Annotated in this window: 48 protein-coding genes, 1 tRNA gene, 1 pseudogene and 1 riboswitch (1 of these 51 only partly in view); of the genes and pseudogenes, 16 read left to right on the top strand and 34 right to left on the bottom strand. The window is 71.1% G+C overall.

Features of this window, described 5'->3' with window-relative positions:
- The 3 genes from ACNTMW_RS30475 to ACNTMW_RS30465 all read left to right on the top strand — a co-directional run.
- Positions 1-608 carry the 3' portion of a metallophosphoesterase gene (locus ACNTMW_RS30475; RefSeq protein WP_426637408.1) on the top strand. 289 nt of this gene lie to the left of the window's left edge, so the window shows 608 of its 897 coding nt (coding positions 290-897); its start codon lies beyond the left edge, outside the window; the stop codon is at positions 606-608.
- Positions 605-1,765, top strand: a complete 1,161-nt coding sequence (locus ACNTMW_RS30470; protein WP_426637407.1) for an alpha/beta hydrolase family protein — start codon at positions 605-607, stop codon at positions 1,763-1,765. The genes ACNTMW_RS30475 and ACNTMW_RS30470 overlap by 4 nt, the downstream gene beginning before the upstream one ends.
- 51 nt (positions 1,766-1,816) lie before the next feature.
- Positions 1,817-1,893: transfer RNA gene (locus ACNTMW_RS30465), tRNA-Pro, on the top strand.
- Between the two features lie 65 nt (positions 1,894-1,958).
- Here ACNTMW_RS30465 and ACNTMW_RS30460 read toward each other — a convergent pair.
- The 13 genes from ACNTMW_RS30460 to ACNTMW_RS30400 form a co-directional block, all read right to left on the bottom strand.
- Positions 1,959-3,128 (bottom strand): site-specific integrase, encoded by a 1,170-nt coding sequence (locus ACNTMW_RS30460; protein WP_426637406.1) that lies wholly within the window; start codon positions 3,126-3,128, stop codon positions 1,959-1,961.
- The gene (locus ACNTMW_RS30455) at positions 3,128-3,319 is read right to left on the bottom strand and encodes a helix-turn-helix domain-containing protein (protein WP_426637405.1); all 192 of its coding nucleotides are present in this window, start codon (positions 3,317-3,319) and stop codon (positions 3,128-3,130) included. The genes ACNTMW_RS30460 and ACNTMW_RS30455 overlap by 1 nt, the downstream gene beginning before the upstream one ends.
- 248 nt (positions 3,320-3,567) lie before the next feature.
- Positions 3,568-4,842: a DUF3631 domain-containing protein gene (locus ACNTMW_RS30450; RefSeq protein WP_426637404.1), complete on the bottom strand. Its 1,275-nt coding sequence runs from the start codon at positions 4,840-4,842 to the stop codon at positions 3,568-3,570.
- Entirely contained in the window at positions 4,839-5,708 is an 870-nt protein-coding gene (locus ACNTMW_RS30445; protein WP_426637403.1) for a bifunctional DNA primase/polymerase, read from the bottom strand. Before ACNTMW_RS30445 ends, ACNTMW_RS30450 begins: the two co-directional genes overlap by 4 nt.
- 24 nt (positions 5,709-5,732) lie before the next feature.
- Entirely contained in the window at positions 5,733-6,257 is a 525-nt protein-coding gene (locus ACNTMW_RS30440) for a DUF6197 family protein (RefSeq protein ID WP_426637402.1), read from the bottom strand.
- On the bottom strand, positions 6,257-6,529 hold the full coding sequence (locus tag ACNTMW_RS30435) for a hypothetical protein (RefSeq protein WP_426637401.1): 273 nt from the start codon (positions 6,527-6,529) through the stop codon (positions 6,257-6,259). The genes ACNTMW_RS30440 and ACNTMW_RS30435 overlap by 1 nt, the downstream gene beginning before the upstream one ends.
- On the bottom strand, positions 6,526-6,777 hold the full coding sequence (locus tag ACNTMW_RS30430) for a hypothetical protein (RefSeq protein ID WP_426637400.1): 252 nt from the start codon (positions 6,775-6,777) through the stop codon (positions 6,526-6,528). The genes ACNTMW_RS30435 and ACNTMW_RS30430 overlap by 4 nt, the downstream gene beginning before the upstream one ends.
- Before the next feature lie 141 nt (positions 6,778-6,918).
- Positions 6,919-9,135 carry a cell division protein FtsK gene (locus ACNTMW_RS30425; RefSeq protein WP_426637399.1) on the bottom strand — a complete coding sequence of 739 codons (2,217 nt, stop codon included), beginning with the start codon at positions 9,133-9,135 and terminating at the stop codon, positions 6,919-6,921.
- A 92-nt stretch (positions 9,136-9,227) separates the two neighbouring features.
- Positions 9,228-9,389: a hypothetical protein gene (locus tag ACNTMW_RS30420; RefSeq protein ID WP_426637398.1), complete on the bottom strand. Its 162-nt coding sequence runs from the start codon at positions 9,387-9,389 to the stop codon at positions 9,228-9,230.
- A gap of 9 nt (positions 9,390-9,398) precedes the next feature.
- Complete coding sequence (locus tag ACNTMW_RS30415; RefSeq protein ID WP_426637397.1) at positions 9,399-10,592, bottom strand: hypothetical protein; 1,194 nt, start codon at positions 10,590-10,592, stop codon at positions 9,399-9,401.
- Between the two features lie 18 nt (positions 10,593-10,610).
- A complete protein-coding gene (locus ACNTMW_RS30410) occupies positions 10,611-11,276 on the bottom strand; it encodes an NUDIX domain-containing protein (RefSeq protein WP_426637396.1) in 666 nt (221 codons plus the stop codon).
- On the bottom strand, positions 11,273-11,647 hold the full coding sequence (locus ACNTMW_RS30405) for an RRQRL motif-containing zinc-binding protein (RefSeq protein WP_426637395.1): 375 nt from the start codon (positions 11,645-11,647) through the stop codon (positions 11,273-11,275). Before ACNTMW_RS30405 ends, ACNTMW_RS30410 begins: the two co-directional genes overlap by 4 nt.
- Entirely contained in the window at positions 11,647-11,874 is a 228-nt protein-coding gene (locus ACNTMW_RS30400; protein ID WP_426637394.1) for a DUF6284 family protein, read from the bottom strand. The genes ACNTMW_RS30405 and ACNTMW_RS30400 overlap by 1 nt, the downstream gene beginning before the upstream one ends.
- Positions 11,875-12,021: 147 nt before the next feature.
- Between ACNTMW_RS30400 and ACNTMW_RS30395 the strand changes: the two genes are divergently transcribed.
- The gene (locus ACNTMW_RS30395; RefSeq protein ID WP_426637393.1) at positions 12,022-12,807 is read left to right on the top strand and encodes a GntR family transcriptional regulator; all 786 of its coding nucleotides are present in this window, start codon (positions 12,022-12,024) and stop codon (positions 12,805-12,807) included.
- Positions 12,804-13,325, top strand: a complete 522-nt coding sequence (locus tag ACNTMW_RS30390) for a GNAT family N-acetyltransferase (protein ID WP_426637391.1) — start codon at positions 12,804-12,806, stop codon at positions 13,323-13,325. Before ACNTMW_RS30395 ends, ACNTMW_RS30390 begins: the two co-directional genes overlap by 4 nt.
- A 10-nt stretch (positions 13,326-13,335) precedes the next feature.
- Here ACNTMW_RS30390 and ACNTMW_RS30385 read toward each other — a convergent pair whose 3' ends face one another.
- Positions 13,336-14,589, bottom strand: a complete 1,254-nt coding sequence (locus ACNTMW_RS30385) for a DUF6575 domain-containing protein (protein ID WP_426637390.1) — start codon at positions 14,587-14,589, stop codon at positions 13,336-13,338.
- Positions 14,590-16,107: 1,518 nt separating this feature from the next.
- Between ACNTMW_RS30385 and ACNTMW_RS30380 the strand changes: the two genes are divergently transcribed.
- Entirely contained in the window at positions 16,108-16,989 is an 882-nt protein-coding gene (locus ACNTMW_RS30380) for a hypothetical protein (protein WP_426637389.1), read from the top strand.
- Positions 16,990-17,083: 94 nt separating this feature from the next.
- Here ACNTMW_RS30380 and ACNTMW_RS30375 read toward each other — a convergent pair.
- The 4 genes and pseudogenes from ACNTMW_RS30375 to ACNTMW_RS30360 form a co-directional block, all read right to left on the bottom strand.
- Positions 17,084-17,404, bottom strand: a pseudogene (locus ACNTMW_RS30375) (tyrosine-type recombinase/integrase); the annotation flags it as partial.
- A 92-nt stretch (positions 17,405-17,496) separates the two neighbouring features.
- Positions 17,497-18,276, bottom strand: coding sequence for an AfsR/SARP family transcriptional regulator (locus ACNTMW_RS30370; RefSeq protein WP_426637388.1), 780 nt, complete (start codon positions 18,274-18,276; stop codon positions 17,497-17,499).
- Between the two features lie 180 nt (positions 18,277-18,456).
- On the bottom strand, positions 18,457-18,960 hold the full coding sequence (locus ACNTMW_RS30365; protein WP_426637386.1) for a GNAT family N-acetyltransferase: 504 nt from the start codon (positions 18,958-18,960) through the stop codon (positions 18,457-18,459).
- Positions 18,961-18,975: 15 nt separating this feature from the next.
- Entirely contained in the window at positions 18,976-20,490 is a 1,515-nt protein-coding gene (locus ACNTMW_RS30360) for a hemerythrin domain-containing protein (protein ID WP_426637385.1), read from the bottom strand.
- Positions 20,491-20,666: 176 nt separating this feature from the next.
- Between ACNTMW_RS30360 and ACNTMW_RS30355 the strand changes: the two genes are divergently transcribed.
- Positions 20,667-22,028 (top strand): hypothetical protein, encoded by a 1,362-nt coding sequence (locus tag ACNTMW_RS30355; RefSeq protein ID WP_426637384.1) that lies wholly within the window; start codon positions 20,667-20,669, stop codon positions 22,026-22,028.
- Between the two features lie 58 nt (positions 22,029-22,086).
- Positions 22,087-22,713, top strand: coding sequence for an HD domain-containing protein (locus ACNTMW_RS30350; RefSeq protein ID WP_426637383.1), 627 nt, complete (start codon positions 22,087-22,089; stop codon positions 22,711-22,713).
- Positions 22,714-22,752: 39 nt separating this feature from the next.
- Here the strand turns inward: ACNTMW_RS30350 and ACNTMW_RS30345 are convergent, their stop codons facing one another.
- Entirely contained in the window at positions 22,753-24,768 is a 2,016-nt protein-coding gene (locus ACNTMW_RS30345) for an amylo-alpha-1,6-glucosidase (RefSeq protein ID WP_426637382.1), read from the bottom strand.
- Positions 24,769-24,997: 229 nt separating this feature from the next.
- On the opposite strand from ACNTMW_RS30345, the gene ACNTMW_RS30340 reads away from it, so the two are divergent.
- Positions 24,998-26,161: a glycosyltransferase family 4 protein gene (locus tag ACNTMW_RS30340; protein ID WP_426637381.1), complete on the top strand. Its 1,164-nt coding sequence runs from the start codon at positions 24,998-25,000 to the stop codon at positions 26,159-26,161.
- Positions 26,162-26,174: 13 nt separating this feature from the next.
- Here the strand turns inward: ACNTMW_RS30340 and ACNTMW_RS30335 are convergent, their stop codons facing one another.
- Entirely contained in the window at positions 26,175-26,459 is a 285-nt protein-coding gene (locus ACNTMW_RS30335) for a DUF4031 domain-containing protein (RefSeq protein ID WP_426637380.1), read from the bottom strand.
- Between the two features lie 46 nt (positions 26,460-26,505).
- Complete coding sequence (locus tag ACNTMW_RS30330) at positions 26,506-28,377, bottom strand: glycerol-3-phosphate dehydrogenase/oxidase (protein ID WP_426637379.1); 1,872 nt, start codon at positions 28,375-28,377, stop codon at positions 26,506-26,508.
- Between the two features lie 453 nt (positions 28,378-28,830).
- Between ACNTMW_RS30330 and ACNTMW_RS30325 the strand changes: the two genes are divergently transcribed.
- On the top strand, positions 28,831-31,269 hold the full coding sequence (locus tag ACNTMW_RS30325; protein WP_426637378.1) for a S8 family serine peptidase: 2,439 nt from the start codon (positions 28,831-28,833) through the stop codon (positions 31,267-31,269).
- A gap of 28 nt (positions 31,270-31,297) precedes the next feature.
- Here ACNTMW_RS30325 and ACNTMW_RS30320 read toward each other — a convergent pair whose 3' ends face one another.
- Complete coding sequence (locus tag ACNTMW_RS30320) at positions 31,298-32,464, bottom strand: dipeptidase (RefSeq protein ID WP_426637377.1); 1,167 nt, start codon at positions 32,462-32,464, stop codon at positions 31,298-31,300.
- 40 nt (positions 32,465-32,504) lie between these two features.
- On the opposite strand from ACNTMW_RS30320, the gene ACNTMW_RS30315 reads away from it, so the two are divergent.
- Positions 32,505-32,795 (top strand): hypothetical protein, encoded by a 291-nt coding sequence (locus ACNTMW_RS30315; protein WP_426637375.1) that lies wholly within the window; start codon positions 32,505-32,507, stop codon positions 32,793-32,795.
- A 114-nt stretch (positions 32,796-32,909) separates the two neighbouring features.
- Here ACNTMW_RS30315 and groL read toward each other — a convergent pair whose 3' ends face one another.
- From groL to ACNTMW_RS30295, 4 genes are all read right to left on the bottom strand, one after another.
- Positions 32,910-34,532, bottom strand: coding sequence for a chaperonin GroEL (groL, locus tag ACNTMW_RS30310; protein WP_426637374.1), 1,623 nt, complete (start codon positions 34,530-34,532; stop codon positions 32,910-32,912).
- Positions 34,533-35,446: 914 nt separating this feature from the next.
- Positions 35,447-35,647, bottom strand: coding sequence for a cold-shock protein (locus ACNTMW_RS30305; protein WP_426637373.1), 201 nt, complete (start codon positions 35,645-35,647; stop codon positions 35,447-35,449).
- 294 nt (positions 35,648-35,941) lie between these two features.
- Positions 35,942-37,612, bottom strand: coding sequence for a phenylacetic acid degradation protein PaaN (gene paaN / locus ACNTMW_RS30300; RefSeq protein ID WP_426637372.1), 1,671 nt, complete (start codon positions 37,610-37,612; stop codon positions 35,942-35,944).
- Positions 37,613-37,768: 156 nt separating this feature from the next.
- On the bottom strand, positions 37,769-39,037 hold the full coding sequence (locus ACNTMW_RS30295; protein ID WP_426637371.1) for an MFS transporter: 1,269 nt from the start codon (positions 39,035-39,037) through the stop codon (positions 37,769-37,771).
- Between the two features lie 61 nt (positions 39,038-39,098).
- On the opposite strand from ACNTMW_RS30295, the gene ACNTMW_RS30290 reads away from it, so the two are divergent.
- Positions 39,099-39,629: an ArsR/SmtB family transcription factor gene (locus ACNTMW_RS30290; RefSeq protein WP_426637370.1), complete on the top strand. Its 531-nt coding sequence runs from the start codon at positions 39,099-39,101 to the stop codon at positions 39,627-39,629.
- A 363-nt stretch (positions 39,630-39,992) separates the two neighbouring features.
- Here the strand turns inward: ACNTMW_RS30290 and thrC are convergent, their stop codons facing one another.
- Positions 39,993-41,273, bottom strand: a complete 1,281-nt coding sequence (gene thrC, locus ACNTMW_RS30285) for a threonine synthase (RefSeq protein WP_426637369.1) — start codon at positions 41,271-41,273, stop codon at positions 39,993-39,995.
- Between the two features lie 12 nt (positions 41,274-41,285).
- Positions 41,286-41,415, bottom strand: a riboswitch (SAM riboswitch).
- Between the two features lie 240 nt (positions 41,416-41,655).
- On the opposite strand from thrC, the gene ACNTMW_RS30280 reads away from it, so the two are divergent.
- Positions 41,656-42,588, top strand: a complete 933-nt coding sequence (locus ACNTMW_RS30280) for a glucosyl-3-phosphoglycerate synthase (protein WP_426637368.1) — start codon at positions 41,656-41,658, stop codon at positions 42,586-42,588.
- A 146-nt stretch (positions 42,589-42,734) separates the two neighbouring features.
- Here the strand turns inward: ACNTMW_RS30280 and ACNTMW_RS30275 are convergent, their stop codons facing one another.
- From ACNTMW_RS30275 to ACNTMW_RS30265, 3 genes are all read right to left on the bottom strand, one after another.
- Complete coding sequence (locus ACNTMW_RS30275) at positions 42,735-43,613, bottom strand: ABC transporter permease (protein WP_426637366.1); 879 nt, start codon at positions 43,611-43,613, stop codon at positions 42,735-42,737.
- Positions 43,610-46,525 carry an alpha/beta fold hydrolase gene (locus ACNTMW_RS30270; protein ID WP_426637365.1) on the bottom strand — a complete coding sequence of 972 codons (2,916 nt, stop codon included), beginning with the start codon at positions 46,523-46,525 and terminating at the stop codon, positions 43,610-43,612. Before ACNTMW_RS30270 ends, ACNTMW_RS30275 begins: the two co-directional genes overlap by 4 nt.
- Before the next feature lie 348 nt (positions 46,526-46,873).
- Positions 46,874-47,236 carry a hypothetical protein gene (locus ACNTMW_RS30265; RefSeq protein ID WP_426637364.1) on the bottom strand — a complete coding sequence of 121 codons (363 nt, stop codon included), beginning with the start codon at positions 47,234-47,236 and terminating at the stop codon, positions 46,874-46,876.
- Between the two features lie 722 nt (positions 47,237-47,958).
- On the opposite strand from ACNTMW_RS30265, the gene ACNTMW_RS30260 reads away from it, so the two are divergent.
- The gene (locus ACNTMW_RS30260; protein ID WP_426637363.1) at positions 47,959-50,151 is read left to right on the top strand and encodes an AAA family ATPase; all 2,193 of its coding nucleotides are present in this window, start codon (positions 47,959-47,961) and stop codon (positions 50,149-50,151) included.
- 51 nt (positions 50,152-50,202) lie between these two features.
- Here the strand turns inward: ACNTMW_RS30260 and ACNTMW_RS30255 are convergent, their stop codons facing one another.
- Entirely contained in the window at positions 50,203-50,589 is a 387-nt protein-coding gene (locus tag ACNTMW_RS30255; protein WP_426637362.1) for a DUF3263 domain-containing protein, read from the bottom strand.
- Between the two features lie 94 nt (positions 50,590-50,683).
- Positions 50,684-51,469 (bottom strand): DeoR/GlpR family DNA-binding transcription regulator, encoded by a 786-nt coding sequence (locus ACNTMW_RS30250; RefSeq protein WP_426637361.1) that lies wholly within the window; start codon positions 51,467-51,469, stop codon positions 50,684-50,686.
- Positions 51,470-51,730: 261 nt separating this feature from the next.
- Between ACNTMW_RS30250 and ACNTMW_RS30245 the strand changes: the two genes are divergently transcribed.
- Together ACNTMW_RS30245 and nagA are read left to right on the top strand one after the other, a co-directional pair.
- The gene (locus tag ACNTMW_RS30245) at positions 51,731-52,690 is read left to right on the top strand and encodes an ROK family protein (protein WP_426637360.1); all 960 of its coding nucleotides are present in this window, start codon (positions 51,731-51,733) and stop codon (positions 52,688-52,690) included.
- Positions 52,687-53,808 (top strand): N-acetylglucosamine-6-phosphate deacetylase, encoded by a 1,122-nt coding sequence (gene nagA, locus ACNTMW_RS30240; protein ID WP_426637359.1) that lies wholly within the window; start codon positions 52,687-52,689, stop codon positions 53,806-53,808. Before ACNTMW_RS30245 ends, nagA begins: the two co-directional genes overlap by 4 nt.
- Positions 53,809-53,918: 110 nt before the next feature.
- Here the strand turns inward: nagA and ACNTMW_RS30235 are convergent, their stop codons facing one another.
- Positions 53,919-55,022 (bottom strand): phosphatase PAP2 family protein, encoded by a 1,104-nt coding sequence (locus ACNTMW_RS30235; protein WP_426637357.1) that lies wholly within the window; start codon positions 55,020-55,022, stop codon positions 53,919-53,921.
- A 109-nt stretch (positions 55,023-55,131) separates the two neighbouring features.
- The gene (locus ACNTMW_RS30230) at positions 55,132-57,018 is read right to left on the bottom strand and encodes an NAD-binding protein (protein WP_426637356.1); all 1,887 of its coding nucleotides are present in this window, start codon (positions 57,016-57,018) and stop codon (positions 55,132-55,134) included.
- Positions 57,019-57,138: the final 120 nt, after the last annotated feature.

Raw genomic sequence — 57,138 nt, 5'->3', positions numbered from 1 at the left:
CGGTCCTGGCGGCGTTCGGGCCGCTGCTGGACCGCCCCGGCGCATTCGTGTTCGGCTCCAACGACTACCGCGGGCCGGTGTTCAAGAACCCCTTCTCGTACTTCCAGACCGACCGCGAGTACGTACAGGGCGTGGCGCTGCCGGCCGAGGAGCTGCGGGACGCGCTGACCGGGGCGGGCTGGGTCGACCTCAACAACGCGCGCACCACGGTCAAGGCCGGTGGGCGCGTCGTGGAGCTGGTCGGGGTGGACGACCCGCACGTCGGCCGCGACGACTACCCGGCGGTCGCCGGGCCGGCCGACCCGACGGCCGACCTGCGCGTCGCGCTCACGCACTCGCCGGAGCCGCCGGTCGTGAACGCGATGGCGGCCGACGGGTTCGACCTGATCCTCGCCGGGCACACCCACGGCGGCCAGGTCTGCGTACCCTTCGTCGGCGCCCTGGTGACCAACTGCGGGCTGGACCGCCGGATGGCCAAGGGGCTGCACCGCTGGCCGGGCTCGGACGCGCTGCTGCACGTGTCGGCCGGGCTGGGCACCCACCCGACGGCCCCGGTCCGGTTCGCCTGCCCACCGGAGGCATCGGTGCTCACCCTGCTCCCGCGATGAGCGCCGATCCGCTACCGGCGGTGCCGGCGGCGGTACCCGCCGTCCGCCGGTGGCCCCGCCGCACCGCGTACGGGCTGGCGGGGATCGCCCTGCTGGTGCCGACCAGTACGGCCAGCGCCGGCTGGTACTTCGCCAACCAGGTGCTCGACGCCCGGCCCCGGGAGTACCCGCTGGGGATCCGGGACTTCGACGGCGAGCTGGTGACCCTCGGCCGCACCGAGGACACCGCACGCGACGTGCCCTACGGGCTGCTCTGGCCGACCGGACACGCCCGGCTCGGGGCGGTCGTGCGCACCGACCGGGCCACCGTCGTCCGGCGGGTGGACGAGGTCACCCGCGGTGTCCTGCGGGCCGGTATGCGGGCGGGGATGAGCAGCGCCGTCTTCGACGGTGATCCGCTGGCCGCGCGGGGGCTGCCTTTCGAGGAGGTGACCGTCCCCGGCGAGCTGGGGCCGCTGCCGGCGTGGCTGGTCGGGGGCTCCTCGTCGACCTGGGTGATCGCGGTGCACGGGCGGGGTGGCAGCCGGGCCGAGGCGCTGCGGGCCCTGCCGACCCTCGCCGCGCTCGGGCTGCCGACGCTGGTCACGACGTACCGCAACGACGCCGACGCCCCGCCCAGCCCGGACCGCCGCTACCACCTGGGCGCGACCGAGTGGCGGGACGTGGCGGCGGCCATCCGGTACGCCCGCTCCCGGGGCGCCTCGGACGTGATCCTGTACGGCTGGTCGATGGGCGGTGCGGCGACGATGATGACGCTGCGCCGGGCCCGAGAGGCCGAGCACGTGCGCGCCCTGGTCATGGACTGTCCCGCCCTCGACTGGACGGCGACGCTGCGTCTCAACGCCCGCCGGCGCGCCCTGCCGCCGCCGCTGACCTGGGCCGCGATGCGGCTGGTGGAACAGCGCCTGGGAGTCCGGCTGGCCGAACTCAACCAGGTACGCCATGTGGGTTCGCTGCGGGTGCCGACGCTGGTCTTCGTCGACGGCGACGACGTGATGGTCGACCCGGCGCCGACGCGCCTGTTCGCCCGACTGCGCCCCGACCTGGTCCGACTGGTGGAGACCTCCGGCGGTGGGCACACCCGGTCGTGGAACGTCGATCCGGCCCGGTACGAGGCGGAGCTCGCCGACTTCCTGGGGCAGGTCACCGCGAGGTGACACCCCCCGTTGCTCCTGGGGTTCTGTACGCTACTATTGCTCGGCACGCCTCGGGGTGTAGCGCAGCTTGGTAGCGCGCTTCGTTCGGGACGAAGAGGTCGTCGGTTCGAATCCGGCCACCCCGACCAGGCCAGAGGGCATATCTCATCGCGAGATATGCCCTCTGATCTTTCCTGAGTGACTATCTGAGTGACTACGCTGCCGAACCGTGCGGCTCGGCGTCGAAGATCCGGTCCATGGCTACCGCCCCGTTGAGAAGTACCGGCCGTAGCTGGTGGCGGTAGACCTTCTCTGTGACGGTGGTCCCAGAGTGGCCGCAGAGATCAGCGATGTCCTCGATCCGGACTCCGCTACTCGACAGCACGGATACGAAGCTGTGTCGTAGCTCACGGGGTGTCCAGTCGGCCGGGTCGAGTCCGGCCCTCTTGGTCACGAGCCGGAACGCGCGCCGGACGTTCGCGGCGTCCAACGCCAGTCCAGTGGAACTGGCGAACACGATCCCCTCGTCATGCCAAGTCTTCGCCCGATCTCGATCCCGCTTCTGCCGTTCGCGGTGCCGACGCAGCGCTTCCACACAGCGCAGCGGCAACGCGAGGGTCCGCCGTGACTTCTTGGTCTTGGTGTCTCCACCGGCCCGCACCGAGTGCCACACCTGGATGGAGGGTGGCACCAGCGGATCGGCGTCGGGTTGGCCGTCGAGGTCGACGTGATCCCAAGTGAGTGCACGGAGTTCTTCGGTGCGCGCCCCGGTGAGCAGAGAGAGCACCACGTACGCATGTAGCTTGCTGTCCTCGGCCGCGTTGAGTACCGCCTTCGCCTGCTCCAAGGTCAGCGACTTCGACGGGCGGCCCTCCTGCCCTCTCGGGATGGTGCACAGGGCGACGACATTGCGCTTGACCTTGTCGCGCGCCATGGCTCGGTTAACCGACCGATTCAGGCAGGCGTACAGCTCCCGCAGAGTCCGAGTGCTCAGTATCTCGGCCTTGTCGGCAAGCCACCGGTCAACATCCGTAGCGCTGAGTTCACGGAGCTTCCGGGCGCCAATCGCAGGGATGATGTGTGACCGACACAGGTGTGTGCACTTGTCGACGGTGCCCTTCGCCCGCCCGTTGAGGCCATAGGTGAGCCAGTCGGTGACCGCATCAGCGACAGTGAAGCTCTGCGGCGCGATGACCAACCCGTCCTCGTGATCGCGCAGAACCTCCTTGAGCTTGTCCCTCGCCTCCGTCTTGGTCTTGCCGCTCCCCCGGCGCACGATGCGCTTTCCAGCCGGCGTGTACCCGACGGTGACTGAAGCGATCCAGCGCTGACGGGCTTCGTCCCAATGCAGCCCACCGTCGCCACGGCTTCGACGCTTGGTCATCAGGCCGCTCCTGCCATGCTCTCGCGCTCCAACAGAGCGACGTAATCGGCAATGGCGGCAGCGGAAACACGGACGGCGCGCCCCTCCCTGACGACGCGCAGCCGACCCGCCTTGATCTGCTCATAGATCACGGTTCGGCTCATGCTGAGCAGAACCATGGCTTCGGGGATGCGGTAGAGGGCCTTGCGCATCTGTGGGGCCTCCCGTAGGTGGTCATTCGGCGGCGTGAGGCGGTCGGTAGGGCGCTGCGCGGGTTGGGTGGTCGCCGGGCCGGTTTGACCTACGACCGTCGGCACCCTCGATCCTGTAGCCCGCTGTACGGGCCGTAGAGGCAAGATCTCCGCCTCCCCGATGTGCTGGGTAGGAGTTGGCGCGCGTAGGCCATCTGAGGTAGCCGATTTTTGGGGTGCGCTGGGCGCCGACCGACGGGTGCGGGTGCTCATGCGGCGCCCTCGGCGAGGTGTAGCCGCCGGGTAGCCGTACCAGCCGTACCAGCCGTATCAGTGCTGGTCAGGGCTGGTACGGCTTTTTCGGTGGTACGGCTTGAGCCGTACCAGACTTCAGGCCGTACCGGGGTTGAGCTGGGAAGATACGGCTGGTACGGCTGGTACGGCGCGGGTGCGGTCGAGTCGTCCGTGACGGGTGCGTAGCGGTTCCAGGCGTCCACGAAGTCGGCCCGGTAGTAGCCCTTGGCCTGCCCAATCGGGGCGGCGAATCGGATCGTGGTCGAGCGGATGTCGTACTCGCGCAGCAGCGCGGCGAGGCGCATCGCGTTCAGGCCGGTGTTGGCGTATTCGGCCCACGGCGCTTCCGGGTCGGCCTTGAGCCGATCGAGGAGCACGGTGGTAGGGATCGCGTCGGCCTCGCCGAACGCGGCGCGGCAGTCGGTGAGCAGCCGGATGCGGTCGGAGGTAGCGGTGGCGCCGTCACGCTCGGCGGTCAGGGTCTCGGCGGCGTGCCGGCCCCGGTCGGGCCAGTGATTGCCCGCGAGGTCGGCGACCGCGATCAGCGGCTCCCAGGTGTCGGCGGCCCGGTCCTCCAGCGGCATGGCCGGTTCGGCGCGTTCTAGCTCGGCGAGGTGGGCGGACAGCCATGCGGTGAGGTCGGCGGCCAGGGCGCGCAGGGCGGGTGCGTCGCGGCGGTGTCGGTACGGGGCGACGGTCTCCCCGGCCGCGCGGCGGCGCATGCGGATGACGGCGGCGCGGTCTTCGATGGTGTCGGGCATGGCGCCGATGCCGGCGAGCGCGGCCATCGCGAACGTGGGGATCTGCTCCAGGGTGCGGGTGTTGGGATCCCACCGGATTGCGGGGCGGTTGCGCTGGTGACCGGCGTTGAGTAGCCCACGCAGGTCTTCGTTGGTCTTGGCGTTGTCGCCACCGAAGATCGTGTCGGCCTCATCGATGAGCAGCGTGGGTGGGTTGTCCGAGCCGATCGCCCGGTACACGGCGGCCGGGGACGCGTTGACCGTGATCAGCGGGTTGTGGCAGGTGGCCTCCACGATGTCAAGCAGCCGGGACTTGCCGCAGCGCTTCTCGGGTGCACGGATGACCAGGCGCGGGGCGTGTGCCCACGCGGGTTGGGCGTGGGTGGCGGCGATCCACAACACGGTGGCGTCGATCGCTTCAGCGGAGGGCAGGATCACGTACCGGGTCAGCGCGGCGTGCAGCCGATCGAGAATGGCGGCGCCGTCGGTCGGCGTCTTCGGGGTGGTCATGCGGGGACTCCTTCGGCGGTGAAGCCGCCGGCGATGGCGGCGGCGATGTCGCGGTCGGTCTGGTCGGCCTCACGGCCAGCGGCGGTCAGCGCGGCGACAGCATCAGTGCGGGTGATGGCCCCGGCGGCGACCATGCGGGCCACGCCGCGGGCGGCGCCGTACAGGGTGGTTCGGCGCTTGCCGACCTCGGCGCGGGCGACCGCATCGAGGTGCGCTTGCAGGAGCGCGGCCGGGGATGAGATGCCCCCCGCGCGGCGCAGCGGGGTCGGTGTGGGGGCGGGCGGTGCCGGCGGCGCCTCCGGTGTGGCGAGGCAGGCGGACAGCAGCGGCGGGGGCATCTCACCCATCGGCCGACCACCGGCCCACCGGTACGGCCGGCGGGTGGCCGGGTGCACCGATGGCGGGGCGACCACGTACCCGCCGTCGGCCTTGATGTCCACGCCGGGGTGGCCGGGCAGCGGCCGGGACAGCACCGGCACGCCGGGGTGGCGGTAGTACAGGTGCCACCCGTAGCCACCGGTCGCCACGGTCGCGGTCGGCGGCATCAGCGCCCGGTCCAGTTGTCCGCCGTGGCCGGGGTCGATGTCGACCACCAGCAGCCCGGACACGGTGCCGGTGCGGATGGCCAGTAGCCCTCCGGGAACGGCGGCGACTATCGCGGTGATGCGGTCCGGGTCGCAGGTGGCGGCGTAGAAGCCGTGGCAGGTCAGGCACTCGCACGCCTCCCGGTCATGGTCGCCGGGCGGGGCGGTGCGGCAGGTGTCGCAGTTGGCCACGGGGCGTTTGGTGCGGCCAAGCAGGAACACGGCCAACCCGGCGACGGCGTAGCCGAGCGCGGCGGCCAGCTTCGGTGCGGTGTCAGGCATGATGCGTGCCTCCACTTCGGTCAGTCAGGCGGTACGGCGGCGGGTGGTCAGGTCAAACAGCGCGGCGCTTGCGCCGCTCCTGTTGGTGGTGTCGCCGGTCGGGCGGGCGCGGCCGGCGAGGTCGACCACCACGGCCAGGTGCGGGGTGTGCAGGCGGGTGCGCGGCGCGGTCGACGCGGCGGCCCGCAGCGCGGCGATCACCTCGGCCGGGGTGCGGCACGATGCGGCGCTCCATGGCCGGATCGGGGCGCGCATGCCGGCCGCGCCGTGCCGGCACAGGTGGTCGGTCAGCGCGTCGATGACCTCGGCGTAGTTGCGCTGGACGTGGTCGGGCGTGCTCTGCATGAACCACTTCGGCGCACCCACCAGCGCGGCGCGGATCGCGCCGACCATCGATGCCGGGTACAGGCCGGTGCGGTGCGCCGGGCAGTTGCGGGTGCAGTGGTCGTGGGCGTCGTAGAGGTGGCCGGGGTACCAGCCGTGCCGGGCGATGTAGTGCGCGGCCGACCGCAGCACCTCGGCCACCGTGCGCAGGTCCGGGGCGGGCATTAGGCGGCCCTCCCGGTGCGGGCCGGGCCGACCAGCGTGCGCAGGTGGGTCAGCAGCGCGGCCAGCCGGAGTCGGGCGGCCGGCTCGTCGGTGGGCAGCGCCACCGATAGCCGGATGTCGGCGTGTTCGCCGCCGTCGACCGCGCGGACGCGGGTGAGGACGGCGGTGCCGGCACCGGGGATCGTGACGGTGATCGGGTCGGAGCGGTGCTCGCCGAGGCCGCAGCGGTGCCCACCGGCACACCAGTCGGGGCAGCGCGGGCGGCGGTTCATCGGGTGCCGTCCTTGCGTAGGCGGGTGAGCTGGTTGTAGATCCAGCGGCCGGCGCGTAGCCGTAGGCCGCTGCCTCGGCAGGGCCGGCAGAGCCGGATGCCCCGGCCGGACGGGGAGCGGCGTTTGCCGGTGCCGGCGCAGCGGCGGCAGGCGCGGAACGGCCAGATCCAGCAGCCGATCGCGTAACCGAGCGTGACGGCGAGCAGGGCGAGGATGGGCAGGCTAGCGGCGGTGACGAGGGGGTCCACGAACGCCTCCTGAGGCGGTTTTTGGGTGCGCGGGGCCGTGGGCTGCTAGTTGCTAGAGCCCAGGCAGGTTGTGGGTTCGTGTGCTAGCGGGGGTGCTAGCGCTAGCAGGTGTGGCCGCTAGCGCTAGCAGCCTCGGACCGGTTAGTCGGTGCCGGTCTTGCGGTTACGCTCCGCGATTGCGGCGAGGAGGTCGGTGTGCTTGATGCCGCGCCGGGTGGTGGCCTTGCCGTCGATGCGCCGGCCCACGTCGCCGACCTTGATCAGCGGGTGCGGCTTGAGCGCGGTGGTGAGCTGCGCGGCCTCCCACCCGCCGTACACGTCGGGGCGCAGCTCGGCCAGCAGCCCGCACAGCGTCTCGTTCCAGACGGCCTTGTCGTCGCCCGGCCACACGCGGGCCAGGTCGCCGAGCACGTCCGCGACCGGGGCCACCTCGCGGGTCTGCTCGTCGGGTTTGGGTAGGGTGCCGGCGGCCTGGCGCAGCGCGACGGCGCGGGCGACGACCTTGGCGGCCTCGGTGGTGTTGACGTAGTACGACTTGACCGCCGAGGGCTTGGGTCCGAAGCCGCGCAGGATGCCCCATCCGGCCTCATCGACCGGCACGAACACCGTCGCTCGGTAGCCCTGCTTGTAGGCCGAGGTGCCCAGGATCATGTCGTTGGCGGTCTGGTCAGCGACGGACAGGCAGAACCGGGAGTTGACGTTGCGGGTGATGCCGGTGGGCAGGCTGTCCTTGTCGGGGATCTGCGTGCCGATCAGGATGATCACACCCAAGGCGCGGCCGAGCTTGATGACCTTCTCCAGGATCTCGCCGGCTTCCTTGGCGTACTTGCTGGTCATCAGCTCTTGCAGCTCATCGAACCACGCCACCAGGGGGTGCAGCCCTGAGCCCTTGAGCGACGCCAGCTCGGCCGTGACCTTGTTCTCCGGGGCCTTGCCGAGGCGGGCGTAGTGCTCGATGCGCTTGGAGCGGCGGCGGCACTCCTCGTACAGCCACTCGATGAACGCGAAGCACCGGGCCAGGGTCTCGTCATCGAAGCCGTTGCCGTACTCGGCCATGACCTGTTCCAGCACGGCGAAGTCCCCGACGCCCTTGAGTTCGTAGCCGCGGATCTCGGCGCGCGGGTCCAGCGAGGCGGCCAGCAGCAGGGTGCGCAGCGCGAACGTCTTACCCGAGCCGGGCTGACCGCCGAACAGCCAGTTGCGGAACATCAGCTCGGCGTCGATGGCGTCCAGGCGCGGGGTGGTGGCGAACGGGAACGCCTTGAACAAGTCGACCTTCGCCCCGGTCGACAGCAGCGGCCAGGGCGGTTGCGTCATCTGCGACGCCGGTTCGTAACCGACCCACAGCGCCAGCCGGCCGGTGTGACCCGGTGCGGGCTCGGGCCACACCTGATCCAGCGGCAACCGCATCGCCGAGGCGAGCTTGCCCCGACGGGCCACCACCTCGGACGCCTCCACCCCGTAGGGCAGGTCAACCACGGCCAGGTGGCCGGGGCCGTCGCGGTGGATGTCCACGGGGAAGCTGATCGCCTTCGCGTCCTTGGCAACGGCCGAGTTGATGGCCGGCAGTTGCAGCGAGGTCAACGCCCGGCGGACCAGCTCGGCGGTGAGCTTGCGGTAGCGGGTGCCCTCGGTCACCCGATCGGTGAGCGGCTTGTCCGCCGGCCGTCCGAGCGTGGCCAGCAGCGGCAGCACTGCCGCCAGTGCGGCCCATCGCCACCACGACGGGCCGAGCGCCAGCACGATCGCACCGGCCACCATCGCGCCGGCCGAGGCGGCCAGCACCCACCACCGCCAGACCGTCTGGCGCTGCCGGCGGGCGTCGAGCTTCATCCACGTGTCGGCGTCACCCTTGTTCGCGGCGGCCTGCCGCAGGTGCCAGTTACCTTCCTCGGCGCTGGCCCAGTGCAGCGCCCGGCCGACGCCCCGGAACAGGCCAAGCGGCGCGTAGACGGCCGTCTTCGCCGCGTACTTCGGCAGTCGCACCGCGTGGTAGGCGGTGACGTAGCCGGCGTCGCGGCTCTGGTGCCGTACGGCGGCCCGGAAGCCGCGCCACGACCTGGCCCAGTCGGCCAGGATCGGCCGGCGGTTGCGCTGCCGGGCCAGCACATCGCGGGGGATGTCCTCGGCGGCGTCGACCGGGCCGCCCTCGCGGTCCGGGGTGTCGGCGATGCTCTCGGCGTCCTCGCCGTCGTCGGCCAGGTCGCTTCCGTCACCGGCCGACGTGACGGATGCCCCGCGGCGGGCGCGGGCGTCGTCCAGGTCCACCACCTCGGCATCCGGGCTGGCGGTCGGGTCGGTCAGCTCGGCCTCGGCGGCCTGCCAGTCGAAACGGTCGTCGTCTCGGGGGGAAGTCATGATGGGGGTTCCTCCAGCGGGTCTGTCAGATCGGCAGGGGAGCCGGCGGCACGGCGCAGGTTGGGAGCCGGTGGCCGTGCCGCCGGGCGGGGTCAGGACTGGTCGGCCTTGCGCTGCTGGGCCTGCGAGGCGAGGCGCTGCTTGATGGCCTTGTCGCTGAACATCTGCGGGTTGGCCTTCTGCGCGCGGCGGCTCAGGTCGCTCATCTGCTGGTCGCTGATCGTGTTCGGGACGGTGGTCTTCTTGCCGAACATGGGTTCTCCTCAGGCGGCGATCGACGCGGGGTCGGTGACCGGCGTTGCCGCAGCGTGCGGCGCGGATGCTGAGCCGGTCGTGGGGCGGGGGCGGTGGCGCTTGACGGTGCTGACGCTGACCTCGGCGAGCCGGGCGATGCGCTCGTGCGGGGCGTTCGGTTCGGCGGTGTGCGCGGCGATGACCCGCTCACCGGCGGTCAGCGACCGGGCGGTGACCCGCGCCGGGCGGACCGGCTCACGAACCGGCGTGACCGGCTCGACCGGGACGGGCCGGGACGGCTCGACCGGCTCACGCCAAACCGGCGGCGCGGCCGGGGTCGGCGTGTCGGTGGCGTTGTCGGGTGCGGGCCGGGTGGCCTTGTCCGTGCGGGCCTGCGCGGCGGCGGCGCGGCGGGCGGCGCGCTCGGCGTTGTAGCCGTCCCACGCCTTGCGGGGGTCGCGCTCGTTGTGCTCGATCGACCACCGGGCGGCCATCAGGGAGCGGATCGGGAACATGCGGCGGCGCTTCGGGGAGAACTCCACCCCGGCGTCGTCAATGAGGTTGGCGTCCTCGGCCAACAGTTGGACGTGCTGCGCGCGGCGGGTGTGCAGCCCCCACAGCCAGGGCGAGAGCAGGGACAGCAGCGCGAACGCGACCGCCGCCGAGGTGGGGGTGATGCCTTCGGCGAAGTGGGCGTAGTTGATGGCGGCGACCACGGCGGCGATCAGCCAGGCGGCGCGGCGCAGGCTGGCGGCGGTGGCGTGGGCCTTGAGCATGAGCGCGTCGTGGGCGTGCCACTGGACGTAGACGGCGATGGACTCCAGGGCGGCGGAGAACGCTACCGCGAACGCCACCCGAGACGGCCCGTTCCACGCGGCCGGGGCGATCTCGGAGTAGGCGTAGGCGGCCTGCGCGTAGGCCGCGCCGCCGTTGATCAGCAGCAGCGGCAGCACCGGGCGCAGCTTCGCGGCGAACTCCGCCCGCGCCTTGCGCTGCCGCTCCCGGCGCTCGGCGCGCTCGATGCGGCGGGCGGCGTCGCGGCGGCGGCGCTCCTGCTCATCGGCGATGGCCTGCCGGCGGGCGTGCTCGGCGGCGGCCTCCTGCTGCTCCCGGTCGAGCTGCGCCATCAGCCGGGCGCGCTCCACCTCGGCGGCGGCGGACTCGCGTTGGGCCGCCGCGCGGGCGGCCAGGATCGTCGGGTCCTCCGGCGTACGACGAAACATCGGTCGGTGTCCTTCCGGTCAGTCGGTGAGGATGTCGGCGAGCAGGTCACGGTGGGCGGCGAACACCTCGCCGCCGTGCACGTCCGCCAGGTAGCGGACGACGCACGGGAAGTCGACGGCCGGCGCCCACTCGGCCCGGCGGGCGTCGTCGAGGCCGACCACGTCCGGCAGCACCTCGTACGAACCGAGGTTGAACCGCACCGGGGTGGTGACCATCCACGCCTCGTCCGAGGCGCGCGGGTCCGGCACGTACCGGGCCGGCAGCACCTCGTACGGCTCCCGGCTCGGGTCGACGGTTAGGCCGGTCTCCTCGGCCAGCTCCCGCGCGGCGGCGGCCAGCGCGGTCTCGCCGGGGTCGACGTAGCCGCCCGGCAGTGCCCAACCGTGGCCGTCGGCGCGCTCGACCAGGACCAGCCACCGCCAGCCGCCCGGCGTCGTCGCGGTGACGATCGCGTCGGCGCACTGCTGCTCGCCCCAGTGGCCCAGCTCGTTGCGGCCGTAGCGGATGCCGGTCGGGGCGTACGGGTTGACCGGCCGCCCGTCCACAAGCGGGAAGGGGATCGCGGCGGCGGCGCGGCGGGCGGTCCAGTCGATGGCGGCGGGGTCCATGGTCGGGTCGGCCCACGACGCCCCGGCGGCGATGCCCTCCAGGACGCTCGGGTGGGTGTAGGTGCGGGGGTTCATGCGGCGGCCTCCATGGGATTCGCGCAGTCAAGGCACTCGCCGAGCGAACGCGGGATGTAGTAGCCGCACACCTGCCGGCAGGTCGGGCAGGTACGGCGAGCGCGCAGCGCGGCGGCGATGGCCTCGCGCTGGCGCGCGGTGGCGGTGCGCTTGGGCTTGGCGGCGTCAACGCGGTACAGGTACGCCGCGCGGGTACCGCCGATGCCACGCCACAGGATCTGCGCGGCGACCGGCTGACCACCGGGGCGAAGACCCTCGGCGCGCAACTGCCGCGCCGTGGCGTAGCCGGCCGGGGCGCCCCGCCACGGGAACGTGGGGATCCCGTACCGGTCGCCCGTCGGGTCGACGTACGCCGCGCGGTAGCGAGCCATCAGGCCGCGCTCCGGCGGGGCGTGATGGAACGGGACGCCAGCGCGGCGGCCTCCCGCAGCACGCGGGCCTCAGCGCGGCGGAGCCGGCGCCAGTCCAGCTCGGACAGCCGGCCCCCGTTGTTGAGGATCGAGATCTCAGCGTCGAGCAACTCCACCTCGGCCTCGATCAGCGGCATTTCGCGCTCGATCGCGGCGAGGTCTTCCGTGGTCGGACCCTCGTCCGACACTGCGGATCGATGCGGCCTCACGTCGTCCTCCACTCGGCTTGTTGGATTGGTACCAACAATTGGTATGGAGCCATCGTGGTGGCCTCGCTGGCGCGTTGTCAAGAGAGGTGAGACCATTTGTTGGTACGAACCAGGAGGTCTCACTGAATGGCACAGTCGAACCCGCTATACCGCCGGATCGCCGCTGACCTGCGCGAAGCCATGCGCACCGGGGAGCTTCGCCCCGGTGACCGCCTCCCCACTGAGCAGGAGTTGGGCGAGCGCTACGGCGTCTCGCGGAACACCGTCCGGCTCGCGCTGGGCATGCTCACCAATGAGGGCGCCATCACGAGCACGCCGGGACGCGGCACGTTCGTGCGGGATCGAGCCATGACGACCTACCACGCAAGCTGGGCCGAGCAGCGTGATCGCATGTCCAGCGACCAGGCCGACGCGTACCGAGCCGAGCTAGCCAGTCAGGGCAGGCAACCGGAGTACCGCGACTTCGACATGCGGATCGTGCCGGCCACCGTCGAACTTGCCGAACGGCTGTGCGTGGACGAGGGCGACTCGCTGGTCTCGCGCTCTTTCCTGCGGTTGGTTGACGGGGAGCCGTCCAGCTTGCAGGACAGCTACTACCCGATGGACATCGCACAGGAGTGCGGCCTGATCACGCCACACGACATCCCGCAGGGAACCGTGCGGGCGATGGCCAACCACGGCCACGTCGAAGTGGGCTACGTAGACGAGATCCTCACCCGCATGCCCTCACCCGACGAAGTCCGGAAACTGTCACTTGGGGCAGGCGTGCCTGTCCTGGTCTACGTCCGGACCGCCTACACCAAGCAACGGCCGGTGCGGCTCACCCTGACGACCTTCGCCGGAGACCGTAACCGCGTGGTCTACGAACTGGGCGAGCTTGACGCCTATCACAGAGAACAGCCCGCCCCGTGATCATCGAACCGGCCACCCTCGATGACCTTCCGACGATCACTGCCATGCGTGAAGAGGCGAGCGCATGGTTGCGCGAGCGCGGCATCGACCAGTGGCGCGAACCGTGGCCCACCTACGATGCGATGGTGGAGCGAACCGCAGCGAGCATCCGGGCCGGTGAGACCTGGATGGCACGCGACGACAGCGGGGCCACCACCGCTACGGTCGCGCTCGACACGTTTGCTGACTCGCGACTGTGGACGCCGCAGGAGCAGCAAGACCCGGCGCTGTACCTCCACCGGCTGATCGTCCGGCGTGGTTGGGCCGGACTCGGCAGCAAGATTCTTGACTGGGCTTGTGACCGCGCGGCGCAGCTCGGCAAGGAGTGGGTTCGTATCGACGTGTGGACTCACAACGAGCCGCTGCACAGGTACTACCTCAGCAACGGCTTTGAGCACGTGCGCACGCTCAACCTTGAGGATTACCCGTCCGGCGCGCTCTTCCAGCGACAGGCAAACGGCGACCACAGCCAACGCTAGTGACGCACTGCTAAATGTCGCTACGAGGTTCCGCTAGTGGCAGCCCGGACGCCATTATGACCCCGAACGGGTTACCTATCGCAGTGAGCCGATAAGTCTTTGTCACTTCACTACTAATATTCGAAAACTGCTGCTGAACTAGAATCTCAGCCGAGTAGAAGTACTCAAACCCGGTCGGCAATCCCTCAATTTGACCGCGAGCTTCGTTGTCCATATAGCCCGAGTACTTCGAGTTTGTGTGGGGGTCGTAAAGCTCGAAACTTCCAGTCCGAAGATTAACACCAACCAGATTCACATTCTCAAGATACTCCCTGAGCACTTCCTGCCCAACTTCACGAAGAAGCGAAAGACTATACCGAATCTCCGGCGACTTAAGCCCTGCGTGAGCCAATGTCCCATCCGGCGTCGCCGCGTATGCCGTGATGCCAGTCTCTTCATCCATCAGCGCTTCGAGTAACGCTCGATACTTTGCTCGCACACGGGGTCCATAGCTTGCGACCAGAGAGCGCAGAGCTTCCGGCGCCCCACCTTTCTCCAAGAGTTCAATAAGGCGCTGACACGAGCCGGCCAATACCGGGGATTCCATCAATCGACTATCATGACCCGTCGATCCAGCAACAAGAACAAAGGATGCCGCGCGACTCTCCCTGAATACCAACTCGGTTTCACGCAGGATGTCACTGGGGATTGCACCGCGTGGAGTTGGCCTTCCTACCTGCTCCTGCGCCAATGCATCGATCGTGTCCTGCAAGCTCCCTGTCAATCGAGACAAGGACCGCAAGGGCAGCTCGGTTCGCAACTGCCCACGTGGTTCAATCTCCACCGCAAGAAGTGTCCGAGACTCGCTGACGGACTCTTCCGCCAATTCTTCCGGTCTGAAATGCGGCCGAGTCTCGGTGGAAAGTTGAATAAATGCATTATCCGCCGGAAGGTGACTTTCTGGAATGTCATCTACGGCAATGAGGCGTAGAGCATTTCGGTTCTCGACATAGTTTGCGGTCACCTCAAAAACAGAGCCATCTTCCGCTCTCCGAAAAGCTTCCCGCAACCCTAGCCCGCCACTTCTTAGAGACTGGAACCGAGGCTCCGATAAAGGCAGGTATAGGTAAATCTCGCTTTCATCGTCCTCGCTCACCATAACCGCGAGGTACCGACGGCCACTTCGTGACAGGACGGTGAAGAGCTTTGGCCCTTCATGTTCGAAGAACACCTGGTCAATACGAAGGACACCCAGGAATGTTCCCTGTGGGGGCACGAGGCTCATAGCGCAGCCTCCACTACAGTCGCTTGCGGAACAATCACTGACTTCGCCGGCCACCAAGAATGGTGAGACTCCCCCATCCCAATCGAGGGCGAGTGGCGGACCCACCCGTCCTCCGGAGTAAGCCTGATGACCGCGATAGCCTTCCCTCGCGCCCACGGTATCGCCTCACGCGCAGTGAGCAAGTCTTCGATGCGGGCGAAGATCGAGTGCGAATGACAAATGCACCTTTCCGGTTTTCCGGCACATTCCCCCCGGGCCTTCCTGTACGGAAGGACCCAATCACCGGACCCAGGAGCGCTACCCACCTCACTATTCTTGCTCACGAGGCGGTAAAAGTCTCCATTTGGTGCTACTGCGTCGTCAGGGGGACAGTCAGGCGGGAGGAGGGGAAGATCCACCATGGACGGCATGGTATCGGTCACCGTCCATGATCGGAGCATCCTTATACGTAGATGACTCGATCTTCCAACTCCCCGTAGCCACTTGGCGTTTGCCCGTACCCCCTTCGGGCAGCATCTACACCAACACAGCCAGTTGCTAGCCGCCTGGGTGCTGTCCGACTGTCGAGCAAGCCGAGTGACGAACTGAGTGACGATCGGTACGTACAGCGGCGGACGTTCGCGGACATGGGCGGACTGTCCAGCCAGCTCAACCAACACATCGAGGCAGACCAACGGAGCATGATCGTTCGTTCGGGACGAAGAGGTCGTCGGTTCGAATCCGGCCACCCCGACCAGAGAAAGTGCAGATCAGGGCGGGTCCCCCGGCAGGGGGGACCCGCCCTGAGTCGTCTCCCACGACCCCGCTGGGAGAAATCTGGGAGAAAATCTTGCGGGCGTGACACCCGGGCACGTCTGCACAGTCGGTCCTTCCCGGCACAGAACTTGGGCGAACTGCGACCAGGACAGGGCGTAGCCTCCTCACCGTGAGCGATGAGATCGACACGCGACGCCCGCCAAGCAGGAAGCACTGCCCGCTCGACCAACCTCGGCAGGCGCTGCCCTCACCGCGCGTGCGACTCACGGAGAACGGCGGCGGGCACACTGACAAGCCGCCTAAGCCCTCGGCAGTGGCGAGGGTTACCCGAGAGCACAGAGCACAATCAGCGATCGCGACTCTGGCTCAACTCCAAGCAAAGGTGAGCGGATGATCGTACGACAACAAACAACCTGCCCAGGTTGCAGAAATGATGTCATCGTTCGTATATCAGTGTTCCCCACCAACCGGCTCCACTTCTATGTCCCCTGCCCTGTCTGCGGAACTCCCATGAGAGGCTTTTTGGAGGGCCACGAGTTAGACAGCTGTCGCGTGAAAATCGAAGGTGGCTTAAAGGAACCAAGTGGAGGTCACCCCGTAGTTACGGTGGATCCTTCGCTCCCCCTAGACCTCAGCGCGACAGGCTTACAGGATCCTTGGGGCGCCCCGAACATGACGTTCGCTCACCTAACCGGCGAAAACGCGGTTGCACTCAGCCACCTGTCCATGCAGACATACTCAGCCATTCGACAATCCCCGAAGATGCTCAGGGTTCTCGAATACTACCTAGACGGCACCAGCGAAAACTACTGGAGCTACTTAGAACGCGAGTTTCCGAACATTGCGGATATCCAGCCAAGATCTGCTTTGACCATGCATGCCACTGCCCACCATCTCTGGACTCTGTGGCTACTCGCATTCGCGGCAGGGCCGTGGCCAAGCGCCGAGCAGGAGTCGAAGTCCCTCACGACCATGACGTTGGTCCACGCTCGCGCTATGGCAGCCCCAAGTTACGGGGACCTCGTTAAGCGACTCGAAACAACGGGGAAGCTTGCCCACATCGACCGAGGCCTGCTCAACGCAACCAAGGCGATGGTCGCGACAGCCCCCGCGTGGCGTTCCGGAGCCGTCCGCCTAGGCATCGCACAATCCGAAATCGGGAGCCTTTCTCGCCTGCTGCTTCCGCAAGATGAGTTTCCCCCGCTGCGCGATGCCTATCAGCAAACCTTCGAAGCCGTATGCAAGTCCCTCTCACTTCTCGTCGCGAGCTTAAATGCGGAACAGAATGGCGACGTATCAGATTTCACGGGACGGTCGTACACGGACACAAACGGCACCACTAAGTCCGTCAACACTTTGGCATCCTATGAAAGGTTGAGCAATGCCAACAAGTTGGCCGTCATCAGAGCGGATAGCAGACTTGCCGCGATGCTCGACGCTTTAGATAATCGCACGAGGAATGCTATTGGTCACGCCAGCGCCCACCATGACCTACGATCAGGACTCGTCATCAACGACAAAGGCGACCAGGAAAGCTACTTTGATTTCGTTGCAAAGGTCTACCGCCTAACGGTGCCACTAATGGCGGCCGTGGGTGTCGTAAGGGGTTGCCGCGTGTATGCGGCGGAATTGCTCGCGGAGTAGGGCTACTGGACCCGTGGGGGAACTGAAAGAGACCGTCAGGCAGTGCCGGGTTACCTACGGCAGGCAACCCGGCACCGACGTGACCGCACTGCCCTCATGTCCTCATGAGGGAGTCGAGCACACTCACTGGCGAGCTTGTACTCATCGCTCGCCGGGCCACGAGGGCGGCGTTCCACCGCTCGGTGAGGGCGTCCAGGAGGCGGCGCCGCATCTCGGCTGTAACGTGCGAGTAGCGCGCCTGCACCGATCCATCCTCGTGGCCCATCCGGTCGTCCATGAGCGTCGGCGGGGTGCCCAGCTCCTCCATGAGCGTCTTGTGGCTGTGCCGGAGCCCGTGTGGTGTCAGGCGGGGTGCGATGGGCAGCCAGCACGGAGGGGCCTTGCCCGTATCCGCCCCTCTCACGATCAAGGGCGGCGAGTACCCGGTGATCCCGCTCCCGCGTGGATGCGGGTACCGGTCAGGCGTGGTCGAGGTCTGCTCACGGCCCATGGCCGTCGGCCCGTCCGTCAGGCCGGCAGGAAACCCGCCAGCGACGAGCATTGCCGCTCCGAGAGCACCAACTGCCGCAACCGCCGCAGCCCGGCGCTCGGTTCGAGGCCGAACTCCTCGGCGAGGCGGCGCTGTGCCCGGTCGTACACCTCGAGCGCCTCGGCCGACCGGCCGCACCGGTGCAGGGCAAGCATCAAGGCCCCCTGCAGTCCCTCACGCAGGGGGTAGCCGCGCGCCAGCCCGGCCAGTTCCGCCAGGCACTCGTGGTGCCGGCCGAGGTTCACCTCCAGTACCAGACGCTCCTCCAGCGCCTGTAGCCGGATCTCTTCCAGGCGTACCGCCTCCGACTGGAACGCGAGCGCGTCACCGGGCAGACCGGCCAGCGCGGGACCGCACCACAGGTCCTCCGCCCGCCGGAGCGTCCGGATCGCCCGCGCGGTGTTGCCGGACCGGGCGAGCAGCCGTCCTTGTCTGATCAGCGCCAGGTAGTGGGCGGCATCGAACTGGTCGTCCGGAATCGTCAGGAGGTACCCGGCGCCCTTGCGGACCAGCCCCGACTCGGGCATCCCGAGGCCGCACAGCTTGCGACGCAGTGCGGTCACCGAGTTCTGCACCTGATTCGTCGCTGTCACCGGCGGATTCGACGGCCAGACGACGTCCACCAGCGCCTCGATCGTCACCAGACGGCCCCTGTTGATCAGGAGCATCGCGAGGACCCGCTCCTGACGGGGACCGTCGAGCCGGACCGGTTCCCCGCCGTGGACAACCTCCACCGGCCCAAGGATGCGGAACTCCACGCCTTCTCCCCAGGAAACAGACAGGAACCCAGCCTGTCAGGCCCTGGAGCATACAACGAACGAATTCGATGCAGCCAGTGTGACGACGGCGTAGCACACCGCAACGACGGGGCGGGGAACACACCCGGCGTACGGGAGATGACCTCCCGGACGCCGCACGGCTAAAGGGCAGCGGTGATCTCACGGACGGGCGCGGCTGAGGTACAGCAGCTCGCCCCGATCGTCGACCTCGCAGCGCACGTAGACCATGCCGATCTTCGCGGCGACCCGCAGCGAGGCGGCGTTCCCGGGCCGGACAGTGACCCACACCCGGGGGATGCCGGACGCGTCGGCCTCGACGAGGACCGCCCGGGCGGCCTCCGTGGCGTACCCCTGCTCCCGGTGGGCGTGCACAACCTCGTACCCCAGCTCGGGCTCCGCAACGCCGGTACGGCGGGCGAACAGGCCGCAGTTGCCGATCAGCTCGCCGGTACGCCGGTCGCGCAGCACGTACCAGACCAGGCCGTGCTCCCGCTCCACCGCCATCCGCCGGTGCACCCAGGTCCGTGTCTCGGCCGGGGCCGGCAACGCCCCCGCGCTCGCCATGTGCGCGGCGGCGGTGGCGAACATCGCGTGGAGATCCTCGACGTCACCCGGGCGTACCGCGGTCAGCCGCAGCCGAGCGGTCTCCAGCGACGGCCGCACGGCTGCGACATCGGTTCACGCGGGTACGGTCGGGCGCACCGCGGCGGCCAGCTCCCGTAGCTCTCCGGCCGGCAACCGGTCGCGGAGCTGCGGGTACTCGAAACGCTCCTCGTTGCGGGCGTGCGCCCGCACCGCCTCGCGCAGTTCGGTGACCCCCGACTCGAAGCCCTCGTCCTCGATCCCGCCGTCGGCCAGCCGCAGCAGCAGCTGCCTGATGGTGCGCTCCTCCTCGACGAGGTCGCGGGCCACGTCGAACCCGCCGACGATCCGGTCGCGGGCCAGCGGGTGCACCACCTCACCCTCGGCCGCCTCGTGTACCGACAGCAGCTCGACCAGCTGCTCCCAGGCCGCCCGCCGCCGCTCGCCGGTGGCGACCTCCACCTCCTCGAACAGCGCCTCGATGCGGCGGTGCTGCTCGGTGAGCACGTCGATCAGGTCCGGCGCCCCTTCGGCCGGCGGGACGTTCTCCAACCGGTCCCGTACCTCGCGCACCTCCGGGACGTCCCGGACCGGTTCCGCACCGAGGGAGCCGCGGCCGAGCCGGGCCGCGAGCAGTTGCCGCAGGAACTCCCGGTTCCGCTCGAAACCGAGCGGCTCGGGCAGCCCACTGCCGACGACCTCGTCGGCGTCCCGGTCCTCGAACCGGCGCAGCAGGTCCCGCGCCAGTTGCAGGCGGGCCAGTTGCATGTCCAGGTACAGCTCCCACACCGCCCGTACCCGCGGATCGGTCTCCTGCTGCAGGAACGAGTAGTAGAGGTAGCACTCGTTGTACTCGTGGATCACCAGCTGCTCCCACCAGCTCGCGCTGGGGTCGACGAGGACCTGGTGCCGCGCCACCTGCTCCTCCTCGACCCGGCCGATCTCCTGGTACGTCGGCCGGGTGACCGGGTCGACGTGGCCGGGCCGGGCGCTGCGGTAGAACTGCGACAGCTCCTGCTCGACCGACAGCATCGTCAGCGCGTTCAGCTCCGACAGGGGCGCCGTCGTCGGCTCCTGCCCGCCCTCGCCCCGCAGCGGCGCCTGCCCTGCGGCGGCCCGCTCGGGCAGCACGTCGGTCAGCTCGTCGACGACCCGGTCGGCACGCCGGTGGCGGAGCATCTCCAGCACGTCGGTGTACCGGTACAGGTGGTCGAAGTCCTCCAGGGCGTCGCACTCGTAGACCTCGCGGCGCTGCGGGTCGGGCTCCATCCGGGCCAGCCACGAATCCAGATCCACGGCGGCGTGCTCGTACTCCAGGGCCGTCTCCAGCACACTGCCGACGTCCGGCAGCAGCCGGTGGACCACCCGGTGCTGCTGCTCGGACAGGGAGGCCAGGTAGTCCATCTCCCGGCGCACGTCCGAGTCGGCATGGTTGCGGGCGATCTGGAAGTCGAACTGGATGGCCTCGTTCTCCACCCCGTTGACCGCGATGATCCGGCAGGTGGCGTACGGGTCGGTGGCTTCGGGATCGATCGGTGAGACGTCGAGTTCGCGCCAGTCGCGGGTCTGACGCTCCAACGGGATGCCGTTGTATTCGAGGGGATTGAACACGGCCTCTCCTGGTACTGGTCACGGCGGGCGGCGTACTGGTCGCGGCGGACAGCCGCGGTAGCGGACCGCCACAGCGGATCGGCCCGCTTCTACCCTTCGTCACCGGCCGAAACCTCCGCAGGGGGACTTAATCGGCTCAGGGTTGAACGGATACTTCAGGGGTAGGCCCGCCCGGTATGAGCGCGCTGGCGGGTCCCGCCTGGTCGCCTGAGCAGCTGGTCTACCAGGTTGACCTGTCGACAGAGATGCTGCGGGCCGGAGTGCACGCCGTGGATGGGCGGGAGTGGTCGGACCCCACGACGAAGCGGCGGACCTGGTGGCCCCGGCGGCGCACCGTCGACTCCGGGATCCCCCGCCCCCGGGTGGCGGACGTACACCCGGACGGGATCGCCGGCTGGATGACCGGCGGGTACAGCCGGGAGCGGTACCCGGCGGTCGTCGTCGGCTCCCCACACGTCGGCGCGCTGCACCTGGCCGCCGCGCTGGGCGCGCCGTGGCTGCCGGCCGGATTCCGGCTGTCGGTCACCTGCTCGCCGGCCGAGTCCCGCCGCCCGCAGCCGGCGCTGCGCCAGGGCCGCGCAATCGCCGCCCACCTGCTCGACACCGAACCCGACATCGCCGTCTACCAGCGCTGCGACCCGATCGGGCAGCACCCGGCGGGCAGTGCGACCCTCGACTTCTACGTGAAGTGGACCGCCCTGCCCGGGCAGCTGCGCCGGTTCCTCACCGAGCGGCTCGCACCCGGCGGCACCGTCGTCCTGATCCGCGACTGCCGGGGGTGGCCCGCCACCCAGCCCGACGACGGTTACCGCTTCCAGGTCGGCACGGTCGGCTCCGGGCTCTCCTGGCCCGACTACTGCCGGCAGCTTCGCCGGCTCGGCGACGACGGGGGCGCGGAGTGGGCCGCCGGCGACGACAGCTGGACGGTTCCGGCGCCCGACGGCGGGGACGTGGACGCCGAGCAGGGCATCCACCCCGGCCTGCTCAGCGACCTGCGCCGGTGGAGCGGCGACCACGGGCGGCGGCTGCGCATCGTCGCGATCACCGACTCGGCGGCGCTGAGCGCGGCGGTCGCCGACGTGTACCGGTCGTGGCTGCGCTCGGCCGGCAAGACCGGTAACCGGCTGGTGATCGGCTGCGGCATGCTGCTGGACCCGTGGCAGGTGATCCGGGCCGGGATGGTGCCGTACTGGTGTCCCCACCCGCTGCACATCGACGTCGACGCGCTGGAGTACTGGCTGGCCGGCAGCGAGCCGTACCGCAGCATCGACCTGCTGGTGGGGCCGCCCGGGCGGCTGTCGCCGAAGCTCGTCCCCCGTGACCGGCTGTCGGCGCTGCCCCGGTTCGCCACCGAGCGCGGCGTCCTCGACCCGACCTGCCGGCGCAACTACCCGCTGGGCGTGGTGGACGCCCGGCACGTCCACCGGGTGCTGGCCGAGCAGCCGTACGACTCCCCACCGCCCCCGCCGCTGTCGACCACGGCCGCGATCGAGGGGCTGGACCGGCTCGCCCGGTACGGCAGGCTGCTCGTGACGTGACAGCGTCGCCGGTGACGTGGGGCCGTGCCGAAGCCCGGTGACGTGAGATCGTCCCAGGGTGTCGACGGATACGACCGACCTTCTCACCCGGTGGCGTGCGCTCGTACCGGCGGGCGACGCGCTCGGCGCGGACCTGCTCGCCCGGTGGGCCGAGCCGCACCGCCACTACCACGACACCGGTCACCTGGCGGTCGTCCTCGCGGTGGTCGACCGGTACGCGGACCTGGTCCCGGACGCCGACGCGGTGCGGTTGGCCGGCTGGTTCCACGACGCGGTGTACGACCCGCGCGCCGGCGACAACGAGGAGCGCAGCGCCGCGCTGGCCGAGGACCGACTGCCCGCGGCGGGGATACCGGCCGCGCGGGTCGCCGAGACGGCCCGGCTGGTCCGCCTGACCGCCGGCCACGTGGTGGCCGACGGTGACCGCGACGGCGCCCTGCTCGCCGACGCCGACCTCGCCGTCCTCGCCGCCGACAGGTACGACTACGACCGGTACGCGGCCGCGGTCCGCCGGGAGTACGCGCACGTATCCGACGGGGCGTTCCGGGCCGGTCGCTCGGGCGTCCTCGACGGGCTGCTCGCGTTGCCGGCGCTGTACCGGATCGTGCCGGAGCGCGCGGAGTGGGAGGTCCGGGCGCGGGCGAACCTGGAACGCGAACTGCGCGAGCTACGCCAGCGGCCCTAGGCACGTGGGCCGGCAGCCCCAGGCGCGCAGGCCGGCAGCCTAGGTGGCGGTGGTGGCCAGCGAGAAGACGTCGGTACGTCCCCACCACCCCGGTATGCCCGACAGCGCCAGGTGGCCGCAGCGCAGCGGCACATGGGCGTCGACGCCCAGCCCGTCCCGGCGCGGCTCCAACCCCATCATGCTGCGCAGCAGGAGCAGCGGCGTGCCCGACGCCCAGGCCTGCGGCGAGCAGGCGCTGGCGTACGCCACCGGTACGCCGGTGGCGGCGCGGTCGGTGCCGAGGAACGCCTCCGGCAGCCGGTGCTGGAAGTACGTCGCCGCCTCCAGGATCGCCTGGGCGAGGCGGGCCGCCTCGGTGTGCCGGCCGTACCGGGTCAACCCCATGGCGATCAGCGCGTTGTCGTGCGGCCAGACGGTGCCGTTGTGATACTCCATCGGGTTGTACGCCCGCTGCCCGGCCGCCATCGTGCGCACCCCCCAGCCGGAGAACAACTGCTCGCCGAGCAGGTGCCCGACGACCTCGTCGACGTGCTCGTCCGGCACGATCCCGCTCCACAGCAGGTGGCCGATGTTGGAGGTGAGGGTCGGCACGGTCCGCCCCTCACCGTCCCGGGCGAGGGCGTAGAAGCCGAGGTCGGGCAGCCAGAACGTCTCGTGGAAGCGTTTGCGCAGGTCGTCGGCGTCGCGGTCGAGCCGGTCGGCCAGCGTGAGGTCGCCCCAGCACTCGCGGGCCAGGCGCGCCATCCGCCGGCGGGCGTCGTAGGCGTACCCCTGGATCTCGCAGGTCGCGTGGGGCAGCGGCGCGGGCCTGCCGTCGGGGTAGACGATCGAGTTCCAGGAGTCCTTCCAGCACTGGATGCGTAGGCCGGTCTCCGGGTTGCGGGTGAGGTACTCGATGAAGCCGTCGCCGTCGATGTCGCCGTACGTCTCCATCCAGGCCAGCGCGGCGCGGGCCGGGCCTTCCAGGGCCCGTACGGTCTCCCGGTCGCCGGTCCACCGTTCGTACTCGTCGAGCACGACCAGGAACAGCGGCGTGGCGTCCGCGGTGCCGTAGTAGGGCGACTGCGGGTACTCGCGGAAGTAGACCAGCTCACCGTGGCGCAGCTCGTGCAGGATCTTGCCGGGCTCCGCGTCGCGGAAGTCGTCCACCTCGGTGGCCTGCTGGGCGGCGAGCGCCCGCAGGGTGGTGCGGCACAGCTCGGGTACGAACGGCAGCGCCTGGTAGCTGGTGATCAGGCTGTCCCGGCCGAAGAGCGCCATGAACCACGGCAGGCCGGCGGCGGGCAGCGACGACTCGGGTACCGAGTCCGGATAGAAGCGCAGCGCGGCCAGATCGACCAGGCTACGCTGGTACACCCGGCGCAGGTCGTCCCAGCCGGTGTCCAGGCGCGGCGCGGCGTCGAGCCACTCCTGCAGCCCGAAGGGCATGTTCGGCTCGTGGACCCGCTTCACCATCGGCCGGAGGGTCGCGGTCGCGACGGCGACCTCCACCTCGGTACGCCAGGTCTGGCGGGGGCGCAGCGTGACGCGGAAGGTCACCGACTCCTCCGTGAAGAAGGCGTCGGCGGCCCGGATGATCGTCTCGCGCCGGAAGTCACCGCGTTCGTAACCGAGCGTGACCTCGCCGTTCCCCACCCGCCGGTAGCAGCGGCCGACCTTCTGCCTGCGGTCCTTGACCTCGAAGATGTCGGCGAAGTCGGCCGCGAACAGGATCGACAGCTCCAGTGTCAGCGGCTCGACGCTGTGGCTGGTCAGCTCCAGCAGCTCCCGCATGCCGTCGCCGACGTGACGGCGGCGCAGCAGCGAGACCGTGGGGTTGCGATAGATCGTCCCGGTCGGTTCCACCGTGAAGAAGACCGCCTCGTCGTACTCGACGGCGTCCCCGGAGAGCGCGTCGAGGCGGTTGCCGTTGAGCCGCACCTGCCAGCGGGAGAGGTGGCGCATATCGCGGTAGAACAGGCCGGCGGGCTCCTCGGAGTCGGGCTCGATGTCCCCTCGCATATCGCTGACGACGAATGTGGTGCCTTCAAGGATGTTCACCTGGGGCAGCTTCACCAAATCTCCAAATTTCGTCCACTTTGTTCAAAGGTGACGACTATTCATCCGTCAGGAATGGCGCGGCATGTTCGATTCGGCGTAGACGGGGTAGTCCGGCGCTCGGCTCAGGGTCTCGACCTCGCCTTGGGTGCCGTACCCGGCGAGTGATGACACAACCGGAAGGGGCCGGATAGTGATCCCGAAAGAGGCCGACCATAGCGACCCTACTTCCCCACTGAGAATCGCGATGGTCGTTCCGCCGTGGTACGAGCTACCACCGAGCGGGTACGGAGGAATCGAACTGATCTGCGCCGCGCTCGTCGACGCCCTGTGCGCACGAGGTCACGATGTCACGATGTTCGGTGCGGGCCAGCGCACCGGCACCGCGGCACGCTTCGTGAGCACCGCCGAAGAGCCCCAGTTCGAGCGGCTGGGCGAAGCGATGCCCGAAGTGCTCCACGCCGCCCGGGTAGGTCGACTCCTGGCCGACAGCCACTTCGACGTCGTCCACGACCACTCGCTGTCCGGCCCCCTCACCGCCGGGCACCGCGGTACGCCGACCGTGGTGACCGTGCACGGTCCGGCCGACGGCGAGCTGGGCGACTACTACGCGGCCCTGGGCGAGCACATCCACCCGGTCGCCATCTCCGACTCCCAACGACGCCAGCGCCCCGAACTGCGCTGGGCCGCCACCATCCACAACGCCATCGACCCGAACCAGTTCGTCGCCGCGCACACCGGCGACGGGCCCGTGATCTGGCTCGCCCGGTTCTCCCCCGACAAGGGTCCGGACCTCGCCATTCAGGCCTGCCGGGAGGCCGGGCTGCCGCTGATCCTGGCGGGCAAGTGCAACGAGCCCGGCGAGCGGCGCTATCTCGACGAGGTCATCCGCCCGATGCTGGCCGACGACGTCGAACTGATCGTCAACGGGGACCGGACGACCACCAACCACCTGCTCACCCAGGCCCGCTGCCTGATCATGCCGATCCGCTGGCACGAGCCGTTCGGCATGGTCATGATCGAGGCGATGGCCTCGGGCACGCCGGTGGTGGCGATGCGGCGCGGCTCGGTACCGGAGATCGTCCGGCCCGGGACCACCGGCTTCATCTGCGACGACCCGGACGAGCTGCCCGAAGCCCTGCACCGGGTGAAGGAGCTCGACCCCGACGACTGCGTGGCGCACGCCCGCTCGGCGTTCGGCGCGCAGCGCATGGCCCGCCGCTACGAACGGGTGTACCGGCAGGCCATCGCGCACGCCCGCCGTCCCCGCCGCGGGGTGCGCCGGCAGACGGCGCTGGCACCCACGCGGGTGCTGTCGACCATCGGCGAGCGCCGCGACACCATCAGCACCATCGGCGAACGCCGGGACACCATCAGCTCCCTCGGCGAGCGCCATGACGCCATCGGGTGAGGACACCCGATCCTCAGGTACGTCCACCCGCCTGCGTCCGTGCGCGCGCCTTGCGCCGGCGCAGGCCGGCGGCGTGGAGCAGGTCGACGAGCTCACGACTGGACACCAGGGTCGCGCCGAGCCAGACGGCCAGCCGGGCCCGGTCCGCGGGCAGGTCGTAGTGGTCGCGTTCGAACGCCCGCCGGGGCGCGCCCAGCAGCTCGGCGAACGCGTGCAGCTCGGCGAACGACCGGTCGCTGACCAGGTGCGACCACAGCCGCCCGTGGGCCGGCCAGCGCGGAGGATCGATGTAGATCATCCTCGCGTCCCGCCCGCCGGGGACGTCGCGGCCACCTGCGACCCGGTCAGGACTGCGCCAGGTGATCGGGCGCCCGCAGGTCCGGCGCCCCCAGCCGGGCGGCCTCCGCGGTGGCGTCGTCCGGCATCCGCTGCGACTCCCGTTCCGCGGCGACCCGGGCCAGATAGTGGGTGACCTCGCGGCGACGCGTCTCGTCGTCCCAGCCGAGTACCCGCCCCATGATCAGGGCGGCGTCCTCGGCGCTGTCCACACCCCGGTGCGCGGTCTCGATGGAGATCCGGGTACGCCGGGCCAGGACGTCGTCGAGGTGCAGCGCCCCCTCGGCGAGGGCGGCGTAGGCGATCTCGGCGGCGAGGTACTCCGGCGCGCCGACCAGCGACCGGCCCAGCGTCGGGTCCTCGGCCACCAGGGACAGCAGCTGACCCGAGAGCGTGCCGTACCGCTCCAGCAGGTGCTCGACCACGCCGACCGGCACCCCGTGCCGGCGCGCGATGTCGGCCCGGTTGGTCCACGCGTGCTGGTACCCGTCCGCTCCCAGCAGCGGCAGGTCGAAGGTGCGGGAGCCGGCGACCCGGCCGCCGTCGCGACGCAGGCAACCCAGCCGGCGCGCGGCGTGGTCGATCACATCCGCGGCCATGACCCGGTACGTCGTGTACTTCCCGCCGGCCACGAGCATCAGGCCGAGCATCGGCTCCACCACCGCGTGCTCGCGCGACAGCGACGAGGTCTGCTCGTCACGGGTGTGCGGGCCGAGCCGGTGACGCACCTCCGCCGACAGCAACGGGCGCAGGCCGGCGTACACCCCTTCGATGTCGTCGCGGGTCAGCGGCCGGTCGAGCACCTGGTTGACCTGGTCGAGCAGGTACGAGATGTCACCCGCGGTCGCCGCCGGGTGGGCCCGGTCGAGGTTCCAGTCGGTGTCGGTCGTACCGATGATCCAGTGGCCACCCCACGGGATGACGAACAGCACCGACGAGGCCGTCCGCAGGATCAGACCGGCGTCGCCGGTGATCGCCGAGCGCGGCACCACGAGGTGGACGCCCTTGCTGGCCCGGACCCGCAGGCCGGTGTGCTCGGCCGGCTGGTTGGCCGGCGACAGCAGCTCGGAGACGTCGTCGCTCCACACACCGGTGGCCGAGACCACGGTACGGGCCCGTACCGCGAACTCCTCGCCGGTCTCCAGGTCGGCCACCCGGACGCCGGTCACCTCCCGCGCCGAGCGCAGGATGCCGACGACCCGGGTGCTGGTCACGACCGCCGCGCCGAGGCTGGCCGCGGTACGCGCGAGGGTGACCACGAACCGCGCGTCGTCGACCTGCCCGTCGTAGTACTCGATCGCGCCGGTGACGGCGTCCTCCCGCAGACTGGGGAAGAGCCGGCGGGCGGCGGTACGGGACAGGTGCCGGTGCATGGGCATGCCGCGCGACGGCTGCCCCTGCAGGACCCGCCCGGCCAGCGCCGAGGCGCTGGCGAACGCGTCGTAGAGCGCCACGCCGGCGCCGTAGTAGAACCGGCGCCAGGCCCGCTGCGGCAGGCCGGCCGGACCGTCCGGCGCGCTCAGCGGCACCAGGAACGGCACCGGTCGTACCAGGTGCGGCGCGAGCCGGGTGGCGAGCAGTCCGCGCTCCCGCAACGCCTCGTGGACCAGGCCGAACTCGAACTGCTCCAGGTAACGCAGCCCGCCGTGGATCAGCTTGGACGACCGACTGGAGGTGCCGGAGGCGAGGTCGCGGGCCTCGACAAGGGCGACCGACAGGCCCCGGGACGCCGCGTCGAGGGCGGCACCGGCACCGGTGACCCCGCCGCCGATGACGAGCACGTCGAACTGTTCCGTCCGGAGTCTGGCCAGGTCAGCGGCGCGTCGTTGGGACGAGAGCTGTCCGGCGCCGAAGCGGGACGCCTGGGGGTCTCTGGTCACGTACTCCACCGTAACTCCCGGGGTGACGAGGTTACCCCGCAGTAGTGTCAAAGCTCATGTTCTCCCTCTCCCGTCGGAACCGCGAGAGGGATTGTTAACGGTCTTTAGCACAAAATATTGGCCAATAGCATTTCCGAATACCTGATCGACAGTGGCCGACCGGACGGCGTTTCCTCCCCGGAGAGTGGTGGGTCGATATCCCGCCCACCCGGGGCGGTTGTCGATCATTGACTCAGGCGGCGACCTCGGTCGAAGTCCTGGGTACGGGTGGCGAGGTCGACGCCGCTTTCCGGAAAAACCGCGGGTTTAAACCGCGAATTGCCGGCAATTGGCCGCAGCTCCGCTACAGTGCGCAATCGCCGCGCGGCTCGACGGTTACCGCTCCCCGGAGGCCGGTGCGGCGGCCCCCCACGGACCACCGGGAGCGTGCCTGTGCGTCGTACCGTCTCAGACATGTCCACGCCGCAGCCGCCGACGGGCGGCCCGCCGCCACCGCTCCCGCCGCCGACGGGCGGCCCGCCGCCACCGCTCCCGCCGCCACCGCTCGCGCGGCCGGCCGACGGCTGGCGGTACCCGGTCACCATCCTGCTCACGGTGCTGGCCGGGCTGTGGGTGGCCGGGGTCATGGCCGCCGCTCCGCTCGTCGTCTGGGGCGCCGAACAGCTCTACGAGTCGATCACCTCCCGCGTGTTGCCCGGCTGGGCCTGGCTGCTCGGCAGCGTGCTGTCCGGAGCGCTCGCGTTCCTCCCCCCGCTACTGCTGGCCTGCATACCCCGCCTGCCAGCGGCCCGGGCGGCCGGCCGGGTGTGGACCTGCGCGACCGTCGCGGCCGTCGTCCTCGGCCTGGTCCGGGCCGGCGTCACCGGACCACGACACGAGATCTACCTGGCGCTACTGGCGGTCGTCGCGGCCCTGACCGCGGTGGTACTGCGACTGACCGGCGCCGCGGTGTCCCGGCGCCGGGACACCGCGGCGGCCACCGTCGGCGGGGTCGCCCCGGCCAACCGGCCGGAGGCCGACCTGCTCGGGCTCGCCGGCGGTCTCGCCGTCGGACTGCCGTGGCTGGCGCTGGGCGCGCTCGGCGGTGCGACCGAGTCCGTCCTCGCCGCCCTGGCGGCGGCCGCGGTCGGCTTCCTCGCCGCCACGGTGCTGGCCGACCTCCAACCCGCGCACGGCTCGGCGTGGCTGCGGGTCGGCCTGGCCGGCCTCGTCGCGGCCGTTGCGCTCACCGCCCTCGCGGCGGGCACCGGCGCCTCCGGCATCACGCTCGCCGAACTGCTCGTCCTGCCGCCACTGGGCTTCGCGGCGGCGAGCCTGCGCACCGCCGCCGGCCGGAGCGGACCCGTCGGATGGCTGGTGGGCGCCGCGGCGGCCGGGCCGCTCGCCTTCGCCGACCCGGAGGAGACGACGATCCTGCTCGGCTTCTCCGACGCCCCCCGGTGGATCCTGACCGCCGCGGCCGGGTCGGCCGCCATCGGGCTGCTCCTCGCGGTCGGCTACGGGCTGAGCCTCGGCCGTGCCGTCGCACCGCGCCGCTGGGTAGCGGCGGCCCTCACCGGCGTCGTCGTGGTCGCCGGGGCGGCCGTCTACGCCGGTGCCGGCCACCCGGGCACCTACGGTGACCGCCTGTTCGTGGTCCTCAAGCCGCAGGCCGACCTGTCCGGCCTGGACACCATCGGCAACCGCGACGAGCGGCTGCGCGCGACCTACCGCCGCCTGGTGGACACCGCGAACTCCAGCCAGGCGTCACTACGCCGCGACCTCCGCGGGCTGCGCGTCGGCTACACCCCGTACTACCTGGTGAACGCCCTGGAGGTGGACGGTGGCGAGGCGGTACGCGCCTGGCTGCACGACCGTCCCGAGGTCCGGGAGGTCCTCGACAGTCCGCGGCTGCGCCCCATCCCCGAACCGGCCCCGGTCATGCACGGCAACCAGCCGGCACCGGCGGGTCCATCGTGGAACCTGTCGATGATCGGCGCCGACCGGGTGTGGCGGGACCTGGGGGTGACCGGTACGGGCATCGTCGTCGGCACGTCCGACTCCGGTGTCGACGGCACCCACCCGGCACTGCGGAACGGCTTCCGCGGCGGCGACGACTCCTGGTACGACCCGTGGTCACACACCCGCACCCCGGTCGACCACGGCGGCCACGGCACGCACACGCTCGCCACCGCCGTCGGTGACCAGAACGTCGGCGTCGCACCCGGGGCACGCTGGATCGGCTGCGTCAACCTCGCCCGTAACCTGGGCAACCCGGCGCGCTACCTCGACTGCCTGCAGTTCATGCTCGCCCCGTTCCCGTACGGCGGAGACCCGCTGCGCGACGGTCGCCCCGAACGGGCCCCCCACATCCTGACCAACTCCTGGGGCTGCCCGCCGCTGGAAGGCTGCGACCTGCGGTCGCTGCGACCTGCGGTCCAGGCCCTCACCGCCGCCGGCATCTTCGTGGTGGCCGCCGCCGGCAACTCCGGCCCCGCGTGCCGGACGGTGGCGGACCCGCCGGCGCCGTACCCGGAGACGCTGACCGTCGGCGCGGTCGACCGCGACGACCAGCTCGCCAGCTTCTCCAGCCGCGGGCCGACGCCGGACGGCCGCACCAAACCGGACGTCGTCGCCCCGGGCGTGGACATCCTGTCCGCCCTGCCCGGCGGGGGCTACGGCACCGAGAGCGGTACGTCCATGGCGACCCCGCACGTGGCCGGTACGGTCGCGCTGCTGTGGTCGGCCAACCCGGCGCTGATCGGCGACATCCCGCGTACCCGGGAGATCCTGCGGACCACCACCGCCCCGGCCGTGCCACCGCCGGAGAACTGCGGTGACCCGGCGAACCTGGTCGGCGCCGGGCTGGTGGACGCGTTCCGCGCCGCCCGGCTTGCCGAGGCGCAGCGCTGAACGGTTGGCGCGCGGCGCTGCGCGGTCGTCAGGCCGCGGGCGGCCCGTCGAGCTGCTCGATGGTGGCGTTCGACGGGCCGCGCTCCCGGCGTACCGCGACCGCGACCGACTCGGTGTCGCGCAGCACCCGCAGGGCGTTGTGCCAGGCGAGCCTGCCAAGGTCGGCGTCGGACCAGCCACGGCCGGCCAGTTCGGCCAGCAGCGCCGGGTAACCCGCCACGTCGCCGAGCCCGTCGGGCACACTCGGGCAGCCGTCGAAGTCACCGCCCAGCCCGACGTGGTCGACCCCGGCGACGGCCCGTACGTGCTCGACGTGGTCGGCCACGTTCGCCACGGTGCACCGCGGCCGGGGGTTGGCCCGTATCCAGTCGGCGCGGCCGGCGTACCACCGCGGCCCCTGGTCGGGATGCTCCGCGTCGAGCCGGTCCATGGCCTCGAACAACCGGGCCGACCAGTCCCGGCACTCCTCGGTCAGAAACCACGGCACGAAGGTCACCATCACCAGGCCGCCGCTGTCCCGTACCCGGGTGAGCACGTCGTCTGGCACGTTGCGGGGATGGTCGCAGAGCGCCCGGGCCGACGAGTGCGAGAAGAAGGCGGGCGCGACCGAGGTGTCGAGCGCGGCGTGCATCGTGCTCGGCGCCACGTGCGACAGGTCGACGAGCATGCCGAGGCGGTTCATCTCCCGTACCACCTCGTGGCCGAACGGCGACAGCCCGCCGACGGCCGGCTCGTCGGTGGCGCTGTCCGCCCACGGGGTGTTCCGTGAGTGCGTGAGGGTCAGGTACCGCACGCCCAGCTCGTACAGCATCCGCAGGGTGCCGAGCGAGCAGTTGATGGCGTGGCCGCCCTCGGCTCCCAGCAGCGAGGCGATCCGCCCGGCGGCCCGGGCCCGCTCGACCTCGTCCGCGCTCGTCGCGAACGCCAGGTGCTCGGGGTACCGGGCGACGAGCCGCCGCGCGGCGTCGATCTGTTCGAGGGCCTCGGAGACGGCCGCCTGCCCGTCGGGCCGGCAGGCGGCGTAGACCGACCAGTACTGGGCGCCGACCCCGCCGGCACGCAACCGGGGCAGGTCGGTGTGCAGGCCGGATGCCGACTGGTCGGCCGCGACGTCCAGGGCGTCGAAGTCGTAACGTACCCGCAGGCGCAACTCCCAGGTGAGGTCGTTGTGCCCGTCGAAGATCGGTTCGCTCATCGTCGGGTACGTTACCGGCCCCTGTGGGTATCACCACCATATGACCGAACCGCGTGATCCGAGTCCGCAGCGGGCGACCGGCGTATCGGGGGTGGCCGGCAGCCGCCGGGACGCCGGCGAGCCGACCGGCTCCAGCGTGCCGGAGATCGACCTGCCCGAGCCGTCGACCGAGCGGGGCGGCCGGAAGGAACCGACGTCGTCCTCGCTGAGCGAGATGGTGACCGAGACCGGTCAGCCGGAGCCCCCGGTTGAGGTCGAACCGGTGACCAACAGCGGGCTCACCGACCCCTACAGCCCCACCGGAACGGCCGGCTCCACCGGCTCCCGGTGAGCCCCGTTCCACGGGCGGTGGAAGGCGCGGTGGACGGGCCCGGCGAGCGGGCACGTGAGCGCATACGAAAAGGGCGGGCCCGGCCGGCCCGCCCTTTCCTGAGTTTCAGACTTCTCAGAAGTCCATGTCGCCGCCGCCGGGCGCGCCCGCCGGGGCCTTCTCCTTCTCCGGCTTGTCCGCGACCACGGCCTCGGTGGTCAGGAACAGGGCCGCGATCGACGCCGCGTTCTGCAGCGCCGAGCGCGTCACCTTGGCCGGGTCGATGATGCCGGTGGCCAGCATGTCGACGTACTCGCCGGTCGCCGCGTCAAGGCCGTGCCCGACCGACAGGTTGCGCACCTTGTCGACCACGACGCCGCCCTCGAGGCCGGCGTTCGCGGCGATCTGGCGCAGCGGAGCGTCCAGCGCGACGCGCACGATGTTGGCACCGGTCGCCTCGTCGGCGTTCAGGTCCAGCTTGTCGAACGCGGTCTTGCCGGCCTGCACCAGCGCGACGCCACCACCGGGGACGATGCCCTCCTCGACGGCCGCCTTCGCGTTGCGCACGGCGTCCTCGATGCGGTGCTTGCGCTCCTTGAGCTCGACCTCGGTGGCCGCACCGACCTTGATCACCGCAACGCCACCGGCCAGCTTGGCCAGGCGCTCCTGCAGCTTCTCGCGGTCGTAGTCGGAGTCGCTCTTCTCGATCTCGGCGCGGATCTGGTTGACCCGACCCTGGATCTGGTCGGGGTCGCCGGCGCCGTCGACGATCGTGGTCTCGTCCTTGGTGACGACGACCTTGCGGGCGCGGCCCAGCATGTCGAGCGTGGTGCCCTCCAGCTTCAGGCCGAGCTCCTCGCTGACGACCTGACCGCCGGTCAGGACGGCGATGTCGGTCAGCATGGCCTTGCGGCGGTCGCCGAAGCCCGGAGCCTTGACGGCGACGGACTTGAACGTGCCGCGCACCTTGTTGACGACCAGGGTGGCCAGCGCCTCGCCCTCGACGTCCTCGGCGATGATCGCCAGCGGCTTGCCCGACTGCATGACCTTCTCGAGGATCGGCAGCAGGTCCTTCACCGCGGAGATCTTGCTGTTGACGATGAGGATGTACGGGTCGTCGAGGACGGCCTCCATCCGCTCCGCGTCGGTCCAGAAGTACGGCGAGATGTAGCCCTTGTCGAAGCGCATGCCCTCGGTGAGCTCAAGCTCCAGGCCGAAGGTGTTGCTCTCCTCGACGGTGATGACGCCTTCCTTGCCGACCTTGTCCATCGCCTCGGCGATGATCTCGCCGACGGTCGGGTCGCCGGCGGAGATGGAGGCCGTGGAAGCGATCTGCTCCTTGGTCTCGACATCCTTGGCGATCTTGGCGAGCTCTTCGGCAACGGCGGCGACGGCGGTCTCGATGCCCCGCTTGAGGGCCATCGGGTTCGCGCCGGCCGCGACGTTGCGCAGGCCCTCCCGGACCAGCGCCTGGGCCAGGACGGTCGCCGTCGTCGTGCCGTCACCGGCAACGTCGTCGGTCTTCTTGGCGACCTCCTTGACCAGCTCAGCGCCGATCTTCTCGTACGGGTCCTCGAGCTCGATCTCCTTGGCGATGGACACGCCATCGTTGGTGATCGTGGGGGCGCCCCACTTCTTCTCGAGGACGACGTTGCGGCCCTTCGGGCCCAGCGTCACCTTCACGGCGTCGGCGAGGATGTTCATGCCCCGCTCGAGGCCCCGGCGCGCCTCTTCCTCGAACGCAATTGTCTTGGCCATTCGGCGTTGTCCTCCTGGACACAGTCACGGTCCGCGCCGGCGTCAACCAGCCACGCACCGCTGCGTACGCACCTTCGGCGGTCCCCCAGCGGGCGCTGAGAAACCCTCGTAGGCCGGACCGGATAGCCCGCGACGACCGGCCCCCTGCCATGCCCGGCCCGCTCGGCGTACTCCGCCGGACGGCCCGGCCATGGCCGGTGACCCCACCGACCCCGACCTTTTGGCACTCGACACTTCCGAGTGCCAGTGACTTGTTTAGCACTCTCCACCCGAGAGTGCAAGCAAACGGTCGGTGGCCGACCCCCTCCCGGCACGCCGGCGATCGCCCCCGCCGTCGCCGCCGGATACCCGACGCCTCCCCATGCCGCCGTACCGCCGGAAGCCGGCCCGTGCCGGAGCCACCGGACGTCGGAGCGGGGCCGCGCCGGAGCCACCGGACGCCGGGCCGGGCCGCGCCGGAACCACCGGACGCCAGGCCGGGCCGCGCCGGTGACGAGCCGGGAGTACCGGCCCGCCGTCGCCCCCTTCCCCACCACGGCCACTTCCCACCTGTCCACACCCAAAAGTTCGGCGACGTTTCGACACCACCCCGGCGCGAGGACCACAACCCGGAACACGGCCGCGACCCGGTAAACGACCACGACCGTACAAACGACCACGACCGTACAAACGGCCACGACCGCACAAACGACCACAACACCATGAAAGACGGACCAATACCGCGAGGACCGCTGTACCGACAACGGGCCCCGTACCGGCACGGGATCACCACCGACGCCGGCGTCAGCCGAGGACTGCGGCGACGGCGACGGCGATCAGGAAACAACACGGAGTGGCGCGGCGGGAGAGAAAAAGAAGGACACCGCTCCCCGACCGGAGAACGGTGTCCTGAAAGTGGTGCGAGCTTGGAGTAGTCAGGCGATACGGACGTTCTCCGCCTGCGGGCCCTTGCTGCCCTGCGCGATCTCGAACTCGACGCGCTGACCGTCCTCCAGCGACTTGTAGCCGTCCATCTGAATCGCTGAGAAGTGGACGAAGACGTCCTGCCCTCCGTCGACGGCAATGAAGCCGTAGCCCTTCTCGCTGTTGAACCACTTGACGGTGCCCTGTGCCACGGTGCACTTCCTCACTTCGGTGGTGCTGGGTCTTGCCAACCCACGACGCCGCGGTCGCGACGCCGGAGTCGCCGGTGTCTCGACGTGCCCCCTGTGGACACCGACGACGAACGACGACCGACCACGCACGCTACACGAGGTCGGCCAACCCCGTACAGCCCCAAATCGGACATCCGGATTAAGCTCGAGATTCGCGATCGTCATGCCGGATTGGCGTTAGAGAACGGGGTTCTCGGGTAGTCCTAACGCGGCCATTCCATAGATGTATGCCTATGACTGATTCCGTAGATGCCGTCACACGTGCCGCCGTGACTGCACAATCCGGAAACGGCTGGCCACGTACGCGCCATCGGTCAGCGCGGCGTTGGCGGACGCGTTGGCACCGCTGCCGTGGAAGTCGGAGAAGGCCGCCGACTGGTTGACGAACACTCCGTGGGTCAAATTTGCCGAAAGGTGCACACCGACGTCCAGTGCCGCCCGCTCGGCCGCGTCCAGCACCTTGTCGTCGGTCGAGTACACCGACGCGGTGAGCGCGCCCCGCCGGCCGACGGTCCGCCGGAAGACCTCCAGGCTGTGCTCGGTGGAGTCGGTGGCGACGACGAACGAGATCGGCCCGAACCACTCGCTGCCGTAGGTCTGCTCACGGTCGGCATCCAACGTGAGAATCAGCGGCGTACGGACGACCGCGTCACCGAAGGTCGGGTGGGTGACCACCCGCGAATCGAGTACGACCTCACCGAGGCCGCGAACCCGTTCCAGGCGCTCCAGCACCCCGTCATTGACGATCGCGCCGGTCAACTCCACACCCCGGGCGGGATCATCGGTCAACTTTCCGACAGCCGCGGCGATCCCACCGGCCACGTCGTCGAAGCTCTTGTGTCCGTCCGCGGTGGCGATACCTTCCCGCGGAACGAGGATGTTCTGCGGTGTCGTACACATCTGTCCGCTGTAGAGGACCAGCGAGAAAGCGATGTTGTTGCACATTCCGGCGAAGTCGTCGCAGGAATCCACGATGACGGTGTTGACGCCGGCCTTCTCGGTGTAGACCACGGCCTGCCGGGCGTTCGCCTCCAGCCAGTCGCCGTACTCGGTCGAACCGGTGAAGTCGACGATCTTCACCTCGGGCCGCAGCGCCAGGACGCTCGCCAGTCCCTCACCGGGCGCCTCGGCCGCGAGCGTGACGAGGTTCGGGTCGAACCCGGCCTCGGCGAGGACCTCCCGGGCGTACTTCACGGTGACCGCCAGCGGCAGGACCGCGCCCGGGTGCGGCTTGACCACCACCGCGTTGCCGGTGACCAGCGAGGCGAACAGGCCGGGGTACGAGTTCCAGGTCGGGAACGTGTTGCAGCCGATGACCAGGCCGACCCCGCGCGGCACCACGTGCCACGTCTTGGCCATCCGCAACGGCTCACCCTTGCCCGCCGGCTTCTCCCACCGTGCCTCGGCGGGGGTACGGGTCATCTCCGCGTACGCGTAGGCCAGCGCTTCGAGGGCCCGGTCGAGCGCGTGCGCGCCGCCCGCCTGGAACGCCATGACGTACGCCTGGCCGCTGGTGAACTGCACCGCGTTGGCCAGCTCGAAGACGTTCCCACCGAGCCGGGCGAGGATCTCCAGGCAGACTCCGGCGCGGGTCTGCGGCCCCGCGTCGCGCCACGCGGGCATGGCTGCGGTCGCGGCGGTCAGCAGCGTGTCGACGTCGGGCCGGGGGTACCGCACGTCCAGCCGCACCCCGAACGGGCTGCGCTCGCCGCCCACCCAGTCGGTCGTGCCCGGCTGGTCGAGCGGGAAGTCGGCACCCAGGTACGACTCGAACGTGGCCTTCCCCCGCGGCGCGGCCTCCTCGCCGTGCACCCGGGGGCTGGGCGACTCGTTGAACGCCGACCAGTAGCCACGCTCCCGGATCGCGGTGAGTGCCCGGTCGAGGAGGGCGGCATGTTTGCCGTACAGAGGATGAGGACTGGTCACGCCAACACTCCACTTCGCCGCGTGCCCTCGTGAGGCACATCCGTTCCGAGCCCGTTGATTCGCTCGGTCATCCGTCATCTTGCCCCCTACGCGGCGATCGTGAATAGCGATCGGCGTCCTGACCAGGCGGCGACGGTGACGGCGGCCGGCTCCCGGTCAGGCGTCGACGGTGACGGCGGCCGGGGCCGGCTCGCCGTGCTCGCCGGTGGGCAGTTCGCGCATGGTGCGCAGCGGCGAGAGGAAGACCGGCAGGAACGTGAACATCCCGCCGACCGCCGCGATCCACAGCGCCTCGCGGACCCCGAGGTACCTGCCGAGCACCCCGCCGATGAACGCGCCGATCGGCATCGTGCCCCAGACCAGGAAGCGCATGGTGGCGTTCATCCGGCCGAGCAGCCGCTCGGGCGTGAGCCCCTGCCGGAAGCTGACCTGGGTGATGTTGTAGACCACGACGCTGAACGCGTACACCAGGGACCCGGCGGCCGCGGCCCACAGCAGCCAGCCGCGCTGGATGACCGGGTACAGCAGCAGGAACGGCCCGGAGACCGCGACCGGGATCCAGATCGCCGGGCCCTGGCCGATCCGCGCGGCGACCCTGGTGGCGGCCAGGGCGCCGAGTAGGCCGCCCACCGCGCCGAACGAGAAGAACAGGCCGATCGTGCCGGGCGGCAACCGCAGTTCGCGGGCGAGCAGTACGACGAGCATCGCGCCACCGATGTTCGAAAACAGGTTGGACGAGCCGGTACACATCGCGATCGACCGCAGCAGCCGGTTGCCCAGCACGAACCGCAGCCCCTCACCGATCTCGCGGCCGAGGTGGGCGTCGGGCCGGCGTTCGGGCTTCGGCTCCCGCTTGCGGATCAGCCCGACGAACAGCGCCGAACCGGCGAAGCTCAGCGCGTCGACGACGACGGCGACCGGCGCGGTGAGCCAGCCGATGAGCAGGCCGGCGGCGGTCGGCCCGGCGATGTAGTTGACCCCGCGGACCGCTTCGAGCTTGGCGTTGCCCTCCACCAGGTTCTCCCGGCCGACCAGGTGCGGCAGGTAGCTCTGGTACGCGACGTCGAAGAAGACGGTGAACATGCCGGTCAGCAGGGCGACGGCGTACATCTGCGGCATGGTGAGCACGCCGAACCACCAGGCGACGGGTACCGAGCCGAGCAGCACGGCGCGGCCGACGTCGCCAACGACGAGGACGTTGCGCCGGCGCATCCGGTCCACCCAGGCGCCGGCGGGCAGGCCGATCAGCAGGAACGCGGCGCTCTCGCAGGCGGCCAGTACTCCCACCTCGAACGGGTCGGCGTGCAGCGCGAGCACCGCGACCAGCGGCAGCGCCAGCATGGTGACCTGGGTACCGAACTGGCTGATCGTGTCGGCGATGAACAACTGCCGGAAGTCGTGGTGGCGGAGCAAGCCGAAGCGCATGCGGGTAGCATGCTCCGACTGATTGGGAGAAGTCAATCAGTGACGCGTAGGATCTACGCCCATGAAGGAGAGGCGGCCGGCGACCGAGGCGGAGGCACGGGCGCTCGCCTCCGCGGTGCGGCTGCGCATCCTGCGGCTGTGCCTGGACCGGGCGCTGACCAACAAGGAGATCGCCGAGCGCCTCGGCGCGAACCCGGCGACCACCCTCCACCATGTCCGCACGCTCGTCGATACCGGTTTCCTCGCGGCGCAGCCGGCGCGGCGGGGCGCCCGCGGCTCCCGCGAGGTGCCGTACCTCGGGACCGGCAAGTCGTGGAACCTCGACGTGAGCGAGGCCGGGGTGCCGGGTGGCCGCGGTGCCATCCTCGACGCCTTCCTCGCCGAAGCCCGCCTGGCCGACCTCGACAAGGTCGACATGACCCGGCTGGGACTGCGGCTGAGCGAGGACGACTTCCGGGAACTGCGGGAGCGGATCGGCACGATCCTGGAGGAGTACGCCGCCCGGCCACGCGACCCGGATGGCCGGCCGTACTCGATCTTCGTCGCCTACTACGAGGACACCGATCGCGACCCGCCTGCCGCCGCCGGTTGACCGGACCTCGGCCGGGTCCTCCCTGACCAGGTTTTCCCGGCCGGGCCTTCCTCAGAAATGGTCGAGAGGACGCTCGCACAGCACCTCCGGCACTGCGGTCGCGGGCCGACCGACGGATCGGTGGCCTCGCGGCGACACGTCCTCCCGCACCGAGCATCGTGCTGCCATCGACGCGGCCCAGTCAAGGCCCCGGATGGCAGACTTCTATACAGTAAGCAACCTTCCCGATACGTTGGCGTTAACGCTCGTCGATGGGCTTCGCGCCGCACCGCACGTCATCACACGGGTAACGGAGGCCGGTGCGCAGCCATCGATAGAAGTCGTATCTATGCAGGTCAGAGTCGGTTTGCAGATGGTGGAAAATCAGTCGAGCAGGCCGGCCTCGCGAGCCGCCCGCAGCGACGGCTTGACCCGGTACGTGGGCCCCACCCGGTCGGCGACCGCGTCGAGCGTCTTCAACCCCTCACCGGTGTTGAACACGACCGTCTCGGCCTCCGGGTCGAGCCGACCCTCGTCGACCAGCTTGCGCAGCGCGGCCACGGTGGTCCCACCGGCCGTCTCGGCGAAGATGCCGGTGGTACGGGCCAGCAGCCGGATCGCGTCGCGGATCTCCTCGTCGTCGGCGTACGCCATCCACCCGCCCGAACGCCGGACCGCCTCGAGGGCGTACACGCCGGCAGCCGGGTCGCCGATGTTCAGCGACTTGGCAATGCCGGTCGGCTTCTGCGGGACGATGTCGTCGCGCCCGGAGTGCAGCGCGAGCGCGATCGGGTTGCAGCCGGCCGACTGGGCGCCGAACACCCGCCACCCGTCGGCGGGCGCCTCGACCAGGCCGATCTCGACCAGCTCCGCGAACGCCTTGTCCACCTTGGTCAGCAGCTCACCGCTGGCCATCGGGATCACGACCTGCTTCGGGATGCGCCAGCCCAACTGCTCGGCGACCTCGTACCCCAGGGTGCGCGAGCCCTCGGCGTAGAACGGCCGGACATTGACGTTGACAAACGCCGTGTTCTCGAACTCGTCCGTCTCGGTCAACTCCGAGCACAGCCGGTTGACGTCGTCGTACGAGCCGTCGATCGCCACCACGTCACCGCCGTACACGGCCGTGGTGATCACCTTGCCCGGCTCCAGGTCCGACGGGATGAACACCATCGACGGCACCCCGGCGCGGGCCGCGTGCGCGGCCACCGAGTTGGCCAGGTTGCCGGTCGACGCACAGGCATACCGGTCGAAGCCGAGCGCCTTCGCGGCGGTCAACGCCACCGACACCACCCGGTCCTTGAACGAGTGGGTCGGGTTGGCCGAGTCGTCCTTGACCCACAGCGGGGCGCGCAGGCCGATCTCGCGGGCCAGCGCGGGCGCGGGTACCAGCGGGGTGAAACCCGGGTTGAGCGTGACCCGCGTGGCGGGGTCCTGGCCGGCGGGCAGCAGCGAGGCGTAGCGCCAGATGTTCGGCGGGCCACCCGCGATCTCCTCGCGGGTCACCCGCTTGAGGGCGTCGGCGTGGTAGGCCACCTCGAGGGGACCGAAACACTCGTAACAGGCGTGCTGCGCGGCGAGCGGGAACTCGGCGCCGCAGCCGCGGCAGACCAGGGCGCGGGCGGGCGAGCCGACGAACGGGGATGCGTCGATGGTCGACGTCATGTCGAGGCCTTCCTCTCATCTTTCCCGGGAGTCGCACACCGGGACGGAATTGGCACCTGCCACGCGCGGCCTCGTCGTCGAGTCGTCAGTGGTGGTTGCCGGGGCTTCATCGGGCCGTTCCCTCAGCCCCTCTGGATGAGGTATTCGATTGTGCCCACGAGTGTAAGGATCGGTCCGGCCATACGCCATGCAATCGACGGGGCTCGTGAGTGAGGTCACCCGGCGTATCGGCGCGGGCGGGCCGCGTCACCGCGCGCCCACGGGCACCGGACACGGCCGCGTCAGCCCAGTCCACGGGTACCGCTACCGGCCGGCGAAGTGCAATACTCCACCGGATTTCGCCCTTTGCCGATACATGCCGATCTTTATAGAGCGTGGAGCCATGCACCCGACCGCCGCCTCCTGGTTCGACCGCCGCACGTCCTCGTGGCGGGACTGGCCCCTGGATCGGGTGGCCCGGCACAAGGGTGACGCCACGGTCAGCGTGGTGCTCGCCGCCCTCGACGACGAGTCCACCATCGGCGAGGTGGTCGGAGGCGCCCGCATCCTGGCCGACCAGACCGGCCTCGTCGACGAGGTGATCGTGGTCGACGCCGGCTCGCAGGACGCCACCGCGAAGGTCGCCGCCGAGGCCGGTGCGACGGTGTACCACCACACCGAGATCCTCCCCGGCCACGACTCCCGGCCGGGTATCGGCGACGCCCGGTGGAAGGCGCTCCTGGTCGCCCGCGGCGACCTGCTCGTCTACGTCGACGCCGACCTGGCCGAGTTCCGGTCGTACTTCGTGACCGGCCTGCTCGGACCGCTGCTCACCGAGCCGGACGTGGCGCTGGTGAAGGCCTGCTACGACCGGCCCGAACCGCCGTCCGCCGGGAGCGGGCCGGTCACCGACCTGCTGGCCCGCCCGCTGCTCAACGTGTACTTCCCGGAGCTGGCCGGGGTGGTGCAGCCGCTCGCCGGCGAGTACGCCGCCCGCCGCTCGCTGCTGGAGACCCTGCCGTTCGCCACCGGGTACGGCGTGGAGGCCGGGCTGCTGCTCGACACCGTGCTCGAGTCCGGCCTCGACGCGGTCGCCCAGGTGGATCTCGGCCAGCGCGCCCACGGCCGCCACGACGCCGCCACGCTGGCCGGGATGGCGGCCGAGGTGCTGCACACCGTGCTCGAGCGGGTACACCCCAACGACCCGCGCTGGGACACCCTCACCCGGTTCGCCCGGGTCCGGGACACGATCACCGCGGCCGATCAACCCGTCGGCGGGACGCCGCGGCCCCCGATGGCCACGATCCCCGAATACGCCGCGCGCGACCAGTCCTGATCGACACAACTTCCCGGATGTCGTGGCATCCCGGGTGCCCTGAGACCACAACTTTCCGGATGTTGCGACGATCGTGGCCGCCTGACGCCGTCGGCCGCCTGACGCCGTCGGCCGGCTGACGGTGCCGGCCGACGGCGGTCAGCGCACTAGCTGACCACGTCCTTGCGCAGGAAACGCCACCAGGCCAGGCCGAAGAAGACCACCCCGTAGCTCAGCGCCGAGACGCAGCCGCGTACCAGGTCGTCGGTCTGCAGCGGGGTGGACAGCAGGCCCAGCCAGGCCTGCGAGAAGTGGGTCGGCAGGAAGCTACGGATCGCGCCGAGCGCCGTGATCTGGTCGAGGATGCTCGACAGGATCTGCAGCAGTACCGCCCCGCCGACCGCGCCCAGCGGCGCGTCGGTCGTCACCGACAGCAGGAACGCACACCCCGCGACGACCAGCAGGCCCACGGCCAGGTACCCCATGATGCCCAGCAGCCGCAGCAGGGCGTCGCCGGCGGCGAGGTCACCGGCGATCGTGCTGCGCAACGGGTGCCAGCCGTACCGCAGCGTGCCGGCGGCCAGTGCGGTGCCCAGCAGAAGCACCATCGCCAGCGCCGAGTACGCCATCGACACGGCGAGCTTCACGCCGAGCAGCCGGCCGCGCGGTACCGGGATCGCCAGCAGGTAGCGCAGGCTGCCCCAGCCGGCCTCGCTGGCGACGGTGTCGCCGTGGAACAGCGCGACCACGACGACGAGCAGGAACGACGCCGACACGAACACGGTGAACAGCGCGAAGTTCACCCCGCCCGCCGTCGCCAGGTCGACCAGGCTGGAGAACTGGCCGCGCCGGCCGCCGCCGCCCCGGTCGTTGCCGCTGTTCAGCTCGAACGCGATCAGGACGATCAGCGGCAGGAGCACCATGAACCCGAGCGTGAGCTGGGTCCGCCGGCGGCTGGCCTGCCGGCGGAACTCGGTGGCGAAGGTGAAGGTACGGGTCGGCCGGTAGGTGCCGGCCGTTGTCGTGGTCGTGGTCGTCGTGGTCACCGCTCCCCGCTCGCTTTCGTGTCGCCGCCGACCAGGGCCAGGAAGGCGTCCTCCAGGCGCCGCCGAGGCACCACCCGGTCCACCCCGATCCCGGCTTTCACCAGTGCCGCCACCACCTCGGCACGTGGCGTGCCGTCGAGGTCGACGACCAGGCCGTTCCCGCCGGACCAGGCCACCGACCGGGCGACGCCGAGCCGGTCGAGCACGGTCTCGGCCTCGTCGACGTCCGACACGTCCAGCTGCACGCTGGGCGAGTCGCCCACGATGTCGCCCACCGGGCCGGAGGCGACGATCTGGCCCTTGTGCATGACCACCACGTCGGTACAGGTCTGCTCGACCTCGGCGAGCAGGTGGCTGGAGACCAGTACCGCCCGGCCGTCGGTGGCGTACCGGCGCAGCACCTTGCGCATCTCCGCGATCTGGGGCGGGTCGAGCCCGTCGGTCGGCTCGTCGAGCACCAGCAGTTCGGGCAGGCCGAGCATGGCCTGGGCGATCGCCAGCCGCTGCTTCATGCCGTGGCTGTACGTCTTCACCTTGCGCATGACCGCGTCGCCCAGACCGGCGATGTCGAGGGCCTCGTCGAAGCGGGCGTCGGCGACCGGCCGGCCGGTGGCCTTCCAGTACAGCAGGAGGTTGGCGTACCCGGACAGGTGCGGCAGGAAGCCGGGCCCCTCCACCAGCGCGCCGACCCGACTGAGCACCGGTGCGCCGGGCGTGAGCTGGTGGCCGAAGACGAAGACCTCCCCCGCCGTCGGGTAGGTCAACCCCATGAGGACCCGCAGCGTCGTGGTCTTGCCCGCGCCGTTGGGCCCGAGCAGGCCGACCACCGTGTTGCGCTCGACGGCGAAGTCGACCCGGCCGACGGCGACGAAGCCGTCCGCGTACTCCTTGCGCAGGCCGCGGACGACGAGCGGGCGCTGCGCGTACTCCGCCTCGATCCGTCCCCGGCGACCCTGCCGGCGACGGCCGAGCGCGATCAGCGTGACGATCCCGACCGCGATCACCGCGACGAGACCGGCGAGCACGTACCGCCAGATCACCGACGGCGTCTGGATCGGCGTACCGGTGGCGGTCGGCAGCACGACCGGGCCGTTCACCGCGACCGTGTAGACCGTCGGCGGCGCCGGGGTGGTGTACGCCTGGTCCGAGGTCGAGACGGTGATCCTGATCCGGTGGCCCTGCTCGATCCGGTGGACGATCGCCGGCAGCGTGACCGTGGTGGGGGTCGCCTGCGCGATGGTCGGCGGCAGGCCGGTGAGCCGGACCGGGGCGACCAGGCCGGCCGGCAGGGTGGCCCGACCGGCCGGGTCGACGTCGTAGAGCTTGACGAACAGCACCGCCTCGCCGGTCGGCGAGGCTGCCCGGATCCGCACGGTCGGCGCGCCGGTCACGTCGACCGGCTTCGCCAGCGGTGCCGAGGAGAAGTCGGCGTGCTGGCCCGGTATCTCCATGGTCACGCCGGCGGCGCTGCCGAGGGCACCGCCGAGACCGGCCAGCGACGACAGTGCCGCGGGGTTGCCGTTCGGCGGGTTGGCGGCGGGCTGCGGCGGGCCGTCGACGTCGACGCGCTCCTGCTTCGTGCCGGTCGTACCCGGGTAGTCGGTGACGGTGAAGCCGGCCGCGACGAGCCCCTCACCGCTGGCGTCGATACCGGAGATACGCGAGTACGTGAAGCTGTTCGAGGGCTTCGGGCCGGTACCGGCGAGGTAGTGGTCGAGCCACTGCGCGGTGAGGAACCTGATCCGGTCGGAGTCGGACCGCGGTCCCTGGCCGCCGTCATGGCCACCGGTGAACCAGGCGACCCGTACCGGTGTGCCGTTGGCCGCGATACCCCGGGCGTTGGCGTCCGCCTCCGACAGCGGGAACAGCGAGTCGGCCTCGCCCTGGACGAGCAGCGTCGGCGCGGTGATCCGGTCGAGGTACGTGGCCGGGCTGGAGCGGCGCAGCAACTCGAGCGCCCGGGGGTCGGGGCGGCCGTTCGTGGCCATCGACAGGTACGCCTGGCAGACGTCGAGAGCGAAGCGACCGCACTGTGCCCGGGTGGCGAGCTGGCTACTCGGGTCGGCCGCCCCGGCCCGGGAGCCGCCCTGGTCGATCGGGCCGCGGCCCGGGCCGGCGCCGCTCGCTGCCGGGCTGGCCGCACTCTCCGCCCCGCTCGCTCCGGCGAGGCCGCCGAGGCCAGCGCCGGCGGACCCGCCGGAGCCGAAGAACATGCCGGCCCACTGCTTCTTGAACACGCCGTTGTCGGGGCCACCGCCGGCGGCGTCCGGCAGGAAGGAGCGCGCGAGGTCGTTCCACGTGATCATCGGTACGATCGCGTCGATCCGCCGGTCCTGGGCGGCGAGCAGCAGGGCCAGGCCGCCACCGTACGATCCGCCGACCGCCGCGACCCGGGGGTCACCCGCGCCGTCCGTGCGGATCTCGGCCCGCCCGGCGAGCCAGTCGACCAGGCCCTTGGCGTCCTTGACCTCCCAGTCCGGGCTGTCGAGGTGGATCTCACCGGTCGAGCGGCCGAACCCCTGCGCGGTCCAGGTGAGGACGGCGTACCCGTGGCCGGCGAGATCCTCGGCGTCGGCCGCGGTGTCGAGCTTCGTCCCGCCGAAGCCGTGCGCGAGCAGCACCGCCGGTACCGGATGGTCGGCGCTCGCGCCGCGGGGCAGGTACAGCCGGGTGTCGAGGGTGACCTCCTGGTCGCCGGCCGGACCGGTCCGCACCGTGATCATCCGGTCCTCGGTGCGGTAGCTGGCCGTGGTGGGGCGCGCGGACCAACCGACGAGACCGACGAGACCGACGACGACGGCGGCGGTCGCGACCGCGCGGCGCCGGGTCAGGCGTACCCGGGTCAGGCGTACCCGGGGCAGGCGTACCCGGAGCAGGCCACGGCGCGGTCGGCCGGGAGACGAGGACGGCATGGCGCAACGGTACGACGTGCACCTGTGATCAACCTGAAGATGGGCGCCGCCACGCCCGGGTGGGTGGCGGACCTCGGCCGGGCGCGTCGCCGGCGCCGCGGACGGACCGGTGACGCGCCGGCGACGCGCCCGGCACCGGCGGGCGGACGGTGGTGTGTCCGGCACCGGAAACGGCCGTACCCTCGTTCTCCGCGACCGGCGGGGAACGAGGGTACGGCCGTGAGCCCTGTCTGATGTGGTCATGCCGGGATGCGATCGCCGGCCTGCCGCGCGTCGGGCGGCGCTCCCGGTGGCCGGCCGGTGCGGGGTGTCTGCTACCGGCCGGAGCGGGTGTTGCCGCCCCCGGCGCTACTCGCTGAGCGTGGCGCGGGGATCACCCGCGTGCACCAGCTCGCGGGGGTCGGCGTTGACCGACACGGTCGGAACCCGCTGCAGTACGGCGGTCTCGGCGACCCCGAGGTCCTGGGCCGGGCGCAGCGGCTGGAACGTCGTCCGCGCCACCGCCGGGGCCCCGTCGCGGCCGCGCCGGCGCCGGCCGCGGGCCTGCTCGCGCTCCGCCCGCTGCGCGTTGATGATCGCGTCGATCTTGCTGTTCTTGGTGCCGTGCGCGTACCCGATGAGGTAGGCGACGCCGTTGGCGACACAGGCGATCAGGAACGCGGTGATGGGCAACCACACGAGCGCTGAGTTCTGACTGAAGACCACGGACATGGAGGGGCTCCTTTCGTGCTGTCCGCACTTTATGGAGCGATCGGGCGTCACAGATATACCAAAATCCGATCTAGACCCGTTTGGATACCGACACGAACCCTCCGGTAACGGGCACCCATACTTTCAGTCACCGCCCCCCGCTCATCAGACTAACCGCCAGGTGGGGACGCAGAGAAAGCCTTGAATCGGTAGCGGAATGTGGCCACCGACTCATGTGACCGCCGTCCCAGATCACCTTCCTTACCTTACTCCCGAGTAACGCTCTCGGAATATCGCGCCGCCCGTGACCCGCGGCCGATCCGGGGCCGACAGCCGGCCGGCCGGTTCGTCCACCCACGCACCGGCAGGCACGCTCAGCAGCGACAACGAACGACCCGTAACGAACCGGTCGCACACTCGTTATCCAGAGTGCCGAGCGTGGAATCGATCCTTCGTCCCATTTCTCGGGACGGTACGGAGGCTTTCCGGGGACACCGGACATCGCGTTTCTCTCCGCCGGCGGACTCGGCGTGAAAACGCACCGGCGCGCGTACCGTGGCCATTTGACTTCCGGCGCCGCCGGACCCGGTTCGACCATAGATCGTTTATCCGGTCGCGCCATTGCCGGGGCATTGTCGACGTCCCTTCGCGCCCGATCCGGTGGCCGCCCGGCGGTCCGCGGGAATGGTGCCACCGCGTGCGGCGACGACGATGGCCGAGCGCACGACGATAGGCTCGTGATCGTGACCGAGCCGCCCCGATCCCTCACCCTGACCGCGAGCCTGCGCCCCGCCGCGCTCGACGCCCGGCGCGGCGTCGTACGCCTGCACTCCGAGGTGTTCACCGCGCTCGGCCTGCGCCCCGGCGACCCGGTCACGCTCACCGGACGGCGGACCACCGCCGGCATCGCCGCCCTCGCCGAGACCCCGGCCAGCCGCGCCCTGCTCTACGCCGACGACCTCACCCTCGGCAACCTCGGCACCCGCGACGGCGGCCAGGTCACCGTCGCTCCGGCGCCCGCGCGGGCCGCACGCACGGTCGCCCTGGCCGGCCCCGCCCAGATCCAGGCGGTCGTCAGCCCCGAGATGCTGCGGCTGGCGCTGCTGGGCAAGGTCGTCACCGTCGGCGACAACGTCTCCCTCCTACCCCAGGACGTCGCGCCCGCGAACAACGTCCGGGGACTTCTCGAAGCCGCGCGGCGCAGCCTGTCCAACACCATCGGGTACGGGTTCACCAGCACCCTGGTTACCGTCACCGCCGCCGAACCGGACAGCGCCGCACTGGTCACGATGGACACCGTCGTCGCGTGGCGCGACGGCCAGGCCACCCACGAGCCGGGCACGGTCACGGCGGCGCCGGCCGAGGACCGTACCGAGGCGACCCTCGACGACCTTCCCGGCCTGCGCAGCCAGGCGCACGACCTGACCGAGCTGCTCGACCTCGGCTTCCACCACCGCGAGGTGCTCGCGAAGCTCGGTACGACCGTCTCGCTCGGCGTGCTGATCACCGGACCCGCCGGGTCCGGCAAGTCAGCCCTGGTGAAGGCGGTCGCCGCGGACCTTGGCGCGGACGTCACCGTCCTGTGGGCACCCGAGATCGCGGCGTTGACCAACGCGTCCGCCGACGCCCACCTGCGGTCGGCCGCCGCCGAGGTCGGCAACCCGGGGGTACTGGTGGTCGCCGACGTGGAGGCGCTCGCGCCCCGCGACAACCCCGGCCCGCTGCCGACCATCTTCCGCCGGGTGCTCCGCGACCTCCTCGACCGCGGCACCGCCGTCGTCTGCACCACCAGCCGCCCCGAGGCGGTCGACCCGGGCCTGCGCTCGCCGGGGCTGCTCGAACACGAGATCGGGGTACCGCTGCCGGACGCCGCCATGCGCCGCGAGCAGCTCACCGTCCTCACCCGGGGCATGCCGCTCGCCGACGACGTGCGGCTCGACGACATCGCCGGGCGTACCCCCGGCTTCGTCGCCGCCGACCTGTCGGCGCTGATCCGCGAGGCGGGGGTGCGCGCCGCGCTGCGCCACAAGTCCGGTACGGCGTCACCCCGGGTGACCATGGCCGACTTCGACGGAGCCCTGGAGGTCGTCCGGCCGACCTCGATGGCGGAGAGCTCCCTCGAACTGGCCGAGCTCACCCTCGACGACGTCGGCGACATGGTCGAGGTCAAAGAGGTCCTCACCGAGTCCGTCCTGTGGCCGCTGTCCTACCCGGACGCCTTCGCCCGGCTGGGCGTGCAGCCACCGCGCGGCGTCCTGCTCTACGGTCCGCCCGGCTGCGGCAAGACGTTCCTGGTCAAGGCGATCGCGGGTACCGGCAAGGCCAATGTCCTGTCGGTCAAGGGAGCCGAGCTGCTGTCCAAGTGGGTCGGTGAGAGCGAGCGGGCGGTACGGGAGCTGTTCCGCCGGGCCCGGGAGGCCGCGCCGACGCTGGTGTTTCTCGACGAGGTGGACGCGCTCGCCCCGGTCCGCGGCCAGGCCACCGACGGCGGGACCACCGACCGCGTCGTCGCCGCGCTCCTCACCGAACTGGACGGGGTCGAGGCGCTGCGCAACGTGGTCGTCATCGGCGCCACCAACCGCCCGGACCTGATCGACCCCGCGCTGCTGCGGCCGGGACGGCTGGAGCGGCTGGTCTACGTACCGCCGCCGGACGCCGCGGCCCGCGCCGACATCCTGCGGGCGGCTGCCCGGAACGTCCCGCTGGCCGCCGACGTCGACCTGACCAGGCTCGCCGCCGACCTGGACGGCTTCTCCGCGGCCGACTGCGCGGCGCTGGTACGAGAGTCCGCCCTCGCCGCGATGCGGGAGTCGCTCGAGGCGTCGACCGTCACCGCCGAGCACGTCGCCCGGGCCCGCAAACGGGTCCGGCCGTCACTGGACCCGGGCCAGGTGGCGTGGCTCGCGGCGTACGCCGAACAGCAGGCCGCCCGCTGAACCGGCCGCGCGCCGCCGGCGGAGGGCCGCACCCTGTCGCCGGCCGGTGGGTCAGCGCCGGGTCGGCCCCCGGCCGGTACGCAGCCGGCGCAGCCGGTTGACCAGTACCGGGTCGTAGGCCAGTGCCGCGGGCCGGTCGAGCAGCCCGTTGAGCAGTTGGTAGTAGCGGGTCGGGGGCAGGTCGAACTGGTCGCGGATGGCCTGTTCCTTCGCGCCGGGCTGGCGCCACCACCGCTTCTCGAAATCCAGCAGGGCACGGTCGCGCTCGGCCAACGCGTCGGCGTCCGGTGTGGACGACGCCTCGTCGACGCCGCCGGCGAGACGCGGTTCGTCGACCGAGTCGGGAGCCGGGTCGGCCGACTCATCGGCGGCGTCCGCCGCCCCGTCGGCCAGGTCGGGACCCGCGTCCGCCGGCCCGGTGATGTCCGCGCGCTCCATCGCCGCCTCCCGGCTCTCGGTACGACCGTCGTCGCCCGTCCAGCGTATCCGCGCGTGCGTCGCCCGCCACCGGCAACGCTAGGCGGCCACGACGCTAGGCGGCCACGACGCGGACGCCGGCCTGCTCGAAGCCGGCGATGATCTCGGGGCTCGCACCCGAGTCGGTGACGAGGGTGTCGACCCGTTCGATCGGGCAGATCCGCGCGAAGGCGTGCCCGCCGAGCTTGGAGCTGTCGGCGATGATCACGACGCGGCGGGCCTGGCCGACCATCAGGCTGTTCATCGCGGCCTCACCCTCGTGGTGCGCCGCGGCCCCGAGCGTCACGTCGAGCGCGTCCACCCCGAGCAGGGCCACATCGAGGGTGACCTCGCGCAGCAGGTTGGCGCCGAGCGGGCCGACCAGCTCGAACGACTGGGGGCGTACCACCCCACCGGCCACCACGATCTTCATGCGGGAGCGCACGAGCAGCTCGTTGGCGATGTTCAGGGCGTTGGTGACGACGGTGAACTGGGCCTCGTCGACGTTGCCGGCCAGCTCCGGGCGGACGGCCAGGGCCCGGGCCACCTCGGTCATGGTCGTACCGCCGTTGAGGCCGACCACCATGCCGGGTTCGACGAGGGCGGCCGCCGCCGCGCCGATGCGCTGCTTCTCGGCCGAGTGCTTGGCCGTCTTGTAGCGCAGCGGCAGATCGTACGAGACGCCGTTCGCGACCGCCCCGCCCCGGGTACGCGTGATCATCTGCTGCTGCGCGAGCTGGTCGAAGTCGCGCCGAATGGTGGCCTGGGAGACTGCCAGCCGCTCCGCGGCCTCCTCCACGCTGACCCGGCCGCTCTCGGTGAGCAGCTCGAGGAGCGCGTTCCAACGGGCGTACCGGTCCACCGTCACCTCCCTGCGCAGATTGTGCGAAGTGCTGTGCACACTAATGCGCGAAACTCCACGTGACAAGCGTGGGCACTGCGCGATTCACTCACTTCCTCGGAGATCCTTCGCGATCTTGGACACTTGTGGCACCAATAGCCGGCACAAGTGTCCAAGATCTCCGAGAAATGGCGAGGGGTGGCGTCACACACACCCCGTCCTGCACAATGACGCGCGAAGTAGCGCCATTTCACGCCGGACCGCGCAATCAGGAGTTCGTATATGGCGGACGACGTGGTCGTCGCCCTCGACGTCGGGGGTACCGGCATCAAGTGCGCCCTCGTCGACCCCACCGGCCGGGTACGCCACAGTGAGCGCCACCCGACGGGTCGGGAACGCGGGCCGGACGCGGTCGTCGCGACCATCCTGGACATCGCCGACGGGCTGGTCCGCACGGCCGATCGGATGGGGCTGCGGGCCACGGCGACCGGAATCGTCGTGCCCGGGGTGATCGACGAGGCGAGCGGCGTGGCGGTCTGGTCGGCGAACGTCGGCTTCCGCGAGGTGCCTTTGAAGGCGCTGGTGGCCGACCGGACCGGCCTGCCGGCGGCGCTCGGCCACGACGTACGCGCCGGCGGCCTCGCGGAGGCGCGGCTCGGCGCCGGACGCGCCTTTCGGCACGTCCTCGCCGTGCTCATCGGTACCGGGATCGCCGCGGCCCATGTCGTCGACGGCAAGGTCTTCGCCGGAGCCCACGGTGCGGCCGGCGAACTGGGGCACATCGTGGTGCGGTCCGACGGCCCCGCCTGCGGTTGCGGGCTGCGCGGCTGCCTGGAGGCCATCGCCTCGGCCTCGGCCGTGGCCCGCCGGTACGCCGAACGCGTGACCGACGGTGGGTCCGCCGGTGCCGACCGGGTCGCGGCGCTCGCGGCGGCGGGCGATCCCGTGGCGGCCGCGATCTGGCAGGAAACCGTCGACGCCCTCGCCGACGGGCTACTCACCGGGCTCGCCCTGTTCGACCCCGAGGTCGTGGTGGTCGGCGGCGGCCTCGCCGAAGCCGGCGACACGCTGCTGGCCCCGCTCGGTGCCGCACTGCGGGCGCGGATCACGTTCCACCGGGAGCCGGCCCTGTTCCGGGCCGCGCTCGGCGACGAGGCCGGCTGCCTCGGCGCCGGCCTCATCGCCCAGGACGCCCTGGCCGGCCCCACCGCCCAGGACGCCCTAGACCGGGAGAGTCGATGACCGTTATCACGGGCCCACGGATCGTCACACCCGACGGGGTCCTCGACGACGGGCACCTCCGCGTCGACGGCGACACCATCGTGGCGGTGGACACCGGACGGACCGGTAACGGTGCGGAGAGGGTGGACGGCGCCTGGCTCGTGCCCGGCTTCGTCGACATGCACACCCATGGCGGTGGTGGGTACACGTTCACCACCGGCGACCCGGACCAGGCCCGCGGGGCGGCCCGGTTCCACCTCGCGCACGGCACCACGACGCTGCTGGCCAGCCTGGTCACGTCCCCGCCCGACCTGATGCTCGCCGCGACACGCGCGTACGCGCCGCTGGTCACCGAGGGCGTGATCGCCGGCATCCACTTCGAGGGCCCGTACCTGTCGCACGCCCGCTGCGGCGCGCAGAACCCGGACCACCTGCGCCAACCGTCGATCGACGAGCTGTCCCGGCTGCTGGCGGCCGGCGCCGGTGCGGTCCGCATGGTGACCGTCGCGCCGGAGTTGCCGGGTGCCCCGGAGGCGATCGCGTACCTGGTCGCACACGGGGTGGTGGCGGCGATCGGGCACACCGATGCGACGTACGAGCAGACCCTCGCCGGCGTCGCCGCCGGCGCGACCGTCGGTACCCACGTCTTCAACGGCATGCGCCCGCCGCACCACCGCGAGCCCGGCCCGGTGTTCGCGCTGCTCGGTGCCGAGCGCGTGACCTGCGAGTTCGTCGCTGACGGGGTGCACCTGCACGACGGCACGCTGGCGTTCTCCACCACCGTCACCGGACCGGCGAGGGCGGCGCTGATCACCGACGCGATGTCGGCGGCGGGCATGGCCGACGGGGAGTACGAGCTGGGCGGCCAGTCCGTCACGGTCGCGGGTGGCGTCGCCCGGCTCACCGGCACCGGCGCGATCGCCGGCAGCACGCTGACCATGGACGAGGCGTTCCGGCGCGCCGTCGGCGCCGGCGTACCGATCGCGGACGCGGCCCGGATGGCCGCGACCACGCCGGCCGCCGCGATCGGCCGCACCGACCTGGGTGCGCTGGCACCCGGCCGGCGGGCCGACCTCGTCGTCCTCGACGACGACCTGCGCGTCGTCCGGGTCATGTGCGCCGGCACCTGGGTCGCCTGAACCACCCATGATCGACACAACTTCCGGGAAGTTGTGGTCTCAGGCCGGGCCGGAAACCACGACTTCCCGGAAGTTGTGACGATCACGGCGCGGGCGGCGCTCCGGCGTGCTCACCGCGGCCGGGGTAGGCCGGGTCCGGCCCAGCCGGCCGCCGTGAGCCGGCGGCCGAGCGGCACGGAGTCCCACGGCACCCGCATCAGCAGCCGGTACAGCAGCAGCCCCAGCAGCAGCCCGGCGACCGTGTCGGTCAGCCAGTGGAAGCTCAGGTAGACCGTGGTGCAGAACAGCACCACCGGCGGCACCGCGCGCAGCGCCTGCCGGCGCCCGGCGGAGAGCACCCCCGCGAGTAGGAGCGCGAGGACGCCGTACCAGACGATCGCGACGACCATGTGCCCCGACGGGTACGACTGGCTCGCCGGGTCGCTGAACAGCCGCTCCGGGTAGACCACACCGTTCTGGTTGCGCGGCGGCGCCCGGTACAGGCCGAGCTTGAGCGTGAGCACCGTCACCCCGGTGAGCAGTTCGGCGGCGAGCACCGGTAGCACCGGCCGGACCGAGCGCCGCCGCCAGCCGAGCACGACCGCGACGCCGAGGGCGATGACGGCCAGCCAGGTCCCCTGGCCGAGGTAGTTCCCGGCCCGGGCCAGCCAGTAGAGCCCGGCCGGCCGGTGCGCCTCGCACCACCGGAACACGCTCAGGTCGACCCCCAGCAGGTACCCGTTGCCGAGCGCCACGGTCACCGCCCCGAATCCGGCGAGCAGCGCGCCGTCCACCCACCAGGACCGCGCCGGAGGTGGCGGCGGCGAGCCGTCGGTGGGCAGCCGTAACAGCCGGCAGAGCGCCTCGAAACCGGCGTCCGTGCCCGACCAGTGCCGCCGCAGCGCCGGTAACCCCGCCCGGCGGGCCACCGACCGCAGCGTGACCATGACGACGACCGCGTCGTCGGCGTACCCGACGACCGGCAGGAAGTCCGGCACCAGGTCGAACGGCATCGCCAGGTAGCCACCCAGCAGCACCAGCCGACCCCGTGTGCCCCACGGCAGGCTGCGGTCCCGGGCGAGCCGCCCGATCAGCCGGAGCAGGTCCGGCAGCAGCCGCAGGACCTCCGGCAGCACGCCGCCCCGGGGTCGGCCCACCAGTAACGCACCGATCAGGGCGAGCCATGAGACGAGCAGCCCGGCGGCCACCCCGCCCACGATCTCCCACGCCCGCACGCCGCCACGGTACCCGGAGCCGGCGACACTCCTGAGCCCGCCGCTCGGTGACCTGGTCCCGCCGGGTCGACGAGCTCACCCGGACCGGCCGCCCGCCGGGTCGACGAGCTCACCCGGACCGGCCGTCCGTCGCGGCGACGGTCTCGCCGGGTGGGCCGGTACGGGCCAGCAGGCGGCCGAGCCCGTCCCGGGTGGCGACGACGATCAGGATGTCGTCGGGTGCCAGTCGCCGCTGCGGCGGCAGCTCCCACAGGGTCGTGCGCCGCCGGTCGGTCACGACGGCGATGGTCCGCGCCTCGCCCACGTCGTCGGCGTCGGCGAGTACCGCGCCGGCGAGTTCGGAGCCGGCGCAGACCGGTACCTCCGCGACGAGCAGGACCCGCCGGTTGACCGAGATGGTCCCGATCACCTCGCGTTCGAGCATCGCGGCGGCGAACGCCGGCGCGGCCACGTACGACACGCTCCGGGAGCTGGTGATGCCGAACGCGCGCTGTACCCGGTCGGCGAAGTCGCCGTCGAACAGGCGCAGTACCACCCGCATGTCCTCCTGGAGCGCGCGGCCCTGGATCGCGGTCTCCAAGTTGTTGCCGTCGTCGGTGGAGACCACGACCAGTGCCCGGCAGGTGTGCACCGAGGCGGCGCGCAGCGTCTCCACCCGGTGGGCCTCGCCGATGATGTACGGGATGCCCAGCTCCCGGGCCACCGGGATGCCACGGGCGTCCTCGCTCCGGTCGATCGCCACCACCGGTACGCCGAGGTCGTGCAGCTGGCGGATCACCCGGGTGCCGACGTTGCCCAGCCCGACCACGACCACGTGGTCGGAGATCGGTTCGCGCAGCCGGCCCAGCGTGAGCGCGAGCCGGGCGTTCACCACGGCCTCCACGACGGCGGCCGTGAGGACCGGGATCAGCGCGATGCTGACGATCGTGAGCACCGTCTCGGTCACCTTCACGACCGGTTTGCCGGCGATGTCGGGCTGGGCACCGGCGAGCGCGTCGAGGATCGCCAGGTACCCGGCGTTGAGCCAGCTTCGACCCAGGGCGACCTTGAGCACGACGGTCCCGGCGATGAGCAGCCCGACCAGGGCCAATGCCACGAGCCGCAGCTTGCGGCTGACCAGCATGGACAGGGCGCGCAGCGGGCGGCGCCGCCGGCGCCGCAGCCGTCCGGCCACCGCGGCGCGCCGACCGACCGCCGGACCATCACCCCGTACGACGAGGTTGGAGGTACCAATGTAGTCGGCCGAGTCGGGCAGGACGGCGGGCACCCGGATCCCGCGGGCGACGGCGAGGACCAGGTCGGTACGGTCGGAGTCCCGGGGCAGCAGCCGCTCCGGCCTGCCATCGGCGCCCGAGGTGGCGAGGCCGCAGATCACGTCCTCGGGGCGCACGTCCCCGCGGCGGGCCACCACCAGGGTGCGGCCGGTGAGCCGCACGTACACCGGTGCCATCTCACCGAGCGCCGCCGACACGAACGTCGGCGTCGCCATCGCCGCGTCCGACAGCACCCGGCAGTCGGAGAACAGTTGCCGGATGCCGTAGCCGAGGCTCATGTTGAACATCCGGATGACCAGGCGCAGCCGCGGGTTGAGTTCCTGGGCCTGTAGCGCGGCGTGGATGTTGCCGACGTCGTCCTGGTGCACGACGGCGAGCGCGTCGGCCCGGTCGACCCCGGCCCGGCGGAACGCCTCGCCGTCGAGCCGGTCGGACTCGACGATGCCGACCCTCAGCCGCGCGATCTGCGGGCCGTGCCCGCGGTGCCGGCTCGGCAGGATGACGGTGACGTGGGCCCCGTACCGGGTCACCAACTCCTCGACCAGCCGGTAGGCCAGCGGGTCGTCGCCGCACACCACCAGGTGGGGGCGCTGGTTGCCGTTGTCGCCGGCGCGCAGGGCGATTCCGTTCACCTGGCGGCGCAGCACCTCCCGTCCGCGCACCGCCACGGCTCGCCGGGAACGGGCGGCGCCCAGGCGACGGATCCAGGATTCGGCGGCCACGCCCCGGATCGTATCGATGCTCGACGACACAACGGCATCCGGTCGTTGACGCTCGGCGACACCTCGGCATCCGGCCACGGGAAGCGGCGGCGGGTACGGACACGGCGGCGGGTACGGAAA

Source organism: Planosporangium spinosum (assembly GCF_049999945.1).
Taxonomy (GTDB): Bacteria; Actinomycetota; Actinomycetes; order Mycobacteriales; family Micromonosporaceae; genus Planosporangium; species Planosporangium spinosum.
The sequence above is the reverse complement of the archived record's forward strand: the minus strand, read 5'-3'. Positions and strand labels throughout refer to the sequence as shown.

What these genes read in the sequence shown, in the direction of transcription:
- ACNTMW_RS30450 (WP_426637404.1), bottom strand. Translation starts at nt 4,842, where the DNA reads ATGACCACCCCGAAGACGCCGACCGACGGCGCCGCCATTCTCGATCGG.
- ACNTMW_RS30335 (WP_426637380.1), bottom strand. Translation starts at nt 26,459, where the DNA reads ATGATCTACATCGATCCTCCGCGCTGGCCGGCCCACGGGCGGCTGTGG.
- ACNTMW_RS30405 (WP_426637395.1), bottom strand. Translation starts at nt 11,647, where the DNA reads ATGGCTCGCTACCGCGCGGCGTACGTCGACCCGACGGGCGACCGGTAC.
- ACNTMW_RS30340 (WP_426637381.1), top strand. Translation starts at nt 24,998, where the DNA reads ATGGTCGTTCCGCCGTGGTACGAGCTACCACCGAGCGGGTACGGAGGA.
- ACNTMW_RS30265 (WP_426637364.1), bottom strand. Translation starts at nt 47,236, where the DNA reads ATGTCCGTGGTCTTCAGTCAGAACTCAGCGCTCGTGTGGTTGCCCATC.
- ACNTMW_RS30440 (WP_426637402.1), bottom strand. Translation starts at nt 6,257, where the DNA reads ATGCCCGCCCCGGACCTGCGCACGGTGGCCGAGGTGCTGCGGTCGGCC.
- ACNTMW_RS30255 (WP_426637362.1), bottom strand. Translation starts at nt 50,589, where the DNA reads ATGGAGCGCGCGGACATCACCGGGCCGGCGGACGCGGGTCCCGACCTG.
- ACNTMW_RS30395 (WP_426637393.1), top strand. Translation starts at nt 12,022, where the DNA reads ATGGCACAGTCGAACCCGCTATACCGCCGGATCGCCGCTGACCTGCGC.
- thrC (WP_426637369.1), bottom strand. Translation starts at nt 41,273, where the DNA reads ATGACGTCGACCATCGACGCATCCCCGTTCGTCGGCTCGCCCGCCCGC.
- ACNTMW_RS30290 (WP_426637370.1), top strand. Translation starts at nt 39,099, where the DNA reads ATGAAGGAGAGGCGGCCGGCGACCGAGGCGGAGGCACGGGCGCTCGCC.
- ACNTMW_RS30315 (WP_426637375.1), top strand. Translation starts at nt 32,505, where the DNA reads ATGACCGAACCGCGTGATCCGAGTCCGCAGCGGGCGACCGGCGTATCG.
- ACNTMW_RS30435 (WP_426637401.1), bottom strand. Translation starts at nt 6,529, where the DNA reads ATGAACCGCCGCCCGCGCTGCCCCGACTGGTGTGCCGGTGGGCACCGC.
- ACNTMW_RS30245 (WP_426637360.1), top strand. Translation starts at nt 51,731, where the DNA reads ATGGCGGACGACGTGGTCGTCGCCCTCGACGTCGGGGGTACCGGCATC.
- ACNTMW_RS30470 (WP_426637407.1), top strand. Translation starts at nt 605, where the DNA reads ATGAGCGCCGATCCGCTACCGGCGGTGCCGGCGGCGGTACCCGCCGTC.
- ACNTMW_RS30415 (WP_426637397.1), bottom strand. Translation starts at nt 10,592, where the DNA reads ATGTTTCGTCGTACGCCGGAGGACCCGACGATCCTGGCCGCCCGCGCG.
- ACNTMW_RS30280 (WP_426637368.1), top strand. Translation starts at nt 41,656, where the DNA reads ATGCACCCGACCGCCGCCTCCTGGTTCGACCGCCGCACGTCCTCGTGG.
- ACNTMW_RS30445 (WP_426637403.1), bottom strand. Translation starts at nt 5,708, where the DNA reads ATGCCTGACACCGCACCGAAGCTGGCCGCCGCGCTCGGCTACGCCGTC.
- ACNTMW_RS30460 (WP_426637406.1), bottom strand. Translation starts at nt 3,128, where the DNA reads ATGACCAAGCGTCGAAGCCGTGGCGACGGTGGGCTGCATTGGGACGAA.
- ACNTMW_RS30320 (WP_426637377.1), bottom strand. Translation starts at nt 32,464, where the DNA reads ATGAGCGAACCGATCTTCGACGGGCACAACGACCTCACCTGGGAGTTG.
- ACNTMW_RS30410 (WP_426637396.1), bottom strand. Translation starts at nt 11,276, where the DNA reads ATGAACCCCCGCACCTACACCCACCCGAGCGTCCTGGAGGGCATCGCC.
- ACNTMW_RS30270 (WP_426637365.1), bottom strand. Translation starts at nt 46,525, where the DNA reads ATGCCGTCCTCGTCTCCCGGCCGACCGCGCCGTGGCCTGCTCCGGGTA.
- nagA (WP_426637359.1), top strand. Translation starts at nt 52,687, where the DNA reads ATGACCGTTATCACGGGCCCACGGATCGTCACACCCGACGGGGTCCTC.
- ACNTMW_RS30385 (WP_426637390.1), bottom strand. Translation starts at nt 14,589, where the DNA reads ATGAGCCTCGTGCCCCCACAGGGAACATTCCTGGGTGTCCTTCGTATT.
- ACNTMW_RS30325 (WP_426637378.1), top strand. Translation starts at nt 28,831, where the DNA reads ATGTCCACGCCGCAGCCGCCGACGGGCGGCCCGCCGCCACCGCTCCCG.
- ACNTMW_RS30295 (WP_426637371.1), bottom strand. Translation starts at nt 39,037, where the DNA reads ATGCGCTTCGGCTTGCTCCGCCACCACGACTTCCGGCAGTTGTTCATC.
- ACNTMW_RS30425 (WP_426637399.1), bottom strand. Translation starts at nt 9,135, where the DNA reads ATGACTTCCCCCCGAGACGACGACCGTTTCGACTGGCAGGCCGCCGAG.
- ACNTMW_RS30380 (WP_426637389.1), top strand. Translation starts at nt 16,108, where the DNA reads ATGCTCAGGGTTCTCGAATACTACCTAGACGGCACCAGCGAAAACTAC.
- ACNTMW_RS30355 (WP_426637384.1), top strand. Translation starts at nt 20,667, where the DNA reads ATGAGCGCGCTGGCGGGTCCCGCCTGGTCGCCTGAGCAGCTGGTCTAC.
- ACNTMW_RS30420 (WP_426637398.1), bottom strand. Translation starts at nt 9,389, where the DNA reads ATGTTCGGCAAGAAGACCACCGTCCCGAACACGATCAGCGACCAGCAG.
- groL (WP_426637374.1), bottom strand. Translation starts at nt 34,532, where the DNA reads ATGGCCAAGACAATTGCGTTCGAGGAAGAGGCGCGCCGGGGCCTCGAG.
- ACNTMW_RS30455 (WP_426637405.1), bottom strand. Translation starts at nt 3,319, where the DNA reads ATGCGCAAGGCCCTCTACCGCATCCCCGAAGCCATGGTTCTGCTCAGC.